50 protein-coding genes (1 of these 50 only partly in view) are annotated in these 54,481 nt (G+C 70.4%); 18 read left to right on the top strand and 32 right to left on the bottom strand.

Translation table 11 applies throughout. From position 1 onward, the window contains the following. Positions 1–52: 52 nt before the first annotated feature. A complete protein-coding gene (locus DY262_RS18950) occupies positions 53–514 on the bottom strand; it encodes a helix-turn-helix transcriptional regulator (protein ID WP_245981099.1) in 462 nt (153 codons plus the stop codon). Between the two features lie 79 nt (positions 515–593). Between DY262_RS18950 and DY262_RS18945 the strand changes: the two genes are divergently transcribed. Then, positions 594–1,079, top strand: a complete 486-nt coding sequence (locus DY262_RS18945) for a hypothetical protein (protein WP_116960633.1) — start codon at positions 594–596, stop codon at positions 1,077–1,079. On the opposite strand, the gene DY262_RS18940 is transcribed toward DY262_RS18945, so the two are convergent. The 5 genes from DY262_RS18940 to DY262_RS18920 all read right to left on the bottom strand — a co-directional run bounded on the left by DY262_RS18940 (position 1,048) and on the right by DY262_RS18920 (position 6,383). Further along, positions 1,048–1,974, bottom strand: a complete 927-nt coding sequence (locus tag DY262_RS18940; RefSeq protein ID WP_342769000.1) for a 2-hydroxy-3-oxopropionate reductase — start codon at positions 1,972–1,974, stop codon at positions 1,048–1,050. The genes DY262_RS18945 and DY262_RS18940 overlap by 32 nt on opposite strands. Further along, positions 1,971–2,762 carry an HpcH/HpaI aldolase family protein gene (locus DY262_RS18935; protein ID WP_116960631.1) on the bottom strand — a complete coding sequence of 264 codons (792 nt, stop codon included), beginning with the start codon at positions 2,760–2,762 and terminating at the stop codon, positions 1,971–1,973. The genes DY262_RS18940 and DY262_RS18935 overlap by 4 nt, the downstream gene beginning before the upstream one ends. Before the next feature lie 55 nt (positions 2,763–2,817). Continuing rightward, positions 2,818–4,173: a glucarate dehydratase gene (gene gudD / locus DY262_RS18930; protein WP_116960630.1), complete on the bottom strand. Its 1,356-nt coding sequence runs from the start codon at positions 4,171–4,173 to the stop codon at positions 2,818–2,820. A 106-nt stretch (positions 4,174–4,279) separates the two neighbouring features. Next, positions 4,280–5,230: a Bug family tripartite tricarboxylate transporter substrate binding protein gene (locus DY262_RS18925; RefSeq protein ID WP_116960629.1), complete on the bottom strand. Its 951-nt coding sequence runs from the start codon at positions 5,228–5,230 to the stop codon at positions 4,280–4,282. A 124-nt stretch (positions 5,231–5,354) separates the two neighbouring features. After that, positions 5,355–6,383 carry a LacI family DNA-binding transcriptional regulator gene (locus DY262_RS18920; RefSeq protein ID WP_116960628.1) on the bottom strand — a complete coding sequence of 343 codons (1,029 nt, stop codon included), beginning with the start codon at positions 6,381–6,383 and terminating at the stop codon, positions 5,355–5,357. 97 nt (positions 6,384–6,480) lie between these two features. Here DY262_RS18920 and garD point away from each other — a divergent pair, with 97 nt between their 5' ends. Then, the gene (gene garD, locus DY262_RS18915) at positions 6,481–8,112 is read left to right on the top strand and encodes a galactarate dehydratase (RefSeq protein ID WP_116960627.1); all 1,632 of its coding nucleotides are present in this window, start codon (positions 6,481–6,483) and stop codon (positions 8,110–8,112) included. A gap of 31 nt (positions 8,113–8,143) precedes the next feature. Here the strand turns inward: garD and DY262_RS18910 are convergent, their stop codons facing one another. The 12 genes from DY262_RS18910 to mutL form a co-directional block, all read right to left on the bottom strand. After that, positions 8,144–9,121, bottom strand: a complete 978-nt coding sequence (locus tag DY262_RS18910; protein ID WP_147326274.1) for a hypothetical protein — start codon at positions 9,119–9,121, stop codon at positions 8,144–8,146. Between the two features lie 132 nt (positions 9,122–9,253). Next, positions 9,254–9,721 (bottom strand): hypothetical protein, encoded by a 468-nt coding sequence (locus DY262_RS18905; RefSeq protein WP_116960625.1) that lies wholly within the window; start codon positions 9,719–9,721, stop codon positions 9,254–9,256. Between the two features lie 129 nt (positions 9,722–9,850). After that, positions 9,851–11,419, bottom strand: a complete 1,569-nt coding sequence (gene pgi, locus DY262_RS18900) for a glucose-6-phosphate isomerase (RefSeq protein WP_181936569.1) — start codon at positions 11,417–11,419, stop codon at positions 9,851–9,853. A 58-nt stretch (positions 11,420–11,477) separates the two neighbouring features. Further along, on the bottom strand, positions 11,478–12,116 hold the full coding sequence (eda, locus tag DY262_RS18895) for a bifunctional 4-hydroxy-2-oxoglutarate aldolase/2-dehydro-3-deoxy-phosphogluconate aldolase (RefSeq protein WP_116960623.1): 639 nt from the start codon (positions 12,114–12,116) through the stop codon (positions 11,478–11,480). Between the two features lie 32 nt (positions 12,117–12,148). Further along, positions 12,149–13,978: a phosphogluconate dehydratase gene (gene edd, locus DY262_RS18890; RefSeq protein ID WP_116960622.1), complete on the bottom strand. Its 1,830-nt coding sequence runs from the start codon at positions 13,976–13,978 to the stop codon at positions 12,149–12,151. 13 nt (positions 13,979–13,991) lie between these two features. Continuing rightward, entirely contained in the window at positions 13,992–14,690 is a 699-nt protein-coding gene (gene pgl, locus DY262_RS18885; protein WP_116960621.1) for a 6-phosphogluconolactonase, read from the bottom strand. Positions 14,691–14,694: 4 nt separating this feature from the next. After that, positions 14,695–16,161 (bottom strand): glucose-6-phosphate dehydrogenase, encoded by a 1,467-nt coding sequence (zwf, locus tag DY262_RS18880; protein ID WP_116960620.1) that lies wholly within the window; start codon positions 16,159–16,161, stop codon positions 14,695–14,697. 120 nt (positions 16,162–16,281) lie between these two features. Next, positions 16,282–16,944: an ABC transporter ATP-binding protein gene (locus DY262_RS18875; protein ID WP_116960619.1), complete on the bottom strand. Its 663-nt coding sequence runs from the start codon at positions 16,942–16,944 to the stop codon at positions 16,282–16,284. After that, positions 16,941–17,909 (bottom strand): tRNA (adenosine(37)-N6)-dimethylallyltransferase MiaA, encoded by a 969-nt coding sequence (miaA, locus tag DY262_RS18870; RefSeq protein ID WP_116960618.1) that lies wholly within the window; start codon positions 17,907–17,909, stop codon positions 16,941–16,943. The genes DY262_RS18875 and miaA overlap by 4 nt, the downstream gene beginning before the upstream one ends. After that, positions 17,906–19,156 (bottom strand): multidrug effflux MFS transporter, encoded by a 1,251-nt coding sequence (locus DY262_RS18865; protein WP_116960617.1) that lies wholly within the window; start codon positions 19,154–19,156, stop codon positions 17,906–17,908. The genes miaA and DY262_RS18865 overlap by 4 nt, the downstream gene beginning before the upstream one ends. Before the next feature lie 158 nt (positions 19,157–19,314). Further along, a complete protein-coding gene (locus tag DY262_RS18860; RefSeq protein WP_116960616.1) occupies positions 19,315–20,181 on the bottom strand; it encodes an alpha/beta hydrolase in 867 nt (288 codons plus the stop codon). A 96-nt stretch (positions 20,182–20,277) separates the two neighbouring features. Then, positions 20,278–22,179 carry a DNA mismatch repair endonuclease MutL gene (gene mutL, locus DY262_RS18855; protein WP_116960615.1) on the bottom strand — a complete coding sequence of 634 codons (1,902 nt, stop codon included), beginning with the start codon at positions 22,177–22,179 and terminating at the stop codon, positions 20,278–20,280. 38 nt (positions 22,180–22,217) lie between these two features. Between mutL and DY262_RS18850 the strand changes: the two genes are divergently transcribed. After that, positions 22,218–22,877 (top strand): DedA family protein, encoded by a 660-nt coding sequence (locus DY262_RS18850; RefSeq protein ID WP_116960614.1) that lies wholly within the window; start codon positions 22,218–22,220, stop codon positions 22,875–22,877. Positions 22,878–22,890: 13 nt separating this feature from the next. On the opposite strand, the gene DY262_RS18845 is transcribed toward DY262_RS18850, so the two are convergent. Next, positions 22,891–23,706: a mechanosensitive ion channel family protein gene (locus tag DY262_RS18845; protein ID WP_116960613.1), complete on the bottom strand. Its 816-nt coding sequence runs from the start codon at positions 23,704–23,706 to the stop codon at positions 22,891–22,893. Between the two features lie 76 nt (positions 23,707–23,782). Between DY262_RS18845 and DY262_RS18840 the strand changes: the two genes are divergently transcribed. The 4 genes from DY262_RS18840 to DY262_RS18825 are packed head-to-tail and all read left to right on the top strand — an operon-like array spanning position 23,783 to position 28,157. Continuing rightward, on the top strand, positions 23,783–24,535 hold the full coding sequence (locus DY262_RS18840) for a spermine/spermidine synthase domain-containing protein (protein WP_116960612.1): 753 nt from the start codon (positions 23,783–23,785) through the stop codon (positions 24,533–24,535). A gap of 2 nt (positions 24,536–24,537) precedes the next feature. Beyond that, entirely contained in the window at positions 24,538–26,352 is a 1,815-nt protein-coding gene (gene tfpB, locus DY262_RS18835; RefSeq protein ID WP_116960611.1) for a type IV pilus assembly ATPase TfpB, read from the top strand. A 48-nt stretch (positions 26,353–26,400) separates the two neighbouring features. Further along, the gene (locus tag DY262_RS18830) at positions 26,401–27,354 is read left to right on the top strand and encodes a DMT family transporter (protein WP_116960610.1); all 954 of its coding nucleotides are present in this window, start codon (positions 26,401–26,403) and stop codon (positions 27,352–27,354) included. Between the two features lie 5 nt (positions 27,355–27,359). Beyond that, complete coding sequence (locus DY262_RS18825) at positions 27,360–28,157, top strand: SDR family oxidoreductase (protein WP_116960666.1); 798 nt, start codon at positions 27,360–27,362, stop codon at positions 28,155–28,157. A gap of 12 nt (positions 28,158–28,169) precedes the next feature. Here DY262_RS18825 and DY262_RS18820 read toward each other — a convergent pair whose 3' ends face one another. Next, complete coding sequence (locus DY262_RS18820; RefSeq protein WP_116960609.1) at positions 28,170–29,108, bottom strand: DMT family transporter; 939 nt, start codon at positions 29,106–29,108, stop codon at positions 28,170–28,172. 124 nt (positions 29,109–29,232) lie between these two features. On the opposite strand from DY262_RS18820, the gene DY262_RS18815 reads away from it, so the two are divergent. After that, on the top strand, positions 29,233–30,225 hold the full coding sequence (locus DY262_RS18815) for a quinone oxidoreductase family protein (protein WP_116960608.1): 993 nt from the start codon (positions 29,233–29,235) through the stop codon (positions 30,223–30,225). 4 nt (positions 30,226–30,229) lie between these two features. Here the strand turns inward: DY262_RS18815 and DY262_RS18810 are convergent, their stop codons facing one another. The 4 genes from DY262_RS18810 to DY262_RS18795 form a co-directional block, all read right to left on the bottom strand. Continuing rightward, positions 30,230–31,381 carry an aminotransferase class V-fold PLP-dependent enzyme gene (locus DY262_RS18810; RefSeq protein WP_116960607.1) on the bottom strand — a complete coding sequence of 384 codons (1,152 nt, stop codon included), beginning with the start codon at positions 31,379–31,381 and terminating at the stop codon, positions 30,230–30,232. 69 nt (positions 31,382–31,450) lie between these two features. After that, positions 31,451–31,975, bottom strand: a complete 525-nt coding sequence (gene lspA, locus DY262_RS18805; RefSeq protein ID WP_116960606.1) for a signal peptidase II — start codon at positions 31,973–31,975, stop codon at positions 31,451–31,453. Continuing rightward, the gene (gene ileS / locus DY262_RS18800; RefSeq protein ID WP_116960605.1) at positions 31,975–34,830 is read right to left on the bottom strand and encodes an isoleucine--tRNA ligase; all 2,856 of its coding nucleotides are present in this window, start codon (positions 34,828–34,830) and stop codon (positions 31,975–31,977) included. The genes lspA and ileS overlap by 1 nt, the downstream gene beginning before the upstream one ends. Before the next feature lie 117 nt (positions 34,831–34,947). Continuing rightward, positions 34,948–36,012 carry a bifunctional riboflavin kinase/FAD synthetase gene (locus DY262_RS18795; protein WP_116960604.1) on the bottom strand — a complete coding sequence of 355 codons (1,065 nt, stop codon included), beginning with the start codon at positions 36,010–36,012 and terminating at the stop codon, positions 34,948–34,950. A gap of 163 nt (positions 36,013–36,175) precedes the next feature. Between DY262_RS18795 and DY262_RS18790 the strand changes: the two genes are divergently transcribed. Beyond that, positions 36,176–36,733 carry an HNH endonuclease gene (locus DY262_RS18790; protein ID WP_070400619.1) on the top strand — a complete coding sequence of 186 codons (558 nt, stop codon included), beginning with the start codon at positions 36,176–36,178 and terminating at the stop codon, positions 36,731–36,733. Between the two features lie 18 nt (positions 36,734–36,751). On the opposite strand, the gene DY262_RS18785 is transcribed toward DY262_RS18790, so the two are convergent. Both DY262_RS18785 and DY262_RS18780 read right to left on the bottom strand, forming a co-directional pair. After that, on the bottom strand, positions 36,752–37,867 hold the full coding sequence (locus tag DY262_RS18785) for an acyl-CoA dehydrogenase family protein (RefSeq protein ID WP_116960603.1): 1,116 nt from the start codon (positions 37,865–37,867) through the stop codon (positions 36,752–36,754). Between the two features lie 10 nt (positions 37,868–37,877). After that, entirely contained in the window at positions 37,878–39,059 is a 1,182-nt protein-coding gene (locus DY262_RS18780) for an acyl-CoA dehydrogenase family protein (RefSeq protein ID WP_116960602.1), read from the bottom strand. Between the two features lie 126 nt (positions 39,060–39,185). On the opposite strand from DY262_RS18780, the gene purN reads away from it, so the two are divergent. After that, positions 39,186–39,782 carry a phosphoribosylglycinamide formyltransferase gene (purN, locus tag DY262_RS18775; protein ID WP_116960601.1) on the top strand — a complete coding sequence of 199 codons (597 nt, stop codon included), beginning with the start codon at positions 39,186–39,188 and terminating at the stop codon, positions 39,780–39,782. A 17-nt stretch (positions 39,783–39,799) separates the two neighbouring features. On the opposite strand, the gene DY262_RS18770 is transcribed toward purN, so the two are convergent. The 3 genes from DY262_RS18770 to DY262_RS18760 form a co-directional block, all read right to left on the bottom strand. Then, positions 39,800–40,414: a LysE family translocator gene (locus tag DY262_RS18770; protein ID WP_116960600.1), complete on the bottom strand. Its 615-nt coding sequence runs from the start codon at positions 40,412–40,414 to the stop codon at positions 39,800–39,802. Positions 40,415–40,499: 85 nt separating this feature from the next. Further along, positions 40,500–41,270, bottom strand: coding sequence for an AraC family transcriptional regulator (locus tag DY262_RS18765; protein WP_116960599.1), 771 nt, complete (start codon positions 41,268–41,270; stop codon positions 40,500–40,502). A 38-nt stretch (positions 41,271–41,308) separates the two neighbouring features. Further along, on the bottom strand, positions 41,309–42,928 hold the full coding sequence (locus DY262_RS18760; RefSeq protein ID WP_116960598.1) for a peptide chain release factor 3: 1,620 nt from the start codon (positions 42,926–42,928) through the stop codon (positions 41,309–41,311). Between the two features lie 36 nt (positions 42,929–42,964). Here DY262_RS18760 and DY262_RS18755 point away from each other — a divergent pair, with 36 nt between their 5' ends. Together DY262_RS18755 and DY262_RS18750 are read left to right on the top strand one after the other, a co-directional pair. After that, positions 42,965–44,236, top strand: a complete 1,272-nt coding sequence (locus DY262_RS18755) for an RsmB/NOP family class I SAM-dependent RNA methyltransferase (protein ID WP_116960597.1) — start codon at positions 42,965–42,967, stop codon at positions 44,234–44,236. A gap of 166 nt (positions 44,237–44,402) precedes the next feature. Beyond that, positions 44,403–45,629: a DesA family fatty acid desaturase gene (locus DY262_RS18750; RefSeq protein ID WP_116960596.1), complete on the top strand. Its 1,227-nt coding sequence runs from the start codon at positions 44,403–44,405 to the stop codon at positions 45,627–45,629. A 143-nt stretch (positions 45,630–45,772) separates the two neighbouring features. On the opposite strand, the gene rpmG is transcribed toward DY262_RS18750, so the two are convergent. The 3 genes from rpmG to trxB form a co-directional block, all read right to left on the bottom strand. Continuing rightward, a complete protein-coding gene (gene rpmG / locus DY262_RS18745) occupies positions 45,773–45,943 on the bottom strand; it encodes a 50S ribosomal protein L33 (RefSeq protein WP_070400610.1) in 171 nt (56 codons plus the stop codon). 11 nt (positions 45,944–45,954) lie between these two features. Continuing rightward, on the bottom strand, positions 45,955–46,188 hold the full coding sequence (gene rpmB, locus DY262_RS18740; RefSeq protein ID WP_070400609.1) for a 50S ribosomal protein L28: 234 nt from the start codon (positions 46,186–46,188) through the stop codon (positions 45,955–45,957). Between the two features lie 202 nt (positions 46,189–46,390). Then, positions 46,391–47,338 (bottom strand): thioredoxin-disulfide reductase, encoded by a 948-nt coding sequence (trxB, locus tag DY262_RS18735; RefSeq protein WP_070400608.1) that lies wholly within the window; start codon positions 47,336–47,338, stop codon positions 46,391–46,393. A 175-nt stretch (positions 47,339–47,513) separates the two neighbouring features. Here trxB and DY262_RS18730 point away from each other — a divergent pair, with 175 nt between their 5' ends. From DY262_RS18730 to DY262_RS18705, 6 genes are all read left to right on the top strand, one after another. After that, positions 47,514–48,188: a Crp/Fnr family transcriptional regulator gene (locus tag DY262_RS18730; RefSeq protein ID WP_009516830.1), complete on the top strand. Its 675-nt coding sequence runs from the start codon at positions 47,514–47,516 to the stop codon at positions 48,186–48,188. Positions 48,189–48,251: 63 nt separating this feature from the next. Continuing rightward, positions 48,252–50,591, top strand: a complete 2,340-nt coding sequence (locus DY262_RS18725; RefSeq protein ID WP_116960665.1) for a DNA translocase FtsK — start codon at positions 48,252–48,254, stop codon at positions 50,589–50,591. A gap of 34 nt (positions 50,592–50,625) precedes the next feature. Next, positions 50,626–51,273, top strand: a complete 648-nt coding sequence (lolA, locus tag DY262_RS18720) for an outer membrane lipoprotein periplasmic chaperone LolA (protein WP_116960664.1) — start codon at positions 50,626–50,628, stop codon at positions 51,271–51,273. Between the two features lie 8 nt (positions 51,274–51,281). After that, entirely contained in the window at positions 51,282–52,577 is a 1,296-nt protein-coding gene (locus DY262_RS18715) for a replication-associated recombination protein A (RefSeq protein ID WP_116960595.1), read from the top strand. Positions 52,578–52,797: 220 nt separating this feature from the next. Continuing rightward, entirely contained in the window at positions 52,798–53,727 is a 930-nt protein-coding gene (locus DY262_RS18710; RefSeq protein ID WP_070400605.1) for a branched-chain amino acid ABC transporter permease, read from the top strand. Between the two features lie 18 nt (positions 53,728–53,745). Further along, positions 53,746–54,481, top strand: the 5' portion of a protein-coding gene (locus DY262_RS18705; RefSeq protein ID WP_116960594.1) for a branched-chain amino acid ABC transporter permease. Its footprint extends 362 nt past the window's final position; the window shows 736 of its 1,098 coding nt (coding positions 1–736); its start codon is at positions 53,746–53,748; the stop codon falls past the right edge of the window.

The raw sequence follows: 54,481 nt of genomic DNA, 5'->3' as shown, positions 1-54,481 counted from the left end.
GCAAACCAGCCCTTCAAAGCGAATCTGCACAATCCGGCTCAGCCCCGCCAAGCTACTTACTCAGCAGCGCTTCGAGTGACAGTTCGAGCGAAGCCGCAAGCTTCGCTAGCGTTTGCAGCGAGGGATTGCGCGCTTGGCGTTCGATGTCCGCGATAAGGGCCCTGCTGACGCCCGATTGCTGGCTGAGTGCATCCTGCGTGAGCATCAGCCGCTTCCTCGCCGCGATCAGGTTCTGAGCCAGAACCTCCTCGATCAAGCCGTCGGCTTCGTCTCGGGCAAGGGGTCGCTTGCCCAGCAGCGATCCGGTCTTGACGTCCAAGGCGCGGGCCAGCTTGTCAACGATGCGCAATGAGAGCTTGGCGTGGCCGGCTTCCAGGTCCACGACCGAGCTTCTGCTGACATGCGCCTGCTGCGCCAAGGCTCGGGTGCTCCAACCGCCCTTCGCCCGCAGCGCTTGGATGTTGGCGACCAAGAGGTCGAACGGATCGGCGGATGGAGTGGCAGAGGCAGACACCCAAAAAGTGTTGCCTCGTGACGAACCCATTTGGACTGTTATAAGAAACAATTGACGCCCTTTCGCAGGGAGTCAATACGTGTTCATCACCGCCCCCGGCCTCGTCCAGCACCTCCACCCCGCCCAGGTCGCCCCGCGGCAGACGCACTGGCCGGCCATCACGCTCGCGATGGAGCGGCCCTGGTACCTGCTGGTTCATCAGGTCGTCTGCCACGGCCAGAAGCGGTCGCAGACCTCGCTGGTGGCCTGGGACACGACGCTGCTGGACCTGCTGGCCCACATACCCGTCGCCGACCTCAGCGGCATCGCGCGCCTGGACCGGCGCCACGGCGCGGGCCCGAGCTGGGCCCTGCAGTGGATCAGCGCGCTGTGGGCGCCAGCGCCGGGCGAGTCCTCGGCCGTTGGCCCCTTGCTGTTCCAGCTGGGCGCCGACCCGCAACTGCGCACCACCTATGGGCTGCCTGTGGCCGAGGCCCCGGGCCGGCGCCTGCTGTATCAGGCGTCGGGTCCGCCGGCCTCGGTCGGGGGTGTCGTCAGCCCTTGGCCACCGGGTGCCCGGCCATGATCTCCAGCGCCTGCACCAGCGCGGAGTGGTCCAGCTCACCCAGGCCGTGCGCGGCGCAGGCCTGCATCAGTTGCGCGGCATTGGCGGTTTGCGGCAGGGCCACGCCCAGTTCGCGCGCGCCCTGCAGCGCCAGGCCCAGGTCCTTCTGGTGCAGCTGGATGCGAAAACCCGGGTTGAAGGTCCGCTTGATCATGCGCTCGCCATGCACCTCCAGGATGCGGCTGGAGGCGAAGCCGCCCATGAGCGCTTCGCGCACCTTGGCCGGGTCGGCGCCGGCCTTGCTCGCAAAGACCAGGGCTTCGCCCACGGCCGCGATGTTGAGCGCCACGATGATCTGGTTGGCCACCTTGGTGGTCTGGCCGTCGCCGTTGCCGCCCACCAGGGTGATGTTCTTGCCCATGCATTCCAGCAGCGGCTTCACACGCTGGAACACGGCCGCATCGCCACCGCACATGATGGTCAGCGTGCCGGCCTTGGCGCCCACCTCGCCGCCCGAGACGGGCGCGTCCACGTAGTCGGCGCCGAGGGCGTTGATGCGCTGGGCGAAGGCCTTGGTGGCCATGGGCGAGATGGAGCTCATGTCGATCACCACCTTGCGCTCGCCAGCGTGGCCCTTCAGGCCTTCGGCCACACCGTGTTCGCCGAACAGCACGGCCTCCACGTCGGGCGTGTCGGGCAGCATGGTGATGATGACCTCGGCCTCTTTCGCCACGGCAGCGGCGTTGGCCGCGCGCACGCCGCCGGCGGCGGTGATGGCCTCGGGCACCTGGCGGCGCGTGTGCACGGTGAGCTGGTGGCCTTTGTTGAGCAGTTGCAGGGCCATGGGCGTGCCCATGATCCCTAGGCCGATGAATCCGACTTTCATTCGAGTGTTCCGTTGAAGGGAGGGGGTCAGTAGCCGCTGGCGGTCTTGCTGGTCTTCATGCCGCCGCGCATGGTGGTGACGACTTGCTGCGCGCCCGCGGCCATGAGGCGCGCGTCGGAGCTGACAGTGACGAACTGGAAGCCCATGGCGATGCGCCGGAGCGCGGCCTCGGGCGTGCCGTTGTGGATGCCCGCCACCACGCCGTGCGCCTTGGCGCGCGCCAGGATGTGCTGCACGGCTTCGGCGGCCTTGGGGTCCAGGTCGTCGAAGGTGGGCTTGCAGCCCAGGGCCAGCGACAGGTCCGACGGCCCGATGTAGACCGCGTCCAGGCCCGGCGTGGCCAGGATGTCGTCCAGGTTGTCCAGCGCCTGCGCGGTTTCGATCATGGCGAAGGCGACGATGGTGTCATTGGCGTGCTGGGGGTAGTCGGCGCCGCCGTAGAGCAGGGCGCGCACCGGGCCGAAGCTGCGCGTGCCGCGCGGCGCGTAGTGCGTGTAGGCCACCAGCTTCTCGGCGTCGGCGCGGGTGTTCACCATGGGGCAGATGACGCCGTAGGCGCCAGCGTCCAGCGCTTTCATCAGGATGCCGGGCTCCAGCCAGGGCACGCGCACCACGGGCACGGTGGGCGTGGTGCTCACGGCCTGCAGCATGGGGACCATGGCCTGGTAGTCCACCACGCCGTGCTGCAGGTCGATGGTGAGCGAGTCCCAGCCCTGGTGGGCCATGGTCTCGGCCGAGAAGCTGTTGGGGATGGCGAGCCAGCCGTTGACGGCGGCGCCGCCCTGGGCCCAGATCTCGCGCAGTCGGTTCGGTCGCATGCGGGTGCCTTGTGGGGGGTGGAAAGAACGGCGCGATCCGGCGAAGGGATCGGCCTCAGCGGTCCATGCAGGGCCGCTTGGGGTGGAAGGTCCAGTTCGGGATCAGGTACTGCATGGCGGTGGCGTCGTCGCGCGCGCCCAGGCCGTGCTGGCGGTAGAGCTGGTGTGCCTTGTCCACCTCGACCATGTCGAGCTCGATGCCCAGGCCGGGTTTCTGGGGCACCTCGATGTGGCCGTTCACGATCTTCAGCGGCTCTTTGGTGAGGCGCTGGCCGTCCTGCCAGATCCAGTGCGTGTCCATGGCCGTCACCTTGCCCGGCGCGGCCGCGCCCACGTGGGTGAACATGGCCAGCGACACATCGAAGTGGTTGTTGGAGTGCGAGCCCCAGGTCAGGCCCCAGTCGCGGCAGGTCTGGGCCACGCGCACGCTGCCGGCCATGGTCCAGAAATGCGGGTCGGCCAGGGGAATGTCGACCGACTGCAGCGACAGCGCGTGGCTGAGCTGGCGCCAGTCGGTGGCGACCATGTTGGTGGCCGTGGGCAGGCCGGTGGCGCGGCGGAACTCGGCCATCACCTCGCGGCCGGAGAAGCCGTCTTCGGCGCCGCAGGGGTCTTCGGCGTAGGCCACCACGCCGCGCATGCGCTGGCCCAGGCGGATGGCGTCTTTCAGCAGCCAGCCGCCGTTGGGGTCGAGCGTCACGCGCGCGTCGGGAAAGCGCTCGTGCAGGGCGGTGACGGCGTCGACCTCTTCGTCGCCGCGCAGCACGCCGCCCTTGAGCTTGAAGTCGTTGAAGCCGTAGCGCTCGCGCGCGGCCTCGGCCAGGCGCACGATGGCCTCGGGCGTCAGGGCGGCCTCGTGGCGCAGGCGGCACCAGGCGTCGGCGTGCGCCGGCTCGCTCGCCGGATCGGTATAGGGCAGGGGCGTCTTGCTGCGGTCGCCGACGAAGAACAGGTAGCCCAGCATTTCCACCGAGGCGCGCTGCTGGCCTTCGCCGAGCAGCGCGGCCACGGGCACCTCCAGGTGCTGGCCCAGCAGGTCGAGCAGGGCCGACTCGATGGCGGTCACCGCGTGGATGGTGGTGCGCAGGTCGAAGGTCTGCAGGCCGCGCCCGCCGGCGTCGCGGTCGGCGAAGCGCGTGTGCAGTTCGCGCAGCACGCGCTGGTGCTCGCCGATGGAGCGGCCCAGCACCAGCTCGCGCGCGTCCTCCAGCGTCTGGCGGATCTTCTCGCCCCCGGGCACCTCGCCCACGCCCGTGCGGCCCGCGCTGTCGCGCAGGATCAGCAGGTTGCGCGTGAAGAAGGGCGCGTGCGCCCCGCTCAGGTTGAGCAGCATGCCGTCGCGGCCCGCGACGGGAATGGCCATGAGCTCGGTGATGCGCGGCGTGGCGCCGACGGGGACGGGGTTCAGCATGAGAAATTCGTCAACGAAGAGGTCTGGCCCAGGGCACCGCGGAACTGGCTTTGCCAGGCCGCAGGTGCCGCCCCCTTTCAGGGGGTCGCGCGAAGCGCGGCGGGGGTTAGTCTGCTTTGATGTTGCGGCTTTCGATCAGCTTCTTCCAGCGCGCGAACTCGGCGGCCTGGAACTTGGTGAACTCCTCGGGCGTGTTGGCCACGATCTCGAAGCCCACCTCGACCAGCTTGGGCTTGATGGCCGGGTCGTTGAGCGCGTCCTTGATGGCGGCCTGCAGCTTGGCTTTCAGGTCGGCCGGAATGCCCTTGGGCGCGGCCACGGCCTGCCAGGAGTAGACGTTGGCGTCCTTGATGCCGAGCTCTTCGAGCGTGGGCACGTCGGGCAGCAGGGGCGAGCGCTGGGCGCTGGTGATGGACAGCGCGCGCAGCTTGCCGGCGCGGATCTGCGGCATGGCGGTGTTGATGTTCATGAAGGACGAGTCGACCTGGTTGCCCAGCAGGTCGGTCATGACGGGGCCGCCGCCTTTGTAGGGCACGTGCACGCCGCTGGTGCCGGTCTGCTGCCAGTAGAGCTCGGCGGTGAGGTGGTCGCTGCTGCCGTTGCCGGAGGAGGCGAAGGTCATCTTGCCAGGGTGGGCCTTCTGGTACGCGATGACGTCGGCCATGCTTTTGTGCGGCGAGGCGGCGGGCACCACGAGCACGTTGGGCGCCTGCACGGCGACGGTGATGTAGTCGAAGTCCTTGGTGGCGTCGTAGGTGACCTTGGTGAGGTGCGGCGCGATGACGTAGGGGCCGAGGGAGGAGACGAACAGGGTGTGGCCGTCGGGCGCGGCGCGGGTGACCAGCGTGGCGCCGATGGTGCCGGTGGCGCCGGGCTTGTTGTCGATGACGAAGGTGCCGCCGAACTTTTCCTGCAGCTTGGGCTGCAGGGTGCGGGCGATCATGTCGGTGGAGCCGCCGGGCGGGAAGGGCACCACGAGGGTGACGGTCTTGTCGGGCCAGGCCATGGCCGTGGTGAGGGTCATGGCGGCGCCGAGCGCGCACAACAGTTGTTTCATGGTGGCTTGTCTCCTGTTGGGTGGAAAGGGGTCTTCATTTGGTACCGGTACCAAATGAATCCGGTGGGCATGGTACCGGTACCAAAAGGACCCGTCAACGCCTGTCCGTCGGGGATATCCCGGCTCAGGTGGTTTCGCGCTCGACGATGGAGAAGCCGACGTCGAACACTGCGGGCGAGACCGGCCGCCCCTCGGCCCGGTCGATCAGGCAGCGCGCCGCCAGCCGGCCCATCTCGGCGCCGTTGATGCGCACCGTGCTCAGCGCCGGTGCCATGTCGGCCGCGAAGGACACGTCGCCGAAGCCCACCAGCGCCAGGTCGTGCGGCACGGCGATGCCGCGCACGCGCGCCTCGGTGGCCACGCCCAGCGCCAGCAGGTCGGAGCTGCAGAAGATGGCGTCCACGTCGGGCCGCTGCGCCAGCAGGTGGCCCAGCGCCTCGCGCCCGCTGCGCAGCGAACGGGACGCGCCCACGTTGACCGTTTCCACCGGCCCCAGGCCGGCCCGCTGCACCGCTTCGGTGAAGGCGTCCGCGCGGCGCTGCGCGCGCTCGTCCTCGGCGCGGATCAGCGCCAGCCGGCGGCGGCCCTTGTCCATGAGGAAGCGCGCCACCTCGCGCCCGATGTCGGCGTGCGAGAAACCCACCAGCATGTCGATGGGCGTGGGCGTCAGGTCCCAGGTTTCCACCACCGGAATGCCCGAGGCCAGCAGCCGCGTGCGGCCCTGGCTCGGGCCCAGGATGCCCGTGAGGAAGATGCCGTCGGGCCGCCGGCCCACGATGGCCTCCAGCAAGGCCTCCTCGCGCGCGGCGGAGTAGTCGGACTGGCCCAGCATGAGCTGGTAGCCGGCGTCGAACAGGGTCTCGTTCAAGGTTTCGATGGTGGGCATGAACACCGACATGACCGTGCTCGGCACCACCGCCGCGATCAGGCGGCTGCGCGAGGACGCCAGTCCGCCGGCCATGCGGTTGGGCACGTAGCCGGTTTTCTGGATCACCTCCAGCACCTTCTGGCGCACGTCGGGCGAGACCTGCGCGGGTGTGTTCAGCACGCGCGAGACGGTGATGGGCGCGACGCCCGCGAGGCGGGCCACGTCGCGCACGGTGATGGCCCCGCTGCCGCGTCGGGCGCGCCGGGAGTTGTCGGTTTCTTTCATGGGCGGCTTAGAATGGTACCGGTACCAAGCGCTTCGCGCCACGCATCCGGTCAAGGGACCGGGGGATGGCGGGTGCGCCGCATCATAGGAGACGCCCATGCCCGATACCCTGGCGAACCGCGCGGCCGCGGCGCCGCTGACGATCCGCATGCACGCCGAGGACAACGTGGCCATCGTCGCCAACGACGGCGGCCTGCCGCCCGGCAGCGCGCTGCCGGGCGGGCCGGTGCTGCGCGAGCGGGTGCCGCAGGGCCACAAGGTGGCGCTGGTGGACCTGCCCGCGGGCGCGGCCGTGCTGCGTTATGGCGTGCCCATCGGCTATGCCGTGCAGGACATTCCCGCCGGCAGCTGGGTGCACGAGCGCCTGCTGCAGATGCCCGCTGCGCGTGGGCTGGACGACCTGCCCATGGCCACGCGCGGCGCTGCGCCGCTGCCGCCGCTGGAGGGCTTCACCTTCGAGGGCTACCGCAACCCCGACGGCTCGGTGGGCACGCGCAACCTGCTGGCCATCACGCAGACCGTGCAGTGCGTGGCCGGCGTCACCGCATTCGCGGTGCAGCGCATCCAGGCCGAGCTGCTGCCCCAGTACCCGAACGTGGACGGCGTGGTGGCGCTGGAGCACGGCTACGGCTGCGGCGTGGCCATCGACGCGCCCGACGCGGCGATCCCCATCCGCACGCTGCGCCACATCAGCCAGAACCCCAACTTCGGGGGCGAGGTGATGGTGGTGAGCCTGGGCTGCGAGAAGCTGCAGCCCGAGCGGCTCTTCCCAAGCGAGGGAATCCCCATCCAGGACCGCCGTGGAACCGGCTCTGCCGGGCCACTGGCGGTGCCCCTCCTCCCAGGGGGGGAGCCGCGCAGCGGCGCGGGGGGGGTGGTCTGCCTGCAGGACGAGGCCCACGTCGGCTTCATGAGCATGGTCGATTCCATCCTGCGCCAGGCCGAGGTGCACCTGAAGCGCCTGAACGCGCGCCGGCGCGAGACCGTGCCGGCCAGCGAGCTGGTGGTGGGTGTGCAGTGCGGCGGCAGCGACGCGTTTTCGGGCGTCACGGCCAACCCGGCGGTGGGTTTTTGCACCGACCTGCTGGTGCGCGCGGGCGCCAGCGTGATGTTCTCCGAGACCACCGAGGTGCGCGACGGCATCGCCCAGCTCACCGCGCGCGCCGCCACGCCCGAGGTGGCGCAGGCCCTGGTGCGCGAGATGGCCTGGTACGACGACTACCTCAAGCGCGGCGGCGTGGACCGCAGCGCCAACACCACGCCGGGCAACAAGAAGGGCGGGCTGTCGAACATCGTCGAGAAGGCCATGGGCTCGATCGTGAAGTCGGGCAGCGCGCCGATCGCCAACGTGCTGTCGCCCGGCGAGAAGCTGAGCGCCAAGGGCCTGACCTACGCCGCCACGCCCGCGAGCGACTTCATCTGCGGCACGCTGCAGTTGGCCGCGGGCATGAACCTGCACGTGTTCACCACCGGCCGCGGCACGCCCTACGGGCTGGCGGCGGTGCCGGTGATCAAGGTGGCCACGCGCAGCGACCTGGCGCGGCGCTGGCACGACCTGATGGACATCAACGCCGGCACCATCGCCGACGGGCAGGCCAGCATCGAGGACGTGGGCTGGGCGCTGTTCCGTTTCATGCTCGACGTGGCGAGCGGGCGCCAGAAGACCTGGGCCGAGCGCTGGAAGCTGCACAACCAGTTGGTGCTGTTCAACCCGGCGCCGGTGACCTGAGCGACACGGCCGGCGCGCCCGGCCGTGTCGTTCAAGGGGTGAGGGCGCGCACGCAGCGGACCAGGGAGAGGGCCGCCGAAGGGATGGCGTGTTGCGCCGCCGTGGGGCCGGGCCCGACGTACTGCGTCCAGGTGATGCCGCCCCCCGCGCCGGTGGAACTCCAGTACTCGAAAAGGGGGCTCAGCCCACCGCTCACGCCGGCGTCCACCAGCCGGCTCTGGATGTTGGGCCGGGTGGGCGCGGCGGCGCTGCCGCAGCCGGAGCCGCGGTTGTCCCGGTCGTAGCCCAGTTCGCAGATGGCCGGCAGGTACCAGTCGGAGAAGCCGGCGTCGCTGGCGTTGTTGCAAGCCCAGGCCGCGTAGGGACTGTTCGGGTCGGTGGGGGGACCGCCGGCGTTGACGAGGGCCGCCGTGTTGGCGGCGCCCTCCGTGGGGCTGGACGCCAGGGGGCTGTCCATGGCCTGGACGGCGGTCGGCCAGGCGTTGCTCAGCGCCATCACCTGGCCGCCCACGCCGCCGGTGGGGGGCGTGGTGTCGTCCAGGTCGAACACGTAGCCGCCCTGGTACACGCTGCCGAAGCCCAGCACCCACACCGGCAGCGCCAGGGCCGGCGTGTTGCTGCCGCCGATGCGCAGCTCGGCGGGCGTGGGCGTGGTGTCCCCGGGCGCGGCCGAGGGCGTGGCGCCGGGCGTGATGGTGAGGGTGCAGCTGGCCCCCGGCGACAGGCGGGCCGCGCAGTCGGTGCCGAAGGCGCTGCCGGCTGGCAGCGCGCTGGCCGCGCTCACCGCGAGGTCGAGCGCGGCCTGTCCGCCGACGTTGGTGATGAGCACCCGCCGGGGCTGGCCCGACGCGGCCAGGGCCAGGGCGGACGCGCTGGCCATGAGGGCGGGCGCCGGCGGTGGCAGCACGACCACGGCGGGCGGCGCGGTGCCGGAGGGATTGCCGCCGCAGGCCGACAGCCCTGCGGCGCAGAGCAGGGCGGGCAGCGTTCCATGTCGGAGAGAGGCCATGTCCGTGAACCCAGGGGAGTACCGAGGGCGCACAAGCTAGCACCGGCCTCGGTGCCGCACTCTGTTGTTTCTCTTACTGGATCGCCGCCCCGGCCGGTGGTCGGGCCTACCGCCTGCGCAGCAGGCCCTGGCTCACTGCCGCAGCGGCGGCTCGGACGGCGGCATCGGCATCGGCGCCGGCGCCGGCATTGGCGCCGGCACGGTGGTTTCGATCGAGCGGATCAGCCCGCCGCCACTGACCGAACCCGAGACCTCGCCTTCGCCGCGCACCATGCGCTCGCAGATGGCGCGCTCATCGGCCGCGGTGTGCACCTGGCAGCGCTGCAGGGCGTTGCGCTGCAGCTGTTCCGGCGACACCGGCGCGCGCGGGCTGCGGCGGGCCTGTTGGCGGGCCGCGCCCAGGTCGCGCAGGCAACTGGTGCGCGACTCCGGGTTGCTCATGGCGGCGCAGGCGGCGCGCTCCTGCTGGTAGCGGTTGTCGGTCGAGGTCTTGGCCGCGCCGGCACCCTGGGCCCAGGCGGGCAGCGCGAGCGCCAGGGCGGCGGCGGCGGCCAGGCAGTGGCGGGTGAAGGCAGCGGGGGAATGGGAGGCTTGGGTCATGGGCGTTCTCCTGAAGGCGCGGGACCAGGCCCGTCGCGTCCACCCATGCTAGGAACGGCCCGCGCCGGGCTGTGTAGGACCGGTCCGACCCGCGCGCCGGACAGGCCCGTCACCGAGGGGTTGGAGGCCTCAGCCGCCCGCGCGTTCCATGGCCTTGGCCATGGTTTTGCCCAGTTCCACGCCCCACTGGTCGAAGGCGTTGATGCGCCAGATGGCGGCCTGGCAGAACACCTTGTGCTCGTACAGGGCGATCAGCGCGCCCAGGCGCCCGGGGTCGAGCCGGTCGAGCCAGAGCAGGTGGCTGGGGATGTTGCCGGGGAACTGGCGGTGCGGCGCCAGGGCGTGCGCGGTTTCGGCGTCGGCGCCGTCCTTGAGCAGCTGCGCCTCGGTCTCTTCGAGCGTGCGACCCAGGGCCATGGCCTGGGCCTGGGCGCGCAGGTTCAGGTTCACCACGGCGTGGTGCGCGCCGGCCAGCGGCAGCGGCGTGTCTTCGCTCAGGACGCCGATGAAATCGACCGGCAGCGCGTGGCGGCCCTGGTGCACGAGCTGGAAGTAGGCGTGCTGGCCGTCGATGCCCAGGCCGCCCCAGACGATGGGGCCGGTGTCCACCGTGGCCTCGCTGCCGTCCAGGTGCGTGCGCTTGCCGTTGGATTCCATGTCCATCTGCTGCACGAAGGGCACGAAGCGCACCAGGCGCGAGGCGTAGCAGGCAATGAGCTGCGTGGGCATGCGCAGGAAGTTGCGGTTCCACACACCGTGCAGGGCCAGGCGCACCGGCAGGTTCTCTTGCAAGGGGGCGTGCAGGAAATGCCCGTCCATGGCGCGCGCGCCGGCGAGCAGCTCGCGAAACGCCGCCGCGCCGATGCCGATGGCCAGCGGCAGGCCCAGCGCCGACCACAGCGAGTAGCGCCCGCCGACCCAGTCCCAGAACAGGAAGGTGCGCTCGGGGTCGTAGCCCAGCTCGGCGGACTTGGCCGGCGTGGCGGTGATGGCCACCAGGTGCCGGGCGATGGCGTCGGCCGGCACGCCCTGGTCGGCCAGCCAGTGGCGCGCGCTGGCGGCGTTGGTCAGGGTTTCCTGCGTGGTGAAGGTCTTGCTGGAGACGATGAACAGCGTGCGTTTCGCATCCAGGCCGCGCAGCACGCTCCACAGCGCCCAGGCGTCGGGGTTGGAGACGTAGTGCACGCGCACCGCGTCGCTGGCCAGGTGGGCGAGCGCGTCGGCCGCCATGCGCGGGCCCAGGTCGGAGCCGCCGATGCCGATGTTGACGACGTCGGTGAAGGCGTCGCCCGCGTGGCCGCGCACGGTGCCGGCGCGCAGCTCTTCGGCGAAGCGGCAGACGCGGTCGAGTTCGCGCTGCACCAGCGCGTGGATGGCGTTGCCCCAGGGGCCGCCGGCCTCGCCGCCGCGCAGGGCCACGTGCAGCACGGGGCGGCCTTCGGTGGTGTTGATGGCCTCGCCGCGGAACATGGCCTCGCGCTGCTCGGCGATCTGGCTCTGCGCGGCGAGGTCGAGCAGGGCGCGTTCGATCTCGGTGCCGATGGCCTGGCGGCTGGCGTCGAGCGTGAGGCCGGCGGCGGACCAGGTGAGGCGGCGCGCGCGCTCGGGCTCGGCGAGCCGCTCGCGCAGCGGCACCGGCGGTTCGTTGGCGAGCGCCTGGAGGTGTTGCCAGGCGGGCAGGGCGACGGGCAGTGGCATGGTGGTCATGGGTGTGGCGGGCGCGCGGCGCGGGCGCTGTCGGGCGCGCCGGTGGCGTTCATTGTCCCTGCGCGAGCGCGGTGGCTTCGCGCGCCAGCCGGGTGATGCGCGCCCAGTCGCCGTCGCGCAGCGCGTCGGCCGGCGTGAGCCAGGAGCCGCCGGCCATGGCGACGTTGGGCAGGGCGAGGAAGTCGCGCAGGTTCTCGGGACTCACGCCGCCGGTGGGACAGAAGCGCACGTCGGGGAGGGGCGCGCCCAGGGCCTTGAGCATGCCGATGCCGCCGGCCTGCTGCGCGGGGAAGAGCTTCATGAGCGTGAAGCCCTGGTCGCGCGCGCGCATGACCTCGCCGGGCGTCATCACGCCGGGAATGAAGGGCAGGCCGGTGGCGCGCATGGCGTCCACCAGCGCGTCGGTGCAGCCGGGCGAGAGCGCGAAGCGCGCGCCGGCGTCGATCACGCGCGGCACGTCGCTGGGCCGCGTGACGGTGCCGGCGCCCAGGTGCATCTGCGGCAGGGCCCGGGCCACGGCCTCGATGGCGTCGAGCGCCACGTCGGAGCGCAGGGTGATCTCCATGACGTCGATGCCGCCGTCGAGCAGGGCATGGGCGAGTGGCACGGCCTGCCGGGCGTCGCTGAGCACGATGACGGGCACGACGCGCGATTGGAAGGCGGGGTGGCTGAGGTGCTGGTCTTGCATGGGCGGTGAGCGGTGACGGTGTCGGGTGGGGTTCAGGCGAACAGCGGCGAGGCACCCTGTTCGGCGCCGCCGACGTGGGCGCGGAACAGGCCGAAGAGCTCGCGGCCCGTGCCATGGGTGTTGTGGGACAGGTCGGGTTCGGGCAGGGCGCGCGCGGCCAGCGTGGCCTCGTCCACGTCGACCTTGAGCAGGCCGCGCTCGGCGTCCAGCGTGATGAGGTCGCCGTCGCGCACGCGCGCGATCGGCCCGCCCGCCACGGCCTCGGGCGTGACGTGGATGGCCGCGGGCACCTTGCCCGAGGCGCCGGACATGCGGCCGTCGGTGACCAGGGCGACCTTGAAGCCCTTGTCCTGCAGCACGGCCAGCGGCGGCGTGAGCTTGTGCAGCTCGGGCATGCCGTTGGCGCGCGGGCCCTGGTAGCGCACCACGGCCACGAAGTCCTTCTCCAGCTCGCCGGCCTTGAACCTGGCCAGCAGCTCCTGCTGGTCGTGCACCACCACGGCGGGCGCGCGCACCACGCGGTGTTCGGGCTTCACGGCCGACACCTTGATCACGCTGCGGCCCAGGTTGCCGGTGAGCAGGCGCAGGCCGCCGTCGGCGCTGAAGGGGTCGCTCGCAGGGCGCAGCACGTTCAGGTCGGCGCTGCGCTCGGGCACGGGGCGCCAGGCCAGGCGCTCGCCGTCCAGCCAGGGCTCCAGGCCGTAGGCGTCCAGGCCCGGGCCCATCACTGTGTGCACGTCGGCGTGCAGCAGGCCGGCGCCGCGCAGCTCGCGCATCAGCACGCCCAGGCCACCGGCCGCATGGAAGTGGTTCACGTCGGCGCTGCCGTTGGGGTAGACGCGCGCCAGCAGCGGCACCACGGCCGACAGCTCGGCGAAGTCGTCCCAGTCGATCAGGATGCCGGCGGCGCGCGCCATGGCCACCAGGTGCAGGGTGTGGTTGGTGGAGCCGCCCGTGGCCAGCAGGCCGACGACGCCATTGACGATGGCCTTCTCGTCGACGATCTGCCACAGCGGCACGTAGGGCTGGCCGGTGCGCCCGCTGTTGGCCACGGCGCGCTCCACGGCGGCCTTGGTGAGGGCCTCGCGCAGCGGCGTGCCGGGGTTCACGAAGGAGCTGCCCGGCAGGTGCAGGCCCATGATCTCCATCAGCATCTGGTTGCTGTTGGCGGTGCCGTAGAACGTGCAGGTGCCGGGCGCGTGGTAGGCGCGCGCCTCCGATTCGAGCAGGGCCTCGCGGCCCACCAGGCCCTGCGCGTACTGCTGGCGCACCTTGGCCTTTTCATCGTTGGACAGGCCCGAGGTCATGGGGCCGGCGGGCACGAACACCGTGGCCAGGTGGCCGAACTGCAGCGCGCCCATGAACAGGCCGGGCACGATCTTGTCGCACACGCCCAGCATGAGCGCGGCGTCGAACACGTTGTGCGAGAGCGCCACGGCGGTGGCCAGGGCGATGGTGTCGCGCGAGAACAGCGACAGCTCCATGCCGGCCTCGCCCTGGGTGATGCCGTCGCACATGGCGGGCACGCCGCCGGCCACCTGGGCGCTGGCGCCGATCTGCTGCGCGTGCCAGCGGATCAGGCTGGGGTAGCTCTCGAAGGGCTGGTGCGCCGAGAGCATGTCGTTGTAGGCGGTGACGATGCCGATGTGCGGCGCGCGCTCGGCGTGGATGCGCAGCTTGTCTTCGGCGGGCAGCGCGGCCGTGGTGTGGGCCATGTTGGCGCAGCCCAGGCCGGCGCGCTGCGTGCCGCGCGTGCGCTGCGCGGCCATGTGCTGCAGGTAGGCGCCGCGCGTGGGCGCGCTGCGTTCGGTGATGCGCCGCGTGACGCGCTCGAGGATGGGGTTGAGGTCTGTGGTGTTCATGGTCGTGGGGCGATCAGGCGAGCCACACCTGCACAGGGGTCGTGTGTTGGTGAAGGACGAGCGAGATCGGCAGCGTGTCGTCTTCGGACAGCCGGGCCTGCTGGTACACGCGCAGCTTGGCGGGGCCGATGAGGGGCAAGACCAGTTCCCGCGTGGCCAGCAGCGCGGGCAGGGTCAGGGTCAGGCGCGCGTGCGGCGCGTTCAGCGGGCGCGTCCAGGCGACGGGGCCGCTGGCGTGCAGGGCCTGGCTGAGGCCGCCCGCGTGGGGGAAGAGCGAGGCGGTGTGCCCGTCCTCGCCCATGCCGAGGATGGCGAGGTCCCAGGGCCAGGGCTGGGTGGCCAGGCGCTGGCTGGCGGCGTCGGCGAGCGCCTGCAGCGCGGCGTCGTCCAGCGTGGCGGGCAGGTCGTCGAACCAGGGCACGAAGGTGGCCGCCGCCGCGCCCTGCTGCAAGAGGTGCTCGCGCACCAGGGCGGTGTTGCTGTCGGGGTGGTCGGGCGGCACGCAGCGCTCGTCCACCAGGGTGATGCTCACGCGCGACCAGTCCAGCGGCTGCGCGCGCAGCGCATGGAACAGCGGCACTGGCGAGCGGCCGCCGGAGACCGCCAGCACCGCATGGCCGCGCCCGGCGATGGCCTGGTGCAGGCGCAGGCCGGTCCACGCGGCCAGGCGCTGCGCGAGTTCGGCGGGCGTGTTGCACGGGTGCTGGTTCATGGGCTCAGGTTTCTTCCGACCAGGTGGAGTCTTCGCGCGCCATGAGGGCGGAGGAGGCGGCCGGGCCCCAGCTGCCGGCGGCGTAGGCGCGCGGCTTCTCGCCCAGGGACTTCCAGCCCTCGATGATGGGCTCTACCCAGGTCCAGGCGGCCTCCAGTTCGTCGCGCCGCATGAAGTGCGTGAGCCGGCCCTTGATGACGTCGATGAGCAGGCGCTCGTAGGCCTCGGCGCGGCGGCCCGCCAGGGCCGACTGCAGGTCCAGGTCGAGCGCGACCGGGCGCAGCTTCATGCCGCTGCCGGGCTGCTTGGCCATCATCTGCAGCTGCACGTGTTCCTCGGGCTGCAGGCGGATCAGCAGGCGGTTCACCGGTTCGCGCGGCGCGTCGGGGAACAGCGAATAGGGCAGGGGCGCGAACTCGACCACGATCTCGCTGCGCCGCTCGGCCAGGCGCTTGCCGGTGCGCAGGAAGATGGGCACGTTGGCCCAGCGCCAGTTGTTGATGTGGGCGCGCAGCGCGACGAAGGTCTCGGTCTCGCTGGTGGCGGGGACGTTGTCCTCCTGCAGGTAGCCCACGGCGCGTTCGCCGCCCACGTTGCCGGGGCCGTACTGGCCGCGCACGGTGTCGCGCGCCACGTCGGCCACCGTCATGGGCCGCAGCGAGCGCAGCACCTTGAGTTTTTCGTCGCGCACGGCGTCGGGGTCGAGCGAGACCGGCGGCTCCATGGCCACGATGCACAGCAGCTGCAGCAGGTGGTTCTGCACCATGTCGCGCAGCGCGCCAGTGCCGTCGTAGAAGCCCGCGCGGCTGCCCACGCCCACCGACTCGGCCACCGTGATCTGCACGCTCTTGATGCTGGGGCTGCGCCACAGCGGCTCGAAGATGGCGTTGCCGAAGCGCAGCACCATGAGGTTCTGCACCGTCTCCTTGCCCAGGTAGTGGTCGATGCGGAAGGTCTGCGATTCGCTGAAGTACCGGGCCACCTCGTCGTTGATGGCGCGCGCCGAGGCCAGGTCGTGGCCCAGGGGTTTTTCCAGCACCACGCGCGAGTGCGGGTCCACCAGGCCGGCGCCGTGCAGGTTCGCGCAGATGGCGGTGAACAGCGTGGGCGCGGTGGCGAGGTAGTAGACGCGGTCCACGCCGGGCCGCAGGGCCTGGCCGAGCGCGGCGAAGTCCTCGGGGCGCGTGGCGTCGAGCGAGACGTAGACCAGCCGCTGCATGAAGCCGCGCCAGCCCGCGTCGTCCAGCGCGTCGGCGGCGATGAAGCCGCGCACCTTGTCGTCGATGAAGGCCGTGAAGGCCGCGCGGTCCCAGGCGTGGCGGCCCAGGGCGACGATGCGCGTGTCGTCCGGCAAGGTCTTGTGCAGGTGCGCCATGTAGAGCGCCGGCAGCAGCTTGCGCAGGGACAGGTCGCCCGCGCCGCCGAAGATGACGAGGTCCAGGGGCGCGTCGGGTGGGGTGCTGGTCTCCATCGTTGGGACGGGTGGCTTCACGAGTTACGAAGTGGCTCGATCATAGTGAAATAAAGTTACCAACGGGTTACCTTTGGCGGGGGTTCACAGGTGCGACCGTGTCGCACCCCGAGGGTTCCGTCAAGTCGCGGCGGTATCGGCGCGCAGGCCGTCGGCGTTGAGCCGCAGCACGCGGTCGGCGCGGCGCGCGGCGGCCTCGGCATGCGTCACCAGCACCAGCGAGGCGCCGTGTTCGCGGGTCTGGGCGCACAGCAGGTCCATCACGCGCGTGGCGGTGGCCGGGTCCAGGTTGCCGGTGGGCTCGTCGGCCAGCACGATGGCGGGCCGGTGCACCAGGGCGCGGGCGATGGCCACGCGCTGCAACTGCCCGCCCGACAGCTGGGCGGGCAGGCGCGCGCCCAGGCCTTCGAGGCCGACCGCGTCCATGAGGGACTGCACGCGCGCGGGGTCCGGGCGGTTCAGCAGCAGCAGGGGCAGGCCTATGTTCTGCGCCACGTCCAGGTGCGGCAGCACGTGGAAAGCCTGGAAGACGAAGCCCAGGTTCGCGCGCCGCCAATGGGCGCGGTGCGCCTCGTCGAGGGCGCCGAGGTCGGTGCCGCCGTGCCACACGCGGCCCTCGCTCCAGTCGTCGAGTGCGGCCAGGCAGTTGAGCAGCGTGGACTTGCCCACGCCCGATTCGCCCACGATGGCGATGAACTCGCCGGGCTCGACCCGCAGGTCGACGTGGCGGAACACCGGTGTGTCGCCATAGAACTTGCCCAGGTTCTCGGCGATGAGGCTCATCGTGGGTTCCCCAGCCACCCGCGTACCTGCGTCAGCACCCGTTCCAGCGCATCGGGCGCGTCGGCCGCCACCACCACGCGCCTCGGCATGGAGCGCAGCCAGGTGAGCTGGCGTTTGGCCAGCTGGCGCGTGGCAAAAACGCCGCGGTCGCGCAGCTCGGCCAGCGCGGCGGCGTCGGGCGCGGGCGAGGCCTCCAGGGCGGCCCAGGCCTGGCGGTAGCCCACGCAGCGCATGGACGGCAGCTCGGCGTGCAGGTCGCCGCGCGCGCGCAGGGCGCGCACTTCGTCGAGCAGGCCGGCGGCGAGCATGGCCTCGAAACGCTCGGCGATGCGCGCGTGCAGCCAGCCGCGGTCCTGGGGTTCGAGCGAGATCAGGTGGGCTTCGTCGAGCGGGCCCGCGGGGTCGCGCGGGCGGCCTGAGTGGAAGCTGGAGAGCGGGCGGCCCGAGACCTCGAACACCTCCAGCGCTCGCTGGATGCGCTGCGCGTCGTTGGGGAACAGGCGCGCGGCGGTGGTGGGGTCCACGCGCTGCAGTTCGGCGTGCAGCGCGGGCCAGCCCTGGTTGCGGGCGCGCGCCTCGAGCGCGGCGCGCACGGCGGGGTCGGCGCCGGGCAGGTCGTCCAGCCCGTCGAGCAGGGCCTTGAAGTACAGCAGGGTGCCGCCCACCAGCAGGGCGGTGCGGCCGCGCGCGGCGATCTCATCGATCAGGCGCGTGGCGTCGCGCGCGAAGTCGGCCGCGCTGTAGGCCTGCGCGGGATCGCGGATGTCGATCAGGTGGTGCGGCACGGCCGCCAACTCGGCCGCCGTGGGCTTGGCGGTGCCGATGTCCATGCCCCGATAGACCAGGGCCGAGTCGACGCTGACGATCTCCACCGGCCAGCGCGCGGCGATGGCCAGGGCCGCCGCCGTCTTGCCGCTGGCGGTGGGGCCCGCCAGGGCGATGCAGCGCGGCGCCGGGGGGTTCATGTGGTGGCGACTCGCGTCGGCGGCGTGTGCGGCTCGCCGTGTCGCTGCACCAGGGTCCAGGCCGTGGTGGCGATGACCACGCACCAGAACCACACGCTGTCGGTGAGCGGGCGCACCGTGCCGGCGCCCAGCGCGGGGTCGGACAGCGCCAGACCCAGCCAGCCGCCGATGCCGAAGGCCACCACCATCATGAGGAAGCCCGCCAGCGCCGAGGCCGCGCCGGCCGCCTGCGGGAAGGGCGCCACCGCGCCGCTCTGGCCGCAGGGCTGGTGCACGCCGTGGCCCAGCATGAACAGGTAGAAGGGCAGCAGCACGCTCCAGAGGCCTTGCACGCCCAGCAGGGGCAGCACGCCGATGAGCGTGCCGCCCGTGAGCGTGACGATGGCCGCCAGCCCCACCGTGCGGCGCACGCCCAGGCGCACCAGCAGGCGGCGGCAGATGAAGGTGCCCACGATGTACACCAGCGACATGGTGAACATCACGATGCCGTACTGCGTCTTGCTCAGTCCCAGCACGCCGATCAGCACGAAGGACGAGGAAGCGAGGTAGCTGAACAGGCCCGCGTAGGACGCGGTGGCCAGCAGCGTCCAGGCCCAGAAGGTGGGGTTGCGCGCGATGTGGGACCAGTTGCGCAGCAGCGGCCCCGGGCGCAGCGCGTCGGGGTTGCGGCGCGGCACGGTTTCCTGGAAGCGCCACACCAGCAGCGCCAGCGTGCCCGCGCCGAACACCGACAGCGCCAGCAGGGCCACGCGCCAGCCGTAGTGGTCGGACAGCAGGCCGCCCAGGGGCGCGCTGCAGCAGGCGATCACGCCCAGGCCGGTGAGGCCCTTGCTCATCACGCGGGCGCCCTCGCTGGGCGCGTACAGGTCGCGCACGATGGCGCGCGCGCACATCACGGCCGAGCCCATGGCCACGCCCTGCAGCGTGCGCCAGGCGATGAGCTGGTCCATGGACTGGGAGAAGGCCCCGCCGGTGGTGGCGGCCATGTACAGCAGCATGCCGCCGATCAGGATGGGGCGGCGGCCGAAGCGGTCCGACAGCGGCCCCCACACCAGCTGCGAGACCCCGAAGGCCAGCAGCAGCGCGGTGAGGGTGAACTGGGCCTGCGCCACGCTGGCGCCGAAGCCCTGGGTGAGCGTGGGCAGGGCGGGCAGGTAGAGGTCGGTCGTAACGGGCTGGATGCCCAGCAGCAGCGTGAGCACGAGCACGACCAGGCCCGGCGACATGGCGGAGGAGGGGGCGGACATCCAATCGAGGGTAGCAGATGCCCGCGCTGGCCGGGGTACTGCAGCGACCCGTGCCGCATCAGGTGGTCGAACCGAGAGGTACCACGGAACCGGCTCTGCCGGGCCGTTGGTACCGCCCCCTTGAGGGGGCGCGCGCAGCGCGGCGGGGGTGTTTCGCGTCAGCGCGCGACGAGGCGGATGCTGTCGTCCAGGCCGAAGAGCTCGGCCAGGGCCGCGCGGTACTGCGCCTGGCCCACCGAGTTGGTGTTGTGGTGCGAGCCGCCCTCCACCAGCACGAAGCGCTTGGGGCCCTTGGCGGCCTCGAACAGGCGCTGGCCGAGCTCGGGCTTGATGAGCTGGTCGGCGCTGCCGTGCACCACCAGCAGGGGCGAGCCGATGTCGGGCACGCGCTGCAGGGAGTCGAAGCGCTGCGTGATGAGGGGCGAGAGCGGCAGCCAGCCCCACTTGAAGGTGCTGACCACGTCGGGGATGGAGGTGAAGGTGCCTTCCACCAGCGTGCCCTTCTCGTCGTTCACCTGTGTGGCGAGCTGGATGGCGATGGCGCCGCCCAGCGAGTGGCCGAAGATGTAGCGCGGCCGCTCGGGGTAGCGCCGGGCGAGCCAGTCCCAGGCGGCGCGCGCGTCCTCGTAGGCGCTGCGCTCCGAGGGCAGGCGGTTGGTGCTCTGGCCGAAGCCGCGGTAGTCGATGCCCAGCACCGAGAAGCCCAACTCTTCCATGCGGCGCATGCGGAAGGCCGAACCGGTGACGTTCCAGCGCGCGCCGTGCAGGTACAGCAGCACCGGGGCCCGGGGGTTGGCGGCGAAGTTCTCGTGCGGCGCCCACAGGCCGTGCAGGCGCACGTCCTCCTTGTCCTGGGCCGAATGGAAATCGATCCACACGTCTTCCATGGACTCGGCGGCGTAGGCGCCGCCGCTCCAGGCGCGGTCGGAGGGCTGGAAGATCCAGACGCGCTGCTTCTCGTCCAGCGTGGCGCAGCCGGCCAGGAGGGCCAGGGCGGTGGCGAGGCTCAACAGCAGACGGGTCATGACCGGGGAACAGAGGCGCGGCGCGCCACAAAAGTTCATCTGGCTGGGGTAAGTCCCAGGCAAGCAAGGTCGGTGCCGGGTCTGGCGCGGCGGGGCCTACCTTCCGCGCAGGAACAGGGCGTCGAGTTCGCGCAGGCCGAGCTGGCGCCAGGTGGGGCGGCCGTGGTTGCACTGGTCGCTGCGCTCGGTGACTTCCATCTGGCGCAGCAGGGCGTTCATCTCGTCCAGGGTCAGGCGGCGGTTGGCGCGCACCGCGCCGTGGCAGGCCATGGTGGCCAGCAGCTCGTGCTCGGCGCGCTGCAGCACGTGGCTGGCCTCGTGCTGGGCCAGCTCGGCGAGCACGCTGCGCGCGAGCTCCACGGGGTCGCCCTGGGCCAGGGTGGTGGGCACGGCGCGCACCGCCAGGGTGCGCGCGGACAGCGGCGCCACGTCCAGGCCCAGCGCGGCCAGCGCCTCGGCCCGGCTTTCGGCGGTGGCGGTCTCCTCGGGCGTGGCCGCGAAGGTGGCGGGAATCAGCAGCGGCTGGCTGGCCAGCGCGCGCTCGGCCAGCTGGCGCTTGAGCCGCTCGTAGACGATGCGCTCGTGCGCGGCGTGCATGTCCACGATCACCAGGCCCTGGGCGTTCTCGGCCAGGATGTAGATGCCTTGCAGCTGGGCGATGGCGCGGCCCAGGGGCCAGTCGCCGTCGGGCAGGGGCGTGTGGGTGGCCGCCTCGGCGGCCCCGGGGCGGGTTGCCGGCGCCCAGCCGCCATCGGCCGGGTGCGGCGGGCGGGTGGTGGCCGAGCTGAAGGGGCCGGCCGGCGCCGCGGCGGCGCCCCACAGCGCCGACACGTCGCTCACCCGGTGGCCCGGCTCGGGCTCGCGCGGCGGGAAGCTGAAGCCGGCCTGGCGGCCAGGCGGTGTCCAGGCGGGCGCTGGGGCTGCGGGCGCCGCGGCGGCGCCGGGCGCCGACTCCAGCGCCTGGCCGGCGCGCGGCACGGCCAGGGCCGATTCCACCGCCTGCTGCACCGCGTGGTGCACCTCGCGGCTGTCGCGGAACCGCACCTCGATCTTGGTCGGGTGCACGTTCACGTCCACGCGCTCGGGCGCGATCTCCACGAACAGCGCGTAGACCGGCTGGCGCTGGCCGTGCAGCACGTCGTCGAAGGCGGCGCGCACCGCGTGCGCGATGACCTTGTCGCGCACGAAGCGGCCGTTGACGTAGGCGAACTGCTGGTCGGCGCGCGCGCGCGCCGCGTCGGGGATGCCGGCGAAGCCGCTGACGCGCAGGCCGCGCGCGTCGGAGCCGTCGGCGGGCCACATCAGGGGCACGGCGCGCTCGATGAAATCGTCGCCCAGGACGTCGGCCAGGCGCCGCGCGATGCCGTCCAGGCCCGGCAGCGGCACGGCGCGCCACTGCGCCGCCAGCCTGCCCTCGTGCCAGATGGCGAAACCCACGTCGGGCCGCGCCAGCGCGTGGCGGCGCACGGCCTCGATGCAGTGGGCGAGCTCGGTGTTGTCGGACTTGAGGAACTTGCGCCGCGCGGGCGTGGCGTAGAACAGCTCGCGCACTTCGATGGAGGTGCCGCGCGAGCGCGCGCCGGGCGCCAGCTCGCCGCTGCGGGCCTCCAACTGCCAGGCGTGGCCCTCGCCCTCGGTGCGCGAGAGCAGGCCCATCTCGGCCACCGAGGCGATGGCGGCCAGCGCCTCGCCGCGAAAGCCCATGGTGCCCACCGATTCGAGCTCGGCCAGGCTGGCGATCTTGCTGGTGGCGTGGCGCTTCAGGGCCTGCGGCAGTTCGGCGCGCGGGATGCCGATGCCGTCGTCCTCCACCGCGATCAGCCGCACGCCGCCGCCGAGCAGGCGCACGGTGATCTGCGTGGCGCCGGCGTCCAGCGCGTTGTCCACCAGCTCGCGCACCACCGAGGCCGGCCGCTCCACCACCTCGCCCGCGGCGATCTGGCTGATCAGCTCATCGGGCAGTTCGCGGATGGGGCGGCGCGGGGGCGGAGAAGTCATCGCAGGATTGTAGGAAGCCGCGCCGATAATGCCCGCCCATGGAACTGATCACCTTCCTCATCGACTTCATCCTGCACGTCGACCAGCACCTGCAAGCCTTCGTGCAGACCTATGGCATGTGGGTGTACGCGCTGCTGTTCCTCATCATCTTCACCGAGACGGGCGTGGTGGTCATGCCCTTCCTGCCGGGCGACTCGCTGCTGTTCGTGGTGGGCACGCTGTGCGGCGCCGGACTCATGAGCCTGCCGCTGGCCATGGCGCTGCTGGTCGTGGCGGCCATCCTGGGCGACCAGACCAACTACTCCATCGGCCGCTACTTCGGGCCCAAGGTCTTCCAGTGGGAGAAGTCGCGCCTGTTCAACAAGGACGCCTTCAACCAGGCGCACGCCTTCTACGAGCGCTACGGCGGCATCACCATCATCCTGGCGCGCTTCATGCCCTTCATCCGCACCTTCGCGCCCTTCGTGGCCGGCGTGGCCGAGATGACGCGCGCCAAGTTCACCGCCTACAACGTGATCGGCGCGCTGATCTGGGTGATCGGCCTGGTGGGCGCGGGCTACCTGTTCGGCAACCTGCCCTGGGTGCAGGCCAACCTGAGCAAGATCATCTGGGCGCTGATCCTCGTGCCGGGTCTGATCGCCATCGTGGGCGCCTGGCGCGCCCGGCGCCAGGCCGAGCGCGACATCGCCGCCCGCTGAGGCGGGCCGTGCCTCAGGCGGCCACGGTCCGGTGCAGCACCGGCGTTTCGGGCACCGGGTAGCCGGCCGCGCCGAAGGTGCTCACGATGGCGCGGTGCGTGTCGAAGTAGACCTGCCAGTAGTGGTCGGTGTGGGTGTAGGGGCGCACGCACAGCAGCGGGCCTTCGGGCGTGAACTGCAGGATCTCCACGTCGGGCGCGGGCGCGGCCTTCACGTTGGGGATGGCGGCCACCGCCGTGCGCAGGCGCTGCATGGCGTCGTTCACGTCCACGCCGTTGGCCACCTTGGCCACGCAGTCCACGCGGCGGAAGGCCTCGGTGCTGTAGTTCTGGATGTTGTCGCCGAAGGCCTTGTTGTTGCCCACGATGGTGGTCACGTTGTCCGGCGTGAGGATGGTGGTGGCGAACAGTCCCAGCTCCTTGACCGTGCCCGTGACGCCGCCCGCGCTGATGAAGTCGCCCACCTTGTAGGGCCGCAGCACCTGCAGGAAGATGCCCGCCGCGAAGTTGGCCAGCATGCCGCTCCAGGCTGCGCCGATGGCCAGGCCCGCGCCCGCCAGCAGGGCCGCGAAGGAGGTGGTGCGGATGCCGAAGATGTCCAGGATGGCCATGATCAGCACCACGGTGAGCAGCACCGACAGGATGGACTTGAGGTAGCGGATCAGCGTCATGTCGATGCGGCCGCCGCGCTCCATGGCCACGCCGATCAGGCGCACCGCGATGCCGATCAGCCAGCGCCCGATGACCCAGGCCGCGATCGCGCCCAGCACCTTCAGGCCGAAGTCGGCCCCCTGCGTGACGATGAAGTTCCAGATGACTTCCGTGTTCATAATGGCTCCTGCCTTCCCGGTGGTTGATGGTTCCCTCGCGGCCATGCCGCGGTCCCGAAGGTAGCGCTGCGCACCGATGAAAAACACGAATCCCCTGCCCGAAGTCAACATCTCCGAAGACGGCGAGGTCCGTTTCCTGCACCTGGGCACCGAATGGGTCCAGGGCTCCATGCTGCTCGACGCGCCCTTCGACATCGAGCTGGACTACGTGCAGCGCATGATGGCCTGGCTGCTGTTCGTCGAGCCCGACTCGGTGGCGGGCCGCCGCGCGCTGCAGCTCGGCCTGGGCTCGGCCGCGCTCACCAAGTTCAGCCACAAGCGGCTGCGCATGGACACCACCGCGATCGAGATCAACCCCCAAGTGGTGGCGGTGTGCCGCCGCTGGTTCAAGCTGCCGCCCGACGGCGCGCGCCTGCGCGTGCTGATGGGCGACGCCGGCGAAGTGATCCGCCGCGACGAGCACCGCGCGCGCTACGACGCGCTGCAGGTCGACCTGTACGACCACGAGGCCGCCGCGCCCGTGCTCGACTCGGCCGGCTTCTACGCCGACTGCCGCGACGCGCTCACCGACGAAGGCTGCCTCACGGTCAACCTCTTCGGCCGCGACTCGAGCTACGCGCGCTCGCTGGCCAGCCTGGCCGAAGCCTTCGGCGAAGACGCGGTCTGGGCCTTCCGGCCCACGCGCGAAGGCAATACCGTGGTGCTGGCCCAGCGACACGCCTCGCGCCCTTCGCGGCTGGAGCTGCTGGCGCGCGCCGAGGCCGTGCAGCAGCGCTGGGGCCTGCCCGCCGTCAAGTGGATGCGCCTGTTCAAACCCGTTCGCGAATAAGCATGAAGACCGCCTCCGCTCCCGCCGCCGCGACCACCGCCCCCAACGGCCCGCTCGACTGGCGGCTGGTGCTGCGCTGGCTGAAGGAGGACGGTGTCATCGGCGAAGACGAGGCGCGCCGCACCGAGGCGCGCATCTCGTCCGCCCACAGCGCGCAGCACCCCCTGCAGCGCCTGGCCGTGGTGGGCATGGCGCGCGCGGCCGACGGCCATGTGCTCGACGCCGAGGCCCTCACGCAATGGCTGGCGCAGCGCTGCGGCCTCACGTACCTGCGCATCGACCCGCTGAAAGTGGAGGTGGGCAAGGTGGCCGACGTGATGAGCGCAGCCTACGCCGAGCGCCACAAGGTGCTGCCCGTGCAGGTGGGGCCGGCCGAGGTGGTGGTGGCCACGGCCGAGCCCTTCATCACCGACTGGGTGGGCGAGGTCGAGCGCCAGACGCGCAAGACCGTGCGCCTGGTGCTCTCCAGCCCGGCCGAGATCACGCGCTACACGGCCGAGTTCTTCGCGCTCGCCAAGTCGGTGCGCGCGGCCAGCAAGACCGGCGGCGCCGCGGGCTTCCAGAGCTTCGAGCAGTTGGTGGAGCTGGGCAAGGGCAACAAGCAGATCGACGCCAACGACCAGGGCGTGGTGCAGGTGGTGGACTGGCTGTGGCAGTACGCCTTCGACCAGCGCGCCAGCGACATCCACCTGGAGCCGCGCCGCGAGCAGGGCGTGATCCGCTTTCGCATCGATGGCGTGCTGCACCCGGTGTACCAGTTGCCGCTGGGCGTGATGAACGCGATGACCGCGCGCATCAAGCTGCTGGGTCGCATGGACGTGGTGGAGCGGCGCCGGCCGCAGGACGGCCGCATCAAGACGCTCAAGCCCGGCGTGGGCGGGGCCAAGGGCGACGAGGTGGAGATGCGCCTGTCCACTCTGCCCACGGCCTTCGGCGAGAAGCTGGTGATGCGCATCTTCGACCCCGAGTCGACGGTGAAGGACCTCGCGGCGCTGGGCTTCAGCACGCACGATGCCACGCGCTGGGAAGGCCTCACGCGCCGGCCGCACGGCATCGTGCTGGTGACGGGACCCACGGGCTCGGGCAAGACCACCACGCTGTACGCCACGCTCAAGCGCCTGGCCACGGAAGAGGTGAACGTGAGCACGGTGGAGGACCCGATCGAGATGATCGAGCCGGCCTTCAACCAGACGCAGGTGCAGCCGCACCTGGACCTGGATTTCGCCCAGGGCCTGCGCGCGCTGATGCGGCAGGACCCGGACATCATCATGGTGGGCGAGATCCGCGACCTGGCCACCGCCGAGATGGCGGTGCAGGCGGCGCTCACCGGCCACCTGGTGTTCTCCACGCTGCACACCAATGACGCGCCCTCGGCGGTGATGCGGCTCATGGAGCTCGGCATTCCGCCGTACCTCATCAACGCCACGGTGCTGGGCGTGCTGGCCCAGCGCCTGGTGCGCACCCTGTGTCCCGCCTGCAAGACACGGGTCGAGAAGGACGAGGCGGCCCAGGCGCGCGAGCAGCTGGCCGATCTGGTGAAGCCCTGGCAGATCACGGGCGGCTATCGGCCCTACCAGCCGGTGGGTTGTGTGGACTGCCGCATGACCGGTTTTCGCGGGCGCATGGGCCTGTACGAACTGCTCACCGTCAGCGAGGCCTTCAAGAACCAGGTCATCCGCGAGCCGCGGCTGGAGGCCCTGCGGGCGCAGGCGGTCACGGACGGCATGCGGCCGCTGCGCCTGGCCGGCGCCGCGCGCGTGGCCGAGGGGCTGACCACGCTGGACGAGGTGCTGGCCTGCACGCCGCCGGTGCAATAGCCCACGGTCCCCGGCGCCCATGGGCCGGGATCGATAATCCGGGGCTTCATGTCGCGCGCCGCCCCCCACCCCCACCTGGCCTCCGGCCTCACCCTCGCCATCCTCGGCTCCATCGCCTTCAGCGGCAAGGCCATCATCGTCAAGCTGGCGTACCGCTACGGCGTCGACGCGGTCACGCTCATCATGTACCGCATGCTGTTCGCGCTGCCGCTGTTCCTGGCGCTCACCTGGTGGTCCACCCACCGGCCCGGCCTGGCGAAAAAGCCCGAACCCCTGACGCGGCGCGACTGGCTCGGCGTGCTCGGCCTCGGCCTCACCGGCTACTACCTCGCCAGCTTCCTGGACTTCTGGGGCCTGGAGTACATCACCGCCAGCCTCGAGCGCCTGATCCTCTACCTCAACCCCACCCTGGTGCTGCTGCTTGGCTGGCTGCTGTACCGGCGCCGCATCGGCGCGCTGCAGGCCATCGCCATGGCCGTGAGCTACGCCGGCGTGCTGCTGGTCTTCGGGCACGAGCTGGGCGAGCAGGGCCCCAATGCCGCCCTCGGCGCCTTCCTGGTGTTCGCCAGCGCCATCAGCTACGCCATCTACCTCGTCTACAGCGGCGAACTCGTCAAGCGCCTGGGCTCCACGCGCCTGGTGGGTCTGGCCACCAGCGTGGCCTGCGTGCTGTGCATCGCGCAGTTTCTGCTGCTGCGTCCGCTGTCGGCCGCCACGGTGGCGCCCGAGGTCATCTGGCTGTCGCTGCTCAACGCCACCCTGTGCACCTTCGCACCGGTGCTCATGGTGATGATGGCCATCGAGCGCATCGGCCCCGGCCTGGCCGCGCAGACCGGGATGCTCGGCCCCATGTCGACCATCCTCATGGGCGTGTTCATTCTGGGCGAACCTTTCAACGGCTGGATCGTCGTGGGCACGGTGCTCGTGCTCGCGGGCGTGTTCCTGGTGACGCGCTTCGGCGCGCCCCCGGCGGCGGCCAAACCCATCGACACGGGAGATTGATCGACATGGATCTGGGCATCAAAGGCAAATGGGCGCTGGTCGGCGGCGCGAGCAAGGGCCTGGGGCGGGGCTGCGCGCAGGCGCTGGCCGCCGAGGGCGTGAACCTGGTGATGGTGGCGCGTGGCGCCGAGGCCTTGCAGGCCGCGGCGCAGGCCATCCGCGCCGCGCACCCGGGCGTGGTGGCCTTGCCGGTGGCGGCCGACATCACCACCCCGGAGGGTCGCGCGGCGGCCTTCGGCGTGGCCGGCGGCCCGGGCAAGGCCTTCGACATCGTGGTCACCAATGCCGGTGGCCCGCCGCCCGGCGACTTCCGCCAGTGGGACCGCGACACCTGGATTGCCGCGCTGGACGCCAACATGCTCGCGCCGATCGAACTCATCAAGGCCACGGTGGACGGCATGGCCGAGCGCGGCTTCGGGCGCATCGTCAACATCACCTCGGGCGCGGTGAAGGCGCCGCTGCAGGTGCTGGGCCTGTCCAACGGCGCGCGCTCCGGTCTCACGGGCTTCGTCGCGGGCCTGGCGCGCAGCGAGATCGCCGCGCGCGGGGTGACCATCAACAACCTGCTGCCCGGCGCCTTCGAGACCGACCGCCTGCGCACCACGCTCGGCGGCCTGGCGCAGAAGCAGGGCACGAGCTACGAGGCCATCGCCGATGGCCGCCGCCAGGGCGTGCCCGCCAAGCGCTTCGGCGAGCCGGCCGAGTTCGGGGCGATCTGTGCCTTCCTGTGCAGCGCGCAGGCGGGCTACATCACGGGGCAGAACGTGCTGGCCGACGGCGGCGCTTATCCGGGCACGTTCTGAGCGCGGCCGCGCTCAGCGCTTCGCGCGCGGCGTCGACACCAGGATGCCACCCACGATCAGCGCGAAGCCCAGCGCGTGGTGCCAGCGCGGCGGCTCGCCCAGCATCGCGGCCGACAGCACGGCCGCGAACAGCGGCGTGAGGTTGGTGAAGAAGCTGGCCATGGCGGGCCCCACGCGCGCTACGCCCGCGCCCCAGCAGCGGTAGGCCAGCACCGAGGGGAACAGGGCGAAGTAGGCCAGGGCGGCCACCAGCGGCCAGCCCCAGCGGATGTGCAGATCGGCCGGCGGCAGGTAAACCCATTCGAGCGCCGCCAGGCCGCCCGACCAGACCAGGCCCAGCGCCACCTGGGCCATCAGGAAGGCGGCCCAGTCGCCTTTGATGTCGGGCGGATCGCCGCCCTCGGGCGGGCGCACCAGCAGCCAGCTGTACCAGGACCAGACCAGAGCGGCCAGCAGGATCCAGCCATCGCCCGGCACGAGCTGCACGGCCAGCAGGCGGGCCAGGCTGCCGCCCGACAGCACCACGGCCACGCCGCAGAGCGAGAGCGCGGCGCCGGCGGCCGCGCGGCGCGACACCGGCACCCCATAGAGCAGCCGCCCCACGAGCAGCATCCACACCGGCATGCTGGCGGCCACCAGGGTCACGTTCAGGGGCGTGGACGTGCGCAGCGCGAGGTACTGCAGCGCGTTGTAGCTGCCCACGCCCAGCGCGCCGAGCAGCGCGAAGCGCCGCCAGTTCGGCCACAGGCTGCTGCCCGGGCGCAGCACCCAGGCGGCCAGGGGCAGCAGCACCAGCAGCGCCAGCGCCCAGCGCATGAAGTTGAGCGTGCTCGGCGGAACGGTCTGGTTCATCAGCCGTCCCACCACCGCGTTGCCGGCCCAGAACAGCGGCGGCAGAACGAGCAGGGCGACGGTGGACGGCGTCAACCGGCCGTTGGATGCAGCGGACATGGGGCGCGACTGTAGCAAGCGGGCGAAAACCCGCCCTGGCGCGGGGCCGCCCGGGCGCCGGCGCGGAGACGGCGGGGGAATCGTGGCAGCATCGCCCCCGACCGAACCCCAACGAGGAGACCCCATGAGCACCAGCAGCCGCGCCGTCCGCATCCACGCCACCGGCGGCCCCGAGCAACTCGTGATCGACACCGTGGCGGTGGGCGAGCCCGGCCCGGGCGAGATCCGCATCCGCCACCACGCGATCGGCCTGAACTTCATCGACGTGTACCAGCGCACGGGCCTGTACCCCTTTCCCCTGCCGTTGTCGCTGGGCATGGAGGGCGCGGGCGTGGTGGAAGCCGTGGGCGAGGGCGTGACGCACCTGAAGGTGGGCGACCGCGCGGCCTACGCGGCCAACCCGCCCGGCAGCTACAGCGACGTGCGCGTGATGCCGGCGATGAACGTGTGCAAGCTGCCCGATGCCATTCCATTCGAGACCGGCGCGGCCATGATGCTCAAGGGCTTGACCGCGCAGTACCTGCTGCGCCGCTGCAAGCCGGTGGAGGGCCTGGAAGCGGGCGACTTCGTGCTGTTCCACGCCGCGGCCGGCGGTGTCGGCCTGATCGCTTGCCAGTGGGCCAAGGCCCTGGGCCTGCGCCTGATCGCCACGGCGGGGTCGGCCGAGAAGTGCCAGCTGGCGCTGGACCACGGGGCCGAGCACGCCATCAACTACCGCACCGAGGACTTCGCCGCGCGGGTGAAGGCCATCACCGGCGGGCAGGGCGTGAAGGTGGTGTACGACTCGGTGGGCAAGGACACCTGGGACAAGTCGCTGGACTGCCTGCGGCCCTTCGGCCTGATGGTGAGCTTTGGCAACGCCTCGGGGCCGGTGCCGCCGTTCGCGCCCGGCATCCTGGCGGCCAAGGGCTCGATCTACGTGACGCGCCAGACCCTGTTCACACACATCAACAACCGCGAGCGCACGCAGCAGATGGCCGACGAGTTGTTCCAGGTGGTGGCGAGCGGCCAGGTGAAGATCCGCATCGACCAGCGCTTCGCGCTGACCGATGTGAAGAAGGCCCACGAGAGCCTGGAAGCCCGCGCGACGACGGGCTGCACCGTGCTGCTGCCCTGAGCGTTCAGGCCGCCCGGGCCTCTCGCACGGGCGCGATGCGCTGCAGCGCGGCCTGCAGCCGCGCCACCGTGGCCGGCACGTCGTGCCACTTGTCCAGGCCGAACAGGCCGAGGCGGAAGGTCTTGAAGTCCGGGCCTTCGTCGCATTGCAGCGGCACGCCGGCGGCGGTCTGCAGGCCCAGGGCCAGGAAGGCCTTGCTCGATTGCACCTCGGCGTCGGTGGTGTGGCTCACCACCACGCCCGGGGCCTTGAAGCCCTCGGCCGCCACGCTGGGAAAGCCGTGGTGCTCCACCAGCTGGCGAACGGCCTGGCCGAGCGCGATCTGCTCCTCGCGCACGCGCGCGAAGCCGTAGGCCTCGGTCTCCAGCATGGTGGCGTGCAAACGCGCCAGCGCGTCCGTGGGCAGGGTGGCGTGGTAGGCGTGGCCGCCACCTTCGTAGGCTTCCATGATCTGCAGCCACTTCTTCAGGTCCATGGCGAAGCTGCTGCTCTGCGTGGCGTCGATGGCGCGGCGCGCGCGCTCGCTGAGCATCACCATCGCGCAGCAGGGCGAGCTGCTCCAGCCCTTCTGCGGCGCGCTGACCAGCACGTCCACGCCGGTGGCCTTCATGTCCACCCACATCGCGCCCGAAGCGATGCAGTCGAGCACGAACAGGCCGCCCACGGCGTGCACCGCCTCGGCCACGGCCTTCAGGTAGCCGTCGGGCAGGATCATGCCGGCCGCGGTTTCCACGTGCGGAGCGAACACCAGCGCCGGCTTCTCGCGCGCGATGGTGGCCACCACCTCGTCGATCGGGGCGGGCGCCCAGGGGGCCTGCGGGCCCTTGTGCTGCGGGCGCGCCTTCATCACGGTGTGGCTCGCGGGGATCGCGCCCATGTCGAAGATCTGGGTCCAGCGGTAGCTGAACCAGCCGTTGCGGATGACCAGCACGTGTTTTCCGTGCGCGAATTGCCGCGCCACCGATTCCATGCCGAAGGTGCCGCTGCCGGGCACCAGCACGGCAGCGTGCGCGCCGTACACGCGCTTGAGCAGGGACGAGATGCCGGTCATCACGCCCTGGAAGCGCTTGGACATGTGGTTGAGCGCGCGGTCGGTGTAGACCACCGAGAACTCGTACAGGCCGTCGGGGTCGACGTCGGGCAGCAGGCCGGGCATGGGGGTCTCCTCGGATGACGAATGAGCGGGCATTCTGTCATCGCGCGGCCGAGGCCGCGAGCGCCGGCCTCAATGGGCCTGGGCGGCGCGTGACTTCCGCACGCGCAGGACCTCGTCGAGGATCAGGCAGGCCGCGCCGATGGAAATGAAGGTGTCGGCCAGGTTGAAGGACGGGAAGTGCCCGCCCGGGAACAGTCCGGCGAGGAAGGACCAGTGAAAGTCCAGCCAGTCCACCACGTAGCCGTGCACCAGGCGGTCGATCACGTTGCCGATGGCGCCGCCCAGGATGCAGGCCAGCGCAAAGGCGAACAGCCGCTGCCCCGGGTGGCTGCGCAGCATCCAGACGATGAAGACCGAGGCGGCGACGCCGATGCCGGTGAAGAACCAGCGCTGCCAGCCGCTGGCGCCGGCGAGGAAGGAGAAGGCCGCGCCCTCGTTGTGCACGCGCACCACGTTGAAGAAGGACGTGACCACGACGCTGTCGCCCAGCGCGAAAGTGGCCAGGATCAGCCACTTGGTGAGCTGGTCCAGCGCGAAGGCCACGGCGGCCAGGCCGAGCCAGGGCGCGATGGCGCGCAGGCTGGCGCGTGCCATCAGGCCACGGTGCGGGTTTCGCCCGCGCCGAACAGGTTGCTGGTGCAGCGGCCGCAGAGCGTGGGGTGGGCCGGGTCCTGGCCGACGTCCTCGCGGTAGTGCCAGCAGCGCTCGCACTTGGGCGCGGTGGCCGGGGTGACCTTCACGGCCAGTTCGTCGCCGTCGACCACGTCCGCGGCCGAGGTGATGGTGACGAAGCGCAGGTCGTCACCCAGCGAGCGCAGCAGCGCGGCGTCGTCGGCCGGCGCGGTGATGCTGAGCAGGGCCTGCAGCGAGGACCCGACGGCGCCCTGGGTGCGCAGGTTCTCGATCTCCTTGTTGGCGAGGTTGCGGATCTCGCACAGGCGCGTCCACTTGGCCAGCAGGCCTTCTTCGGGCGGCGGCAGATCGGCCCAGGTCTCGAAGAAGATGGAGCCCTTGTTGGCCGCGCCCGCGAGCACCGGCCAGGCCTCCTCGGCGGTGAAGCTCATGAAGGGCGCCATCCAGCGCAGCATGGCGTGCGCGACCAGGTGCAGCGCGGTCTGCGCGCTGCGGCGGGCATGGCTGCCGGGGGCGCTGGTGTAGAGCCGGTCCTTGAGCACGTCGAGGTAGAAGGCGCCCAGGTCCTCGGAACAGAAGACTTGCAGCTTGGCCACCACGGGGTGGAATTCGTAGCGGTCGTAGTGCGCGGTCACCTCGGCCTGGAACTGCGCGGTGCGCGCCAGGGCCCAGCGGTCGATCTCCAGCAGGTCCTTCAGCGGCACGGCGTGCGTCGCGGCGTCGAAGTCGCTCAGGTTGGCGAGCAGGAAGCGCAGGGTGTTGCGGATGCGGCGGTAGGCATCGACGACGCGCGCGAGGATCTTGTCGTCGCCCGCGATGTCGCCCGAGTAGTCGCTGGCGGCCACCCACAGGCGGATGATCTCGGCGCCCAGCTTCTTGTTCACGTCCTGCGGGTCGATGCCATTGCCCAGCGACTTGCTCATCTTGCGGCCCTGGCTGTCCACCGTGAAGCCGTGCGTGAGCAGGCCGCGGTAGGGCGCGCGGTCGAACAGGGCGCAGCCCAGCAGCAGCGAGCTGTGGAACCAGCCGCGGTGCTGGTCGTGGCCTTCGAGGTAGAGGTCGGCCTCGGGGCCCTGCGAGTGGAAGGCGCCGTTGGGGTAGGCGTGCGCGTGGCTGCCGCGCAGCACGTGCGAGAAGGTGGAGCCGGAGTCGAACCAGACCTCCAGGATGTCGCTGCTCTTGTCGTAGTGCGGCGCGTCGTCGGCGCCCAGGATCTCTTCGGTGGTGGCGCGGCTCCAGGCCTCGATGCCGCCTTTCTCGACGATGGCGGCGGCCTGGTCGAGGATCTCCATGGTGCGCGGGTGCAGCTCGCCCGTGGCCTTGTGCAGGAAGAAGGGGATGGGCACGCCCCAGCTGCGCTGGCGCGAGATGCACCAGTCGGGCCGGTTGGCGATCATGTCGCGCAGGCGCGCGCGGCCGTTCTCGGGGTAGAAGCCGGTGTGGTCGATGGCCTCGAGCGCGGTCTGGCGCAGGGTCTTGGGCGCCTTGTCCTTGGTGAACACGCCCTCGCCCTCGTCCATGCGGATGAACCACTGCGCGGCGGCGCGGTAGATCACCGGCGTCTTGTGGCGCCAGCAGTGCGGGTAGCTGTGGGTGATGCCCACGGTGCTCATGAGCCGGCCGGCGGCCTTGAGTGCCGCGATGATGTGGGGCACGGCCTTCCAGATGTGCTGGCCGCCGAACAGCGGGAAGTCGGCCGCGTAGACGCCGTTGCCTTGCACGGGGTTGAGCACGTCCTCGACCTTGAGGCCGTTGCTGATGCAGGAGTTGAAGTCGTCCAGGCCGTAGGCGGGCGAGGAGTGCACGATGCCCGTGCCGTCGCTGTCGCTCACGTAGTCGGCCAGGTACACGGGCGACAGGCGCCGGTAGCCCTTGTCTGCCTCGTACAGCGGGTGGCGGAAGTTCAGGCCGCCCAGTTGCTCGCCCTGGGTGACGGCCAGGACCGTGCCTTGCAGCCCGAAGCGCTCCAGACACTTCTCGACCAGGGTTTCGGCCAGCACCAGGCAGCCCTTGGGCGTGTCGACCAGGGCGTAGCTGAGCTCGGGGTGGGCGTTGAGCGCCTGGTTGGCCGGGATGGTCCAGGCGGTGGTGGTCCAGATGACGGCGAAGCCGCTTTTGCCGGGCGGCAGGGCGGCCAGGCCGAAGGCGGCGGCGAGCTTTCCGGCGTCGTCGGTCTCGAAGGCCACGTCCAGCGTGTCGCTCTGCTTGTCGGCGTACTCGATCTCGAATTCGGCGAGCGAGCTGCCGCAGTCGAAGCACCAGTACACGGGCTTGAGGCCCCGGTAGACGAAGCCGCGCTCGATCACGCGCTTGAAGGCGCGGATCTCGCCGGCCTCGTTGGCCGGGGCCATGGTGAGGTACGGGCGCTCCCAGTCGCCCAGGATGCCCAGGCGCTTGAAGTCGGCGCGCTGCTGGTCGATCTGCTCTGTGGCGTAGGCGCGGCTCTTGGCCTGCATCTCGTCGCGGCTGAGGTGGCGGCCGTGCTTCTTCTCGATCGCGTTCTCGATCGGCAGGCCGTGGCAGTCCCAGCCCGGGATGTACTGCGCGTCAAAGCCGGCCAGCTGGCGGCTCTTGACGATCATGTCCTTGAGCACCTTGTTGACGGCGTGGCCCATGTGGATCTGGCCGTTGGCGTAGGGCGGGCCGTCGTGCAGCACGAACAGCGGAGCGCCGCGGCGCGCGTCGCGCAGGCGCTGGTACAGGCCCTCGTCGTTCCATTGCTTGACCCAGCCCGGCTCGCGCTTGGGCAGGTCGCCGCGCATGGGGAAGGGCGTGTCCAGCAGGTTGACGGGGTAGGCGTTCTTCGTCTCGGACATGGTGTGTGGCGTGATCGCAGGGGCCAAGCTCGGCCCACGGGGCGTGGGCGGGAAAAGGGAGACGACGGGCGCGTGCCCCGAGCCTGTGAAAGGGCAACGACCGCCAGGGGGCGGTCGTCAAATTCGGTCGCGTGTGGTCTGCCGGTGCGTGCGGCCGTGCATGGCCTCGAAGAACGCGCGGGCGTCGGCGACGTCCTTGGCGATGCCTTGCGTGAGGGCATCGAGGCTGTCGTACTTCAACTCGTCGTGCAGTTTGTGCAGCAGTTCCACGCGCACGATTTTACCGTAGGCCTCCCCGCCGGGCAGGCGCTGGGACAAGGCCGCGGGCCAGTCCAGGCAATGGGTTTCCAGCAGCACACGCCCGCCGTTGACGTCGTTCGGGTCCAGCGAGGGCCGCACGCCCAGGTTGGCCACGCCGCGCAGGGGCTCGTCCCACAGACCGTGCACCAGCACCGCGAAGATGCCGCTGGCGGCCGGCTTCCAGTGCGCGAAGCGCAGGTTGAGGGTGCGAAAGCCGTCGTGGCGACCCGGGGCGGACTCGGCCAGCGCCCGGCCCAGCTGGCGCCCGTGGACCACGTGGCCGCTGATGGCGTAGGGCCGGCCCAGCAGGGCGGCGGCGTCGTCCAGGCGGCCTTCGGCCAGGGCCTCGCGCACGGCCGAACTGGACACGCGCAGGCCGTGCACCTCGTAGCTCTGCATGCGCGCCACGTCGAAGCCCTGGCGCGCGCCGGCCGCGTCGAGCATGGCGTAGTCGCCCGCGCGCTGGGCCCCGAAGCGGAAGTCATCGCCCACCAGCACGTAGCGCACGCCCAGGGCGCCGACCAGGGTGTCCTCGATGAAGGAGGCGGCGGTCTGAGAGGCCAGGCGCTCGTTGAAGGGCAGGATCACGCAGCGGTCCACCCCGCAGCGCTGCAACTCCTCCAGCTTGTCGCGCAGGGTGGCGATGCGCGCGGGCGCCAGCTCGGGCTTGCGGTGGCGGGCGGCGAAGTAGTCGCGCGGGTGCGGCTCGAAGGTCATCACGCAGCTGGGCACGCCGCGGTGGCGGGCCTCGTTGCGCAGCAGCGCCAGCATGGCCTGGTGGCCACGGTGCACGCCGTCGAAGTTGCCGATGGTGAGGGCGCAGCCGCGCACGCTGTCGGGCGTGCCGTGGGGGCGGTTCCAGAGGCCGCGGAGGATTTGCATGGGGAAGGGCGGGGCGGGAAGGTTTGTCACATCGCGGGGGCTTGTCCCGCATGGACGCGGATTCGTCGTCGAAGGTTGTTATATTGGCACACGAAAACGCAGGCCCCGGGCCCCATGCGGGTTCCGGACCTTTCCGGTGTCTAGACGCACGAAGGAGCCCGTTTTGAAGGTCTTGAAGCTTTCGGCGCAGGGACTGCCCCAGTCCTGGATCAGCCTCGAAGAAGCCGTGTTGCACTACGCGGCCGAGGAGGTGCGCTGGGAGGCGGGTGCCGAGATCGCGGTGTTCCACGGTGGCCACAACGCCGTCACGGGCCTGCAGTCGGTGATCACGGTCAACTCGATCATCGGCACCCAGGGCGTGCCGCGCATCAACCCCTTCGAGCTGCGGCCCACGCTCACGAACCAGAAGCTGTTCTCGCGCGACCGCAACGTCTGCGCCTATTGCGGCCATCACTTCCACGAGGAAGACCTGACGCGCGAGCACATCGTGCCCTTCGGCCAGAACGGGCGCGACACCTGGATGAACGTGGTGACGGCCTGCAAGTCGTGCAACCACCGCAAGGGCAACCGCACGCCCGAGCAGGCGCACATGCCGCTGCTGTACACGCCCTACGTGCCCAGCCTGTGGGAGGACTTCATCCTGCGCAACCGCCGCATCCTGGCGGACCAGATGGAGTTCCTGATGGCGCACCTGCCGAAGAGCTCGCGGCTGCACGCCTAGGCGCGCAGCCGCGCCCGTTCAGGCGAACACGCCAGCGGTGTCCTGCATGCGCCCGGACACCTCGCCCAGGTGGTGCAGGGTGTCGCCGAACGTCATTTCCAGCTGGGTGAGCTTCTTGAAGTAGTGGCTGCCGATGTACTCGTCGGTCACGCCGATGCCGCCGTGCAGCTGCACCGATTGCTGGCCGATGAAGCGCATGGCGTTGCCCAGCTGCACCTTGGCGCGGGCCATGGCGGCGCGGCGCTCGGCCGCGGGGGCGTTGAGCTTCAGGCTGGCGTAGTAGCTCATGGAGCGGGCCAGCTCCAGCTGCATCTTCATGTCGGCCACGCGGTGGCGCAGGGCCTGGAAGCTGGCGATGGCCACGCCGAACTGCTTGCGCGTGTTCATGTAGTCCACCGTGAGCGCCAGCGTCTGCTCCATCACGCCCACGCCCTCGGCGCAGGTGGCGGCGATGCCCACGTCCACCGCGTGCTCCAGCGCGGCCTGACCATTGGCGGTGACCAGCACGGCCGGGGCCTTGTCCAGCACCAGGTCGCCGGCGCGGCTGCCGTCCTGCGTGGGGTAGCCGGTGGTCTTCACACCGCTGGCGCCGGCCTCCACCAGGAAGAGGGCGGGTTGGCCATTGGCCACGGCGGGCACCAGGAAGGCGTCGGCGCGGTCGGCCGCGGCCACCAGGTGCTTGTGGCCGGACACGGTCCAGGCGCCGCCCGCCTGGCTCGCGGTGGCGGCGAGGCGGTCGAGTCGGTAGCGCGCGCCACGCTCCTGCAGCGCCAGCACCACCAGGGCCTCGCCGCTGGCGATGCGGGGCAGCCATCCGGCCTTGACGTCGTCCGCGCCGTAGGCGCCGATCGCGCCGCTGGCGATGAGCGTCTGCGCCAGCGGCTCGAGCACGATGCCGCGGCCCAGCTCCTCCATCACCACCATGGCCTCGACCGGGCCCATGCCCAGACCGCCGTGGCCTTCGTCCACATACAGGCCGGTCAGGCCGAGTTCGGCGAGTTCGCCATAGGCGCCGCGCTCGAAACCGCCGGCTTGCACGATGGCGCGGCGGCGCTCGAAGCCGTAGGCCTTCTCCACCCACTTCTGCACGGCGTCGCGCAGCGCGACCTGGTCGTCGGAAAAATCGAAGTCCATTCTTGTCTCCTCAGCCCAGCACGGTCTGCGCCACGATGTTGCGCTGCACCTCGTTGGAGCCGCCGTAGATCGTGGTCTTGCGCATGTTGAAGTAGGTGGAGGCGAGCGGCGCATTGGCCAGCACGCCGCCCGGGAAGTCGCCCTGCCAGCCGGCTTCCATGGCCTCCTCGATGAAGGGCAGGCTGTAGGGGCCCGCGGCCAGCATCATGAGTTCGCTGTAGCGCTGCTGGATTTCGCTGCCGCGGATCTTGAGCAGGCCGGCGATGTCCAGCGAGTTCTTGCCCGACTTCTCGGCCGAGAGCACGCGCAGCACCAGCATCTCCAGTGCCACCACGTCCACCTCGAGCAGCGCGATCTGGTCGCGAAAGCGGGTGTCGTCCCACACGCCCTCGGTCTTGGCAATGCGCTTGAGGCGCTCCAGCTCGCGCTTGGCGCGGTTCACGTCGGCGATGTTGGTGCGCTCGTGGCTGAGCAGGTGCTTGGCGTAGGTCCAGCCCTTGTTCTCCTCGCCGATCAGGTTCTCGGCCGGCACCTCGACGTTGTCGAAGAAGACCTCGTTGACCTCGCATTCGCCGTCCAGCAGCTTGATGGGGCGCACCGAGACGCCCTTGGACTTCATGTCCAGCAGCAGGAAGGAGATGCCGGTCTGCGGCTTGCCCTCGGTGCTGGTGCGCACGAGGTTGAACATCCAGTCGCCGTACTGGCCCAGGGTGGTCCAGGTCTTCTGGCCGTTGACGATGTACTTGTCGCCCCGGCGCTCGGCGCGCGTCTTGAGCGAGGCCAGGTCCGAGCCCGAGCCCGGTTCGCTGTAACCCTGGCTCCACCAGACCTCGCCGCTGGCGATGCCGGGCAGGAAGCGTTCTTGTTGTTCCTTGTTGCCGAAGGCCATGATGACCGGCGCCACCATCACCGGCCCGAAGGGCACGATGCGCGGCGCACCGGCCAGGGCGCATTCCTCCTCGAACAGGTGCTTCTGCACCGCGCTCCAGCCCGGGCCGCCGAACTGTTGGGGCCAGCCGTAGCCCAGCCAGCCCTTCTTGCCCAGGATCTTTGCCCAGCGCTGCATGTCGTCGCGCGTCAGGCGCAGGGCGTTGTGCACCTTGTGGCTGATCTCGGCAGGCAGGTTAGCGCGCACCCAGGCGCGTATCTCGTCGCGAAACGCCTGCTCCTCAGGCGTGAAGGCCAGATCCATCGTGTGTCTCCTCGGGGGGCCCGATGGGCCCCGGGTTGCGTGTGAATCGAGTTTCGCACGACCGTTCGTTTTTTGCGTGTCGAGGCGGCGACAAGCCGCCGGCCGGCCTCATTACACTCCCGCCCCATGCCAGCGCGCCCAGCCCGTCCGATCGTCATCCTCATCTCGGGCAGCGGCTCGAACATGGCCGCCCTGGTGGAGGCGTCGGTGCGGGACCTCTGGGGCGAGCGCTTTGGCGCGGGCGTGGTGGCGGTGCTGAGCAACCGGCCCGACGCCGCCGGCCTCGCCTGGGCCCGCGAACGCGGGCTGGCCACCGCGGTGGTCGACCACAAGCGGCACGCCGACCGCGAGGCCTTCGACGCCGCGCTCATGGCCGCCATCGACGCCCACGCGCCCGCGCTGGTGCTGCTGGCGGGCTTCATGCGCATCCTCACACCGGGCTTCGTGCACCACTACGACGGCCGCCTGCTCAATATCCACCCCAGCCTGTTGCCGGCCTTCCCTGGCCTGAAGACGCACCAGCGCGCCATCGAGATGGGCTGCCGCGTGGCCGGCGCCACGGTGCACCGCGTCACCGGCGAACTCGACCATGGCGAGATCCTGGCGCAGGCCGTGGTGCCCGTGCTGCCCGGCGACACGGCCGAGGCGCTGGCGGCGCGGGTGCTCACGCAGGAGCACCTGATCTACCCGCGCGCCGTGGAGCGCTGCCTGGCGGGCGGCTGAGGGCCTGTCCGGGCGGCTCAGCGCCCGCTCAGCGCGAGCTTGGCGGCCATCAGCGCGAAGGCGGCCGAGAAGCCGCGGCGCAGCGCGTCCTGCGTGCGCCGCGAGGCCAGCACGCGCTGGCGGAAGGCGTCGGCAAGCGCTCCGTAGGCCACGAACACGGCCAGTGTCATGAGCATGAAGACCGCGCCCAACACGGCGAACTGCCGCAGGGGCGCCGGGTCGGCCGGGTCCATGAATTGCGGCAGGAAGGCGAAGAAGAACAAGGTCAGCTTGGGGTTGAGCGCGTTGACCAGCACCGCCTTGGCGACCAGGCGCAGCGGCGACTGCGGGGGCGTGCCCGGGGCGGCGGCGAAGGCCGAGCGGTCGCGCCAGGTCATCCAGGCGAGGAACAGCAGGTAGAGCACGCCGGCCAGCTTGAGCAGCTGGAAGGCCAGGGCGCCCGCGTGCATCACGGCGGCCAGGCCCAGGGCGGTGGCGGCCATGTGCGGCAGGATGCCCAGTGTGCAGCCCAGCGAGGCATAGGCGCTGGCGAGCCGCCCCTGCGACAGGCCGGTGGAGACGGTGAACAGCACGCCCGCGCCGGGCGTGACCACCACGACGGCGGAGGTGAGGAGGAATTCGAGGCTGGGCATGCGGCGCTCCGGGTGTCGACGGCGCGGCCCGATGAGCCGGGCCGCGGGCGAATCCTGGCGCGCCGCGCGCGGGCCGTCTTGAACGTTATTGCAGCCAGGCGCGGCGCCAGGCGCCGGGGGTGAAGCCGAAGCAGCGCACGAAGTGGCGGTTCAGGTGGCTTTGGTCGGCGAAGCCGCAGGCCAGGGCGGCCTCGCTCAGCGGCGTGCCGGCGGCGATCAGCGCCCGCGCCCGGCCCAGCCGCTGCTGCTGCAGCCAGGCGAAGGGCGGCAGACCGTGCGCGCGCGCGAACTGGCGCACGAGCTGGAAGCGCGACAGGCCGGCCAGGCTGGCCAGCTCGTCCAGGTCGGGCGCTCGCTCCAGGCCGTCGAGCAGGCGCTCGCGCGCCCGCGCCAGGCCGAGGGTGTCGAGGCCGGAGCCGCCCGGCTGGCGGTTGCCGTGCCGCAGGGCCAGCAGTCCGCAGGCGCTGGTCAGGGCCTCGTCCCAGAGCGCGTGGTCCGCGGCGGGGGCGCTGCCGTCCCAGCAGAGGAACAGGCGGTGGATGGCGCCATGCAGCAGGGGGTCGTCGAACACCGGCTGGGTGATCTCGTGGCCGGGCCGCAGGTCGGCCAGCGCGGCCATGGCCTCGGGGCTGACGTGCACCATGCGCCAGCGGCGCGCCTGTTCGCCCACGGGCAGGCCGTCGTGCACCTCGCCGGGGTTGGAGGCGATCAGCTTGCCGGCGGTCGCGAGCACCGGGCCGCGGCCGCTGGCGGAGCGGTGGGCGCCTTCGTCCATCACGCCGAAGCCGAAGCTGTCGTGCCAGTGCCGGCCGAAGCCGCGGGCGCTGTGCGTCAGCACGGCGTGCACGCCGGCCATGGGGCCGGGCCGAACCTGGACGTGATGGATGGGCGCTGTCACATGGACTTGTGGAAGACCAGCCCCGCGTGCTCGCGCATGGCGTGGAACCTGATTTTGGGCCAGTTCGCCTCGACCGCGCGCAGCGTGGCCATGTGGTCGAGCAGCACGGTGGGCGCGTCCACCGCGTCCAGCGCCACGCGGTGGGCGTTGGCGTCGATGAAGCGCTTGAGCTCCTGTTCGCCGCCGTCCTCGGGCGCGCAGGTCACCCAGCGCGCCACGTTGTACGAGCTGCCGGTGATGCGCGCCTTGACGCCGTACTCGTGCTCCAGGCGGTGGGCCACCACCTCGAACTGCAGCTGGCCCACGGCGCCCAGCAGCAGCACGCTGCCGGCCACCGGGCGGAAGACCTGGATCGCGCCTTCCTCGCCGAGCTGGGTGAGGCCGGCGCGCAGCTGCTTGCTGCGCAGCGGGTCGGCCACTTCCACGCTGCGGATGATCTCGGGCGCGAAGAAGGGCAGGCCCGTGAACTGCAGCGCCTCGCCCTCGGTCAGGGTGTCGCCCAACTGCAGCACGCCGTGGTTGGGGATGCCGATGATGTCGCCCGCGAAGGCCTCGTCGAGCAGTTCGCGGCGCTGCGACAGGAAACTGACCACCGTGTTGGGTCGCAACTCCTTGCCGCTGCGCACCACCTTCAGGCGCATGCCGCGCTCGAAGTGGCCGCTGGCCACGCGCACGAAGGCGATGCGGTCGCGGTGGGCGGGGTCCATGTTGGCCTGGATCTTGAAGACCACGCCGCTGAACTTGCGCTCCTCGGGCTCGACGGTGCGCTGGATAGCCGGCCGCGGTCCGGGCGGCGGCGCCAGGTCCACCAGCGCGTCCAGCACTTCGCGCACGCCGAAGTTGTTGACGGCCGAGCCGAACAGCATGGGCGTCTGATGCCCCGCCAGGAAGGCCTGCTCGTCGAAGGCGGGCGAGGCGCCCGCCACCAGCTCCAGCTCGTCCTTGGCCTGGGCGAACTCGCTGCCGAAGCGCGTGGCGCTCTCGGGATTGTCCAGGCCAGTCAGCACCTCTTCCTCGCCGCCGCGCTTGTCGTCGCCAGCGGCGAAGACGCGCATCTGCTCGGCGCGGCGGTCGTACACGCCACGGAAGGTCTTGCCCATGCCCACGGGCCAGGTGAAGGGCACCACCGTCATGCCCAGCTCGCGCTCGATCTCGTCCATCAGGTCCAGCGGCTGCTGCACCTCGCGGTCCATTTTGTTGACGAAGGTGATGATGGGCGTGTTGCGGGCGCGGCAGACCTGCAGCAGCCGCCGCGTCTGAGGCTCCACGCCGTTGGCCGCGTCGATCACCATCAGGGCCGCGTCCACGGCGGTCAGCACGCGGTAGGTGTCCTCGGAGAAGTCCTGGTGGCCGGGGGTGTCCAGCAGGTTGATGACGCAGTCGCGGTATTCCATCTGCATCACGCTGGAGGCCACCGAGATGCCGCGCTGCTTTTCGATCTCCATCCAGTCGCTGGTGGCGTGGCGCGCGGCCTTGCGCGCCTTCACGCTGCCGGCGATGTTGATCGCGCCGGAGAAGAGCAGCAGCTTCTCGGTGAGCGTGGTCTTGCCCGCGTCGGGGTGGGAAATGATGGCGAAGGTGCGGCGCCGGCGCACCTGGTCCTGGATTTCAGACATAGCCCTCGATTATCCCAGTGGGACAATACCGCCCCCATGCACCCCATAGCCCTGCTCGACGAATGCACCGCCCTGGTCGAGGCCGTGTTCCGTTTTGACCACCCCGCCGACGCCGTCGTCGCCCGCCATTTCCGCGAGAACAAGTCGCTGGGCCCGCGCGAGCGCGCCACCTTGTCCGACACCGTCTACGCCGCGCTGCGCGAGCGCCTCAAGTTCGAATGGCTGGCGCGCTCGGGCAGCGGCTCCAAGTGGCGCCGCCTGGCCATCCTGGGCTTCTCGGGGGACCGCGATTTCCTCAAGAGCGCGTTGAGCGAGCCCGAAAAGGTCTGGCTGGACGCCTGCGCCCGGGTGCGCGAGGACGAGTGGCTGGCGCCGCACCGCCACAACCTGCCGCAGTGGCTGGCCGACGCCCTGCGCGCGCAGGTGGGCGAGGGCTTCGACGACCTGGCCGCGAGCCTGCTGCAGCCGGCGCCGCTGGACCTGCGGGTCAACGCCCTGAAGGCCAAGCGCGAGGCGGCTCTCGCCGCGCTGCGCGCCGCGGGCCTGAAGGCCGAGCCCACGGCGCATTCGCCCTGGGGCATCCGCCTGCAGGGCAAGCCTTCGCTGGCCCGGCTTCCAGCCTTTGTGAACGGCGAACTCGAGGTGCAGGACGAAGGTTCGCAGCTGCTCGCGCTGCTGCTCGACGCCAAGCGCGGCGAGATGGTGGTGGACTTCTGCGCCGGCGCCGGGGGCAAGACCCTGGCCATCGGTGCGACCATGCGCAACACCGGCCGTCTCTACGCCTTCGACACCTCGGCCCATCGGCTCGACGCGCTCAAGCCGCGCCTGGCGCGCAGTGGCCTGTCCAACGTACACCCCGTGGCCATCGCCCACGAGCGCGACGAACGCATCAAGCGCCTGGCCGGCAAGATCGACCGGGTACTGGTCGACGCGCCGTGCTCCGGCCTGGGCACACTGCGCCGCAGCCCCGACCTCAAGTGGCGTCAGACCCCCGAAACCGTGGCGGCGCAGGCCGCCACGCAGCGCGCCATCCTGGACAGCGCGGCGCGCCTGCTCAAGCCCGGCGGGCGGCTGGTCTACGCCACCTGCAGCCTGCTGCGCGACGAAAACGAGGCCGTGGCCGAGGCCTTTTCGGCGGCGCAACCCGGCTTCGAGGTCGAGCCGGTGGCGCCGCTGCTGGACGCCCTGCGCGTGCCCGGCGCCCCGTCCTTGTGCAGCCTGGCCGACGAAGGGCGCTTCCTGCGCCTGTGGCCCCACCGACACGGCACCGACGGCTTTTTTGCCGCCGTCTGGCGGAAAAAAGCTTGATCGGGGTCAATTGGCCCTGAAGTAGCGGGCACTTCCGGCCTTTGCCGGGGACCAATGGCTTGGTCGGGAGACACCCCCCGCCTAAAATCCTGCCTGCGCCGCCCGCCTGCCCCGGGCGCGTGTGAAGGCTTGTCCTCCGTTTCCGGGCAGTCCTGATAGGACTTCGATGACCGCTTCCGACCCTGGTGCCTTTTCCGCGTTGCTCGACGGCGTGGTGAATTTCCTGATCAACGGCGTGACCGGCGCCAGCTGGTGGCAGGTCGTGCTGATCGCGCTGGTGCTGACGCACATCACCATCGCCAGCGTCACGATCTACCTGCACCGCCACTCGGCCCACCGCTCGCTTGATCTGCACCCGATCGCCGCGCACTTCTTCCGCTTCTGGCTCTGGATGACCACCGGCATGGTCACCAAGGAATGGACGGCCATCCACCGCAAGCACCACGCCAAGTGCGAGCAGGAAGGCGACCCCCACAGCCCGCACATCTTCGGCATCAAAAAGGTGTTCTGGGAAGGCGCCGAGCTGTACCGAGCCGAGGCCAAGAACGCCGACACCATGGCGCGCTACGGCCACAACACGCCGAACGACTGGATCGAGCGCAACGTCTACACGCGCTTCTCGGCGCTGGGCGTGAGCCTCATGCTGATCCTCGATGTGGTGCTGTTCGGTGCCCTGGGCCTGATGGTCTGGGCGATCCAGATGGCCTGGATTCCCCTCACGGCTGCCGGCATCATCAACGGCATCGGCCACTGGTGGGGCTACCGCAACTTCGAGGCGGTGGACGGCAGCACCAACGTCTCGCCCTGGGGCATCATCATCGGCGGCGAGGAACTGCACAACAACCACCACACCTACCCCACCTCGGCCAAGCTGTCGGTCAAGCCTTACGAGTTCGACATCGGCTGGATGTACATCAGCATCCTGCAGTCGCTGGGTCTGGCCACGGTGAAGAAGGTGCCGCCCAAGATGGCGTTTGGCGCGGTCAAGCCCGTGGCCGATGAGCAGACGCTGGAAGCCATCATCGCCAACCGCTACGAAGTCATGGCCGGTTACGCCCGCGAACTGCGCGAAGCCTGCAAGACCGAGATCGCCACGCTCAAGGCCCGCCAGGCCGACGCCTCGGTGCTGACCGCCGCCAAGCGCTGGCTGCACCGCGACGACGACAAGGTGCCCGCCGCCGTCAAGCCGCAGCTGGCCCAGGTTCGCGCCGAGCACCCGGTGCTCGACAAGATGGTGACCATGCGCGAAGAACTGCGCGCCCTGTGGTCCAGCACCAACGCCACGCGCGAGCAGCTCGCCGCCGACCTGCAGGCCTGGTGCCGTCGCGCGGAAGAGAGCGGCATCGCCGCGCTGCGGGACTTCTCCATTCGCCTGCGCTCGGCCCACGCCTGAAGGACCGTGGCGATCCCGCGCCGCGTTGGGCGGTGCGGCGCTCGGCTCAGGAGTAGAGTCGACGGACCGCAAGCCCGGATGCCAGGCCCGGGAAAACAAAAAGCCCGCTGACATCAGCGGGCTTTTTGTTGGAGAAGCGGGGCTTACTTGAGCTTCGCTTCCTTGTATTCCACGTGCTTGCGGGCCTTCGGGTCGAACTTGATGAAGCCCAGCTTGTCCGGCGTGGTCTTCTTGTTCTTGTCCGTGGTGTAGAAGTGGCCGGTGCCCGCGGAGGACACCAGTTTGATCTTTTCGCGACCGCCTTTGGTTGCCATGGTGATTCTCCTTAAGCCTGGCCGTTGGCGCGCATGTCGGCCAGCACGACGTCGATGCCTTTCTTGTCGATCAGGCGCAGGGCAGCGCCGGAGACGCGCAGGCGCACCCAGCGGTTCTCGCTTTCGACCCAGAAACGGCGGTATTGCAGGTTCGGCAGGAACCGGCGCTTGGTTTTGTTGTTGGCGTGGGAAACGTTGTTCCCGACTTGGGGCTTCTTGCCCGTGACGTCGCAGACGCGTGCCATGAGGACACTCCGATCCATTCACACGGCTGTTCGCGGCGGGCCGCCGGGGGAATTCCCGGCGACTGGCGTCCAGCCTCACCTCGCCAGTTGTGGGTGGCGGTAACCCAAAATCGCGGTTGGCCCGGCGCAAACCGGACTTTCAGCAAAGCCCGCGATTATAGCCACAGCCAGCCCGGCTGGCCAAATGGGGCGGGCAGGGGGCTCAGGCGCCCTGCTGCTCCAGGAAGCGCTGGGCGTCCAGCGCGGCCATGCAGCCCGTGCCGGCGCTGGTGATGGCCTGGCGGTACACATGGTCCTGCACGTCGCCCGCCGCGAAGATGCCGGGCACGCTGGTCATGGTGGCCATGCCGCTGAGCCCCGATTTCGTGACGATGTAGCCGTCCTTCATCTCCAGCTGACCCTGGAAGATCTCGGTGTTCGGTCGGTGGCCGATGGCGATGAAGCAGCCCTGCAGCTTCAGCTCCTCGGTGGCGCCGGTCTGGGTGTCCTTCAGGCGGATGCCGGTGACGCCGGTCTGGTCGCCGAGCACCTCGTCCAGGGTCTTGAAGAGCTTGAGTTCAATCTTGCCTTCCTTGACTTTCTCCATCACCTTGTCCACCAGGATGGGCTCGGCGCGGAACTTGTCGCGGCGGTGCACCAGATAGACCTTGCTGGCGATGTTGGACAGGTACAGCGCTTCCTCGACCGCGGTGTTGCCGCCGCCGATCACGCAGGTGGTCTGGCCGCGGTAGAAGAAGCCGTCGCAGGTGGCGCAGGCGCTCACGCCCTTGCCCATGAACGCTTCTTCGGACGGCAGGCCCAGGTACTGGGCCGACGCGCCGGTGGCGAGGATGAGCGCGTCGCAGGTGTAGGTGCCGCTGTCTCCGGTGAGGGTGAAGGGGCGTTTGGAGAAGTCGACCTTGTTGATGTGGTCGAAGACGATCTCGGTCTTGAAGCGTTCCGCGTGCTGCAGGAAACGCTGCATCAGATCAGGGCCTTGCACGCCGTCCACGTCGGCGGGCCAGTTGTCCACCTCGGTCGTGGTCATGAGCTGACCGCCCTGGGCGATGCCGGTGATGAGCACCGGGTTGAGGTTGGCGCGGGCCGCGTACACGGCGGCGGTGTAGCCGGCGGGGCCGGAACCCAGGATCAGGACTTTGGCGTGTTTCATAGGGGTGCGCGCTATCGAAAAACGGAGCAATTGGTTTAGAGTCGAGGGGGTATATGGAGATACCCGGCGCGATAGTCAAATAACGCGCGTCAATGGCGGCGATCGCCACAAGCCATGACCGGCCGGGATTGTAGGGAAGCGGGCCCTCTTTTTCCCGCTGTCTGGGAATACACGCATGTCCATTCTGTCCAATCTCGACCTGATCCGTCGCGTGCCGCTGTTTTCAACCCTCACGCAGGCCCAGGCCGAATCGGTGGCGGACGCGGTGGTCAAGCGCCGCTACAAGCGCGGCGAAATGATCGTCGAGCAGGGCAAGAAGTCGAACTGCCTGGCCATCGTGCTCACCGGCCGGGCCCGGGTCGTCACCACCGACAGCCGCGGCCGCGAGGTCATCCTGGCCACCATGAACCCGGGCGACTACGTGGGCGAGATGAGCCTGATCGACAACCAGCCGCATTCGGCCACGGTGCGCGCCGAGGTGCAGACCGATGTGCTGATCCTGGGCCGCAACGAGTTCGCGCGCTGCCTGCCCGAGAACTCCTCCATGGCTTATGCCGTGATGCGCGGCCTGGTGCAGCGCCTGCGGCAGGCCGACCGCAAGATCGAGTCCCTGGCCTTGCTGGACGTGTACGGTCGTGTGGCCCGCGCGCTGCTGGAGCAGGCCCAGCCCGGGCGCGACGGCCAGCTGATGATCCGCGAGCGGGTGTCCCGCCAGGATGTGGCCAAGATGATCGGCGCCTCGCGCGAGATGGTCAGCCGCGTCATGAAGGACCTGGAGGACCGGGGCTTCATCGAGGTCGCCGAGGACGGCAGCACCATCATCAAGGAACGGCTCAACACCCTGGGCTGAGTCTGTCGTGGTGGGCTGAGGCGCGGTGGTGCGCTGGGGTAAGCTTGGGCTTGCTTGCGCGCCATGACCTATTCGCTCAATACCCTCAACGCCGACCAGCAGGGCGCGTCCGCGCCCAGTGGCATCGCGCGTTTCGCCCAGGAAATCGGCCTCGTGCTCGGCGCCGCTGCACTGGCCTTCTGGTTGATCGCCCTGCTGAGCCACTCGCTGGCCGACCCGGCCTGGAGCACCACGGGCACGTCCCCCGAAGTGCGCAACTGGGCCGGCCGGCTGGGCGCCATCGTGGCCGACGCCAGCTATTTCCTGTTCGGGTTTTCGGTCTGGTGGTGCTTCGCCGCCGGCGTGCGGGCCTGGCTCTCGGGCCTGGCGCGCTGGTTGCGTGGCCCTTCGCCCGTGCCGGCCGAGCCGCGCTGGTGGCAGCGGCCACACATGCGCCGCGCGGCCTTCTGGGGCGGCCTGGTCGTTCTGCTGATGGTGAGTTGCGCGCTGGAGTGGGGCCGCTTGCATCGGCTGGAGGCCCTCCTGCCTGGCCATTCGGGCGGTGTGCTGGGGCAGGCCCTGGGGCCCGTGGCCGAGCGCTGGCTGGGCTTCACCGGGGCGGCACTGGCGCTGCTGGCGGCCCTGCTGGCCTGCCTGCCGCTGGTGTTTCGCTTCTCCTGGGGCCATTGGGCCGAGGTGGTCGGCCACACGGTCGACGGCTGGTTCGAGGCCCGGCGCGAGAAGCGCGAGGCGGTGGAGGACGAGCGCATCGGCCGCGCCGCTGCGCGTGAGCGCGAAGAAGTGGTGAAGACCGAGCGCGTGGAGATCGAGGAGCACCACCCGGTGCCCGTGGTCATCGAGCCGACCATGGTTGAGGTGCCCAAGAGCGAGCGCGTGGCCAAGGAGCGCCAGAAGCCGCTGTTCACCGAGTTGCCCGACAGCAAGCTGCCGCAGGTCGATCTGCTGGACGCCGCGCCGGGCCAGCAGAGCACGGTGGACGCGCAGACGCTGGAGATGACCAGCCGCCTGATCGAGAAAAAGCTCAAGGATTTCGGTGTGGAGGTGCGCGTGGTCGCGGCCGCGCCGGGCCCGGTGATCACGCGCTACGAGATCGAGCCCGCCACGGGCGTGAAGGGCTCGCAGATCGTCAACCTCAGCCGCGACCTGGCGCGCTCGCTCTCGCTGGTCTCGATCCGCGTGATCGAGACCATCCCGGGCAAGAACCTGATGGCGCTGGAGCTGCCCAACGCCAAGCGCCAGACCATCCGCCTGTCCGAGATCCTGGGCTCGCAGGTCTACAACGACGCCAGGTCGCTGCTCACCATCGGCCTGGGCAAGGACATTGGCGGCCAGCCGGTGGTGGCCGACCTGGCCAAGATGCCGCACTGCCTGGTGGCCGGCACCACGGGTTCGGGCAAGTCGGTGGGCATCAACGCCATGATCCTGTCGCTGCTCTACAAGGCCGACCCCAAGGACGTGCGCCTGCTGCTGATCGACCCGAAGATGCTCGAGATGAGCGTCTACGAGGGCATCCCGCACCTGCTGGCGCCGGTGGTCACCGACATGAAGCACGCCGCCAACGGCCTGAACTGGTGCGTGGCCGAGATGGAGAAGCGCTACAAGCTCATGAGCAAGGTGGGCGTGCGCAACCTCGCGGGCTACAACACCAAGCTCGAAGAAGCCAAGGCGCGCGGCGAGGTGATCGGCAACCCGTTCTCGCTCACGCCCGAGCAACCCGAACCGCTGGAGCCGCTGCCCTACATCGTGGTGGTGATCGACGAGCTGGCCGACCTGATGATGGTGGTGGGCAAGAAGATCGAAGAGCTCATCGCGCGCCTGGCGCAGAAGGCGCGCGCCGCCGGCATCCACCTGGTGCTGGCCACGCAGCGCCCCAGCGTGGACGTGATCACCGGCCTGATCAAGGCCAACATCCCGACCCGCATCGCCTTCCAGGTGAGCAGCAAGATCGACAGCCGCACCATCCTCGACCAGATGGGCGCCGAAAGCCTGCTGGGCATGGGCGACATGCTCTACCTGCCCTCGGGCATGGGCTTTCCCACGCGCGTGCACGGCGCCTTCGTCAGTGACGACGAGGTGCACCGCGTGGTGGGCTACCTCAAGCAGCAGGGCGAGGCCAACTACATCGACGGCGTGCTCGACGGCGGCGGCGCCGACGGCGAGGGCGGCGACATGTTCGGCGAAGGCGGCGACGGGGGCGGCGGCGAAAAGGACCCGCTGTACGACCAGGCCGTGGCCATCGTGCTGCAGGACCGCAAGGCCAGCATCTCGTACGTGCAGCGCAAGCTCAAGATCGGCTACAACCGCGCCGCGCGCCTGCTGGAGGACATGGAGAAGGCCGGCCTGGTGAGTGCGCTCACCAGCAGCGGACAGCGCGACATCCTGGTCGGCGGGCGCGTGGAATGATGCAACTCGACGCCCGCCCTGGGGTCACATGGCCATGAACATCCGCACCCTGTTGACAGCGGCCGCCGTGTCGCTGCTGAGCCTGGCCTGGCCCGCGCACGCCGATGGCCTGACCGCCCTGGACAGCTTCCTGCGCGAGGTGGACAGCGCGCGCGCCGATTTCACGCAGGTGGTGACCTCACCAAAAAAATCGGGCGAGGCAGCGCCGCGCCAGCGCACCAGCACGGGCCGCTTCGAGTTCCTGCGCCCCGACCGTTTCCGCTTTGTGTACGCCAAGCCTTTCGAGCAGACCATCGTGGCCGACGGCCAGCGCCTCTGGCTGCACGACGTGGACCTGAATCAGGTGAGCGTGCGCGCCCAGAAGGACGCGCTGGGCAGCACGCCGGCCGCGCTGATCGCCTCGGGCGGCGACCTGTCGGCGCTGCGCGCCGCCTTCGACTTCAAGGCCCTGCCCGAGAAGGACGGCCTGCAGTGGGTCGAGGCCCTGCCCAAGGCCCGCGACGGCCAGCTCCAGCGCGTGCGCATCGGCCTGCGCGGCAACCAACTCGGCGTGCTCGAAATCGTGGATGGCCTGGGCCAGCGCTCGGAACTCACGTTCAAGGGCTGGCAGGCCAGCCCGGGCCTGAAGCCGGGCGATTTCCGCTTCGAGCCACCGGCCGGTGTCGACGTGATCCGCAACTGACCGACGGCGTGGCGACCGCTCCCAACGCCCACGCGCCCCTGGCCGAGCGGCTGCGCCCGCGCACGCTGGGCGAGGTGATCGGCCAGCAGCACCTGCTGGGCGAGGGCATGGCCCTGCGCCTGGCCTTCGAATCGGGGCAGCCGCACAGCTGTATCCTCTGGGGCCCGCCCGGGGTGGGCAAGACCACCATCGCGCGCCTCATGGCGGACTCGTTCGACGCGCAGTTCATCACCATCAGTGCGGTGCTGGGCGGTGTGAAGGACATCCGCGAGGCGGTGGAGCAGGCCCAGGCCGCGCGCGACGGCCTGCATCCGCAGCGCACCATCGTCTTCGTCGACGAGGTGCACCGCTTCAACAAGAGCCAGCAGGACGCCTTCCTGCCGCACGTCGAGAGCGGCCTGTTCACGTTCATCGGCGCCACCACCGAGAACCCTTCGTTCGAGGTGAATTCCGCGCTGCTGTCGCGCGCGGCCGTGTATGTGCTGCAGCCCCTCACCGAGGACGACCTGCGCGCCATCGTGGCCAAGGCCCGCGCCATTGACGCCGTGCCCGCCATCGAGGACGCCGCGCTCGACCGCCTGATCGCCTACGCCGACGGCGACGCGCGCCGCCTGCTCAACACCCTGGAGACGCTGGCCGTCGCGGCCCGGCGCGAGCAGCTGGACAGCGTGACCGACGCCTGGCTGCTGCGGGTGCTGGGCGAGCGCATGCGCCGCTACGACAAGGGCGGCGAGCAGTTCTACGACACCATCAGTGCCCTGCACAAGAGCGTGCGCGGCTCCGACCCCGACGCCGCGCTCTACTGGTTCGTGCGCATGCTGGATGGCGGTGTCGACCCTCGCTATGTGGCGCGCCGGCTGATCCGCATGGCGGCCGAGGACATCGGTCTGGCCGACCCGCGCGCGCTGCGCCTGGCCCTGGACGCCGCGGAAGTGTACGAACGCCTGGGCTCGCCCGAGGGCGAACTGGCGCTGGGCGAGTGCGTGGTCTACCTGGCGGTGGCGCCCAAGTCCAACGCCGTCTACAAGGCCTTCAACGAGGTGCGCGCCTTCGTCAAGCGCGACGGCACCCGACCGGTGCCCCTGCACCTGCGCAACGCGCCCACCCGGCTGATGAAATCGCTGGACTACGGCAAGGACTACCGCTACGCGCACGACGAGGCCGGTGGCTTTGCCGCTGGCGAGAACTACTTCCCCGAGGGCATGGCGCCGCCGGTCTTTTACGAGCCGGTCGATCGTGGCCTGGAAATTCGCATCGGCGAGAAGCTGCGCGAGCTGCGCCGCCTCAACCATCAGGCGGATTGATGGGGCCTCAGACGTACTGATACCGTCACGGCTGACCCGGGTTTTCCCTGGAAATTCAGGGGCGTCTACCCAGTCTGTGGGTGGATACCCCTCGCTACAATCGCGCACCACCGACCCGCCCACGGCCTTATCCAGGCCGCCTCTGGCGGGTTTTTTGCTAGGTTGAAACGGGGGGCGCGGCAACAGCACCCCCGCGGTCACAAACCACGGAGAACCTTTCATGGAAGTCTTGCTACAGCAGATCCTCAACGGACTGGTGCTGGGCAGCATGTACGCGCTTGTGGCCCTGGGCTACACGATGGTGTACGGCATCATCGGCCTCATCAACTTCGCCCACGGGGACGTGCTCATGGTGGGTGCGCTCACCAGCTGGACCATCATCACCGCCATGCGCGAGGCCTCGCCCGACATGGCCGGCTGGATGATCCTCATCATCGCCACCGCCATCGCCATGGTGGTCTGCGCGGCCCTCAACTTCACCATCGAGAAGCTGGCCTACCGGCCGCTGCGCAACTCGCCGCGCCTGGCGCCGCTGATCACCGCCATCGGGGTTTCCATCCTGTTGCAGACGCTGGCGATGATCATCTGGAAGCCCAACCCCAAGTCCTATCCCGCCACGCTCTCGCGCGAGCCGATCGACTTCTTCGGCGCCGTGCTATCCATCACCCAGATCACCATCCTCGCCACCACGGTCATCGTGCTGGCGCTGCTGATGTGGCTGGTCAACCGCACCAACCTCGGCCGCGCCATGCGCGCCACCGCCGAGAACCCGCGCGTGGCGGCGCTCATGGGCATCAAGCCCGATGTGGTCATCTCCGCCACCTTCATCATCGGTGCCATGCTGGCGGCCATCGCCGGCATCATGTGGGCGTCCAACTACGGCACGGTGCAGCACGCCATGGGCTTCATGCCCGGCCTCAAGGCCTTCGTGGCCGCGGTGATGGGCGGCATCGGCAACCTCGCGGGCGCCGTGCTCGGCGGCGTGGCCCTGGGCCTGATCGAGTCGCTGGGCGCTGGCTACCTCGGCAAGCTCACCGGCGGCTTCCTCGGCAGCCAGTACACCGACATCTTCGCTTTCATCGTGCTGGCCTTCGTGCTGATCCTGCGACCCTCGGGCCTGCTGGGCGAGCGCGTGGCGGACCGTGCCTGACGTGACGGGAGAGACCTCATGCTGAACGCCAAACCCGTCAAGCTGATCGCCTTCCTGGTCGTCGCGGCGCTGATGCTGATCCTGCCCATCGCGCTGCAGGCCACCGGCAGCAACTCCTGGGTGCGCATCGTCGACGTCGCGCTGCTCTACGTGCTGCTGGCCCTGGGCCTGAACATCGTGGTGGGCTACGCCGGCCTGCTCGACCTCGGCTTCATCGCCTTCTTCGCGGTCGGTGCCTACCTCTACGGCCTGCTGGCCTCGCCGCACCTCACCGACACCTTCGCCTGGCTGGCCGCCACCTTCCCCAACGGCCTGCACATGAACTTCTGGATCGTGATGGTGGTCGCCGGCATCGTGGCTGGCGTCACCGGCCTGATCCTGGGCTTTCCGGTGCTCAAGCTGCGCGGCGACTACCTGGCCATCGTGACCCTGGGCTTCGGCGAGATCGTGCGCATCTTCATGCTCAACCTCGATCGGCCGATCAACATCACCAACGGCCCCAAGGGCTTGACCAACGTGGATGCGGTGAGCGTCTTCGGGCACCGCATGAGCCAGAGCCTGTCGATCGACATCGGGGGGTTCTCCTATACCTTCCAGTCGGTCACGCTGTACTACTACCTCATCCTGTTCTTCGTGGTGCTGGCCATCGTCATCGCCTACCGCTTGCAGGATTCGCGCATCGGCCGTGCGTGGATGGCCATCCGCGAGGACGAGATCGCCGCCAAGGCCATGGGCCTGAACACGCGCAACCTCA

It is taken from the genome of Hydrogenophaga borbori, from assembly GCF_003417535.1.
In the GTDB taxonomy this organism is placed as follows: Bacteria; Pseudomonadota; Gammaproteobacteria; order Burkholderiales; family Burkholderiaceae_C; genus Hydrogenophaga; species Hydrogenophaga borbori.
This window is presented reverse-complemented; position numbering and strand designations above follow the sequence as displayed.

What these genes read in the sequence shown, in the direction of transcription:
- gudD (WP_116960630.1), bottom strand. Translation starts at nt 4,173, where the DNA reads ATGCTGAACCCCGTCCCCGTCGGCGCCACGCCGCGCATCACCGAGCTC.
- DY262_RS18760 (WP_116960598.1), bottom strand. Translation starts at nt 42,928, where the DNA reads ATGTCTGAAATCCAGGACCAGGTGCGCCGGCGCCGCACCTTCGCCATC.
- lspA (WP_116960606.1), bottom strand. Translation starts at nt 31,975, where the DNA reads ATGGCACGCGCCAGCCTGCGCGCCATCGCGCCCTGGCTCGGCCTGGCC.
- DY262_RS18795 (WP_116960604.1), bottom strand. Translation starts at nt 36,012, where the DNA reads ATGCAAATCCTCCGCGGCCTCTGGAACCGCCCCCACGGCACGCCCGAC.
- purN (WP_116960601.1), top strand. Translation starts at nt 39,186, where the DNA reads ATGCCAGCGCGCCCAGCCCGTCCGATCGTCATCCTCATCTCGGGCAGC.
- DY262_RS18865 (WP_116960617.1), bottom strand. Translation starts at nt 19,156, where the DNA reads ATGTCCGCCCCCTCCTCCGCCATGTCGCCGGGCCTGGTCGTGCTCGTG.
- miaA (WP_116960618.1), bottom strand. Translation starts at nt 17,909, where the DNA reads ATGAACCCCCCGGCGCCGCGCTGCATCGCCCTGGCGGGCCCCACCGCC.
- rpmB (WP_070400609.1), bottom strand. Translation starts at nt 46,188, where the DNA reads ATGGCACGCGTCTGCGACGTCACGGGCAAGAAGCCCCAAGTCGGGAAC.
- zwf (WP_116960620.1), bottom strand. Translation starts at nt 16,161, where the DNA reads ATGGAGACCAGCACCCCACCCGACGCGCCCCTGGACCTCGTCATCTTC.
- DY262_RS18840 (WP_116960612.1), top strand. Translation starts at nt 23,783, where the DNA reads ATGAAAAACACGAATCCCCTGCCCGAAGTCAACATCTCCGAAGACGGC.
- DY262_RS18845 (WP_116960613.1), bottom strand. Translation starts at nt 23,706, where the DNA reads ATGAACACGGAAGTCATCTGGAACTTCATCGTCACGCAGGGGGCCGAC.
- DY262_RS18730 (WP_009516830.1), top strand. Translation starts at nt 47,514, where the DNA reads ATGTCCATTCTGTCCAATCTCGACCTGATCCGTCGCGTGCCGCTGTTT.
- DY262_RS18765 (WP_116960599.1), bottom strand. Translation starts at nt 41,270, where the DNA reads ATGGCCGGCGTGCACGCCGTGCTGACGCACAGCGCCCGCGGCTTCGGC.
- DY262_RS18920 (WP_116960628.1), bottom strand. Translation starts at nt 6,383, where the DNA reads ATGAAAGAAACCGACAACTCCCGGCGCGCCCGACGCGGCAGCGGGGCC.
- mutL (WP_116960615.1), bottom strand. Translation starts at nt 22,179, where the DNA reads ATGACTTCTCCGCCCCCGCGCCGCCCCATCCGCGAACTGCCCGATGAG.
- DY262_RS18875 (WP_116960619.1), bottom strand. Translation starts at nt 16,944, where the DNA reads ATGAGCCTCATCGCCGAGAACCTGGGCAAGTTCTATGGCGACACACCG.
- DY262_RS18750 (WP_116960596.1), top strand. Translation starts at nt 44,403, where the DNA reads ATGACCGCTTCCGACCCTGGTGCCTTTTCCGCGTTGCTCGACGGCGTG.
- DY262_RS18935 (WP_116960631.1), bottom strand. Translation starts at nt 2,762, where the DNA reads ATGCGACCGAACCGACTGCGCGAGATCTGGGCCCAGGGCGGCGCCGCC.
- DY262_RS18770 (WP_116960600.1), bottom strand. Translation starts at nt 40,414, where the DNA reads ATGCCCAGCCTCGAATTCCTCCTCACCTCCGCCGTCGTGGTGGTCACG.
- DY262_RS18830 (WP_116960610.1), top strand. Translation starts at nt 26,401, where the DNA reads ATGTCGCGCGCCGCCCCCCACCCCCACCTGGCCTCCGGCCTCACCCTC.
- DY262_RS18850 (WP_116960614.1), top strand. Translation starts at nt 22,218, where the DNA reads ATGGAACTGATCACCTTCCTCATCGACTTCATCCTGCACGTCGACCAG.
- lolA (WP_116960664.1), top strand. Translation starts at nt 50,626, where the DNA reads ATGAACATCCGCACCCTGTTGACAGCGGCCGCCGTGTCGCTGCTGAGC.
- DY262_RS18925 (WP_116960629.1), bottom strand. Translation starts at nt 5,230, where the DNA reads ATGAAACAACTGTTGTGCGCGCTCGGCGCCGCCATGACCCTCACCACG.
- DY262_RS18910 (WP_147326274.1), bottom strand. Translation starts at nt 9,121, where the DNA reads ATGGCCTCTCTCCGACATGGAACGCTGCCCGCCCTGCTCTGCGCCGCA.
- DY262_RS18755 (WP_116960597.1), top strand. Translation starts at nt 42,965, where the DNA reads ATGCACCCCATAGCCCTGCTCGACGAATGCACCGCCCTGGTCGAGGCC.
- DY262_RS18820 (WP_116960609.1), bottom strand. Translation starts at nt 29,108, where the DNA reads ATGTCCGCTGCATCCAACGGCCGGTTGACGCCGTCCACCGTCGCCCTG.
- ileS (WP_116960605.1), bottom strand. Translation starts at nt 34,830, where the DNA reads ATGTCCGAGACGAAGAACGCCTACCCCGTCAACCTGCTGGACACGCCC.
- edd (WP_116960622.1), bottom strand. Translation starts at nt 13,978, where the DNA reads ATGAACACCACAGACCTCAACCCCATCCTCGAGCGCGTCACGCGGCGC.
- DY262_RS18905 (WP_116960625.1), bottom strand. Translation starts at nt 9,721, where the DNA reads ATGACCCAAGCCTCCCATTCCCCCGCTGCCTTCACCCGCCACTGCCTG.
- DY262_RS18825 (WP_116960666.1), top strand. Translation starts at nt 27,360, where the DNA reads ATGGATCTGGGCATCAAAGGCAAATGGGCGCTGGTCGGCGGCGCGAGC.
- DY262_RS18815 (WP_116960608.1), top strand. Translation starts at nt 29,233, where the DNA reads ATGAGCACCAGCAGCCGCGCCGTCCGCATCCACGCCACCGGCGGCCCC.
- DY262_RS18725 (WP_116960665.1), top strand. Translation starts at nt 48,252, where the DNA reads ATGACCTATTCGCTCAATACCCTCAACGCCGACCAGCAGGGCGCGTCC.
- pgi (WP_181936569.1), bottom strand. Translation starts at nt 11,419, where the DNA reads ATGCCACTGCCCGTCGCCCTGCCCGCCTGGCAACACCTCCAGGCGCTC.
- garD (WP_116960627.1), top strand. Translation starts at nt 6,481, where the DNA reads ATGCCCGATACCCTGGCGAACCGCGCGGCCGCGGCGCCGCTGACGATC.
- DY262_RS18860 (WP_116960616.1), bottom strand. Translation starts at nt 20,181, where the DNA reads ATGACCCGTCTGCTGTTGAGCCTCGCCACCGCCCTGGCCCTCCTGGCC.
- DY262_RS18780 (WP_116960602.1), bottom strand. Translation starts at nt 39,059, where the DNA reads ATGGATCTGGCCTTCACGCCTGAGGAGCAGGCGTTTCGCGACGAGATA.
- DY262_RS18810 (WP_116960607.1), bottom strand. Translation starts at nt 31,381, where the DNA reads ATGCCCGGCCTGCTGCCCGACGTCGACCCCGACGGCCTGTACGAGTTC.
- trxB (WP_070400608.1), bottom strand. Translation starts at nt 47,338, where the DNA reads ATGAAACACGCCAAAGTCCTGATCCTGGGTTCCGGCCCCGCCGGCTAC.
- DY262_RS18710 (WP_070400605.1), top strand. Translation starts at nt 52,798, where the DNA reads ATGGAAGTCTTGCTACAGCAGATCCTCAACGGACTGGTGCTGGGCAGC.
- tfpB (WP_116960611.1), top strand. Translation starts at nt 24,538, where the DNA reads ATGAAGACCGCCTCCGCTCCCGCCGCCGCGACCACCGCCCCCAACGGC.
- DY262_RS18785 (WP_116960603.1), bottom strand. Translation starts at nt 37,867, where the DNA reads ATGGACTTCGATTTTTCCGACGACCAGGTCGCGCTGCGCGACGCCGTG.
- eda (WP_116960623.1), bottom strand. Translation starts at nt 12,116, where the DNA reads ATGCAAGACCAGCACCTCAGCCACCCCGCCTTCCAATCGCGCGTCGTG.
- rpmG (WP_070400610.1), bottom strand. Translation starts at nt 45,943, where the DNA reads ATGGCAACCAAAGGCGGTCGCGAAAAGATCAAACTGGTGTCCTCCGCG.
- pgl (WP_116960621.1), bottom strand. Translation starts at nt 14,690, where the DNA reads ATGAACCAGCACCCGTGCAACACGCCCGCCGAACTCGCGCAGCGCCTG.